The following is a 57671-nucleotide window of genomic DNA, read 5'->3' as shown; positions in this document are numbered from 1 at the left end:
CAATCATTCAGCCGGGTGGTTCCATTCGTGATGAAGAATCCATTCAAACAGCAGATGAATATGGCATTGCCATGGTCTTCACCGGCATGCGCCATTTTAAACACTAGGAACGGAGGTTTCACCTATGAATGTGCTTGTAATCGGAAGTGGTGGACGAGAGCATGCGATTGCTTGGAAGCTTTCTCAAAGTCCAAGAGTCAAAAAAGTATATGCAGCACCGGGAAATGCAGGAATGACTGATGTGGCAGAGCTTGTCTCCATTGGAGAAACGGATTTTGCCGACTTAATTTCTTTTGCCAAAGAACATCATGTCGAGCTGACAATCGTTGGACCAGAGGTTCCACTTAGCTTAGGCATCGTAGATCATTTTCAAGAGGCAGGCTTAAAAGTATTTGGCCCGAACCAAGCCGCTGCAAAAATAGAAGGAAGTAAAACATTCGCCAAGGAATTGATGAATCGTTACGGCATCCCGACTGGGGCATCAGCTACATTTTCAGATTATGATGAAGCCGCCGCCTATGTGAAGGAACAAGGTGCACCTATTGTCATTAAAGCAGATGGGTTAGCTGCTGGTAAAGGTGTAACCGTAGCGATGACAGAGGAAGAAGCGCTAGGTGCTTTGTCTGATGTTTTAGAAGACAATCGCTTTGGTGACGCTGGAGCACAGGTTTTGGTGGAAGAATATCTTGAAGGTGAAGAGCTTTCCCTTATGGCCTTTGTGCATAATGAGATCGTGGTGCCGATGGTTGGAGCTCAAGACCACAAACGAGCCTTTAACAACGATGAAGGACCTAACACCGGAGGAATGGGGGCTTATTCTCCTGTTCCCCAGTTCAACGCAAACCAAGTCGATGTTGCCGTGCGAGCAGTTCTCGAGCCAGCAGCAGCGGCGATGGTCGAAGAGGGTACACCTTTTACAGGCATTTTGTATGCAGGACTTATGATGACCCCAACTGGACCTAAGGTAATTGAGTTTAACGCACGCTTTGGAGACCCGGAAACACAGGTGGTACTTCCACGACTTGAAACAGATTTAGTCGATGTCATCGAACAGCTTTTAAGTGGCGAAAAGCCAGAGTTGCTTTGGTCGGAAGAGGCTGTTGTAGGAGTTGTTATGGCTAGTAAGGGTTATCCAGGCAGCTATGATAAAGGTGTAGCCATTGGCGGTCTTGAGTCCGCAGCTAAAAAGTCACTTGTATTCCATGCTGGAACCACGCGCCATGATGGCATCTGGCAAACAAATGGGGGAAGAGTATTACTTGTCGCAGCACGAGGAGAAACCATTCGCTCGGCCAAAGAACAAGCCTATGAATCGTTACTCCATATACAGAGCGAAGGACTTTTTAACCGAACGGACATAGCCGATAAAGCGATTCAATCTTAAGACGCAGCACCTACTCTAAGTAGGTGCTGATTTTTTGATTGGAGCGATAGGGTGTCAAAGTGGAGCGATGGAAGGTGGATTGGGTCGATAGAAAACCAAACTGAGAGAAGACCATTCTCTTAAATGATTAAATAAACACAATAGACAAAGATACAGGTGACAATAGACACGTGATACATCGTTAGAATAAAAGAGGTAATCATAATGAAAAATATCATTGTTGCCACGATTTTTATTGTTTTATCTTTTACACCCTATGGATTTTGGGTGATGTACTGGGATTATGAGTACGGCTCAATTCTTGTGTACATCACCTGTTACGTAATATCTTTAGTGATTGGGTTACTGGCGAGAAGTGGTTTGTATCATAAGGGCTTCTTGGTATTTCCGGTTATTTCTTATGTGGTTTCCTACATATTTCTGCAGATGTTTAGTGATGATGGGTGGAATTATTTCTTTAAACCATTTGGGGCGGGAATGTACCTGATTCTTTTCTATCTTATGAGTGTTCTGTTCATGTCATCTGGTTACTTTCTTGGATGGATGATAAAGCAAGTCTCCAGTACAAGATCATGATGGATTCATAACGTGACTGTCTTGTTTTTTTGTTTCTAACTTCATGCGCTCTTTCATATACTTCATAGGACAAAATTGAACGATTCCTTCTGCGGTCTTCATAGCTCCACACAAAATACCGATACTACGTATAAGTGGGAAGCGTTGTTGAGGTTTAGATGTTGCAAATATAAGCAACTCAAGGCCGCAGGTGATACGCATTAGAGCATCTAAACGGGTGATATTAGGTTTCATTTTTCCATTCCTCCGGTTTAATAAATTAAATAACTGCTTTTTGCGATAATTTATGAAAAGATGTCACAACTTTTTCCTTCTCCTACTTGAATTTGTGATAACATAAAGACAAAAGATAATTACGAAATGGGTGATCTACCAATGACGGAACGCATATACCGCTGGACGAAAAAACGTTTGCGCCAGCACCTTGATGTCGTCAGGGGAGAAAAAGCGCCTTCTATTGTTCTCAAAAATGCTACGTATCTCAATCACGCTAGAAAGAAATGGCTTAATGCAAATATATGGATTGCGGATGATCGAATTGTTTATGTTGGACAGGAGCTTCCCCCGGTAACTGATAAGGACACTGAAATAATTGAATGTAAGAACTCTGTAGTTGTACCAGGGTATATTGAGCATCATGCTCACCCGTTTCAGCTTTATAATCCCCACAGCTTAGCAAAATATGCTTCTGCTCATGGGACGACAACGTTGATCAATGACAACTTATATTTCTTTTCGAACGTAGAAAAAAAGAAAGCGCTTTCATTGATCGAGAAGCTTGAAGAGATGCCAACAAGCATGTATTGGTGGGCTCGTTATGACCCTCAAACGGAGCTTCAGAGTGAAGCGCACTTTACGAATTCACGAATGAAAGCATGGCTCGAGCATCATTTAGTGGTTCAAGGCGGAGAGCTCACTTCTTGGCCAAAGGTGTTAGAGGGAGATGACTCTACCCTTCATTGGATGCAAGAGACGAGTCGATTAAGGAAGCCAATTGAAGGTCACTTACCTGGAGCGTCAGAGCGAACGCTTTCTCAAATGGCGTTACTAGGGGTTACATGTGATCACGAAGCCATAAATGGTGAGGAAGCTGTAAGAAGGCTTGACATGGGGTACATGACCTCTCTCAGACATTCTTCGATGCGCCCTGACCTGCCAAAGCTTCTAAAAGAGATGCAGGAGCTTGGTGTAGATCACTTTGTTCGCTGCATTATGACCACAGATGGTTCGCCTCCTTCTTTCTACGAGGATGGGGTCATGGATAAACTGATCAAAATGGCCCTTGATGCAGGGTTATCAGATTTCGACGCATACGGCATGGCGACTTATTATGTAGCGAGATATTATAATTTAGACCATAAGCTAGGAATGATTGCTCCGGGAAGAATTGCGCATCTCAACTTTCTCTCAGATAAGAATACTCCTAAACCGATTGGTGTCCTCGCAAAAGGGCAATGGCTTGTTAGAGATGGAAGAGTATGTGAAGATGATCATACGTTCCCGTGGAAGGATTATGGGATTAAGCCATTAGATATTAAATGGGACCTGGATGAAAGTGAGCTACACTTTTCTATGCCGATGGGAATTGAGATGGTAAATGCCGTTATCCTGAAGCCATATCGAATTTCGGTAGAGGGGACGGTAAATGAATTAAGCCAAAGCCATGATGAGAGCTTCTTTGTATTAGTTGATAAGAATGGAAAATGGATGATTAATACAATGATTAAGGGCTTCTCGAACGCGATAAAAGGTTTTGCTAGCTCATTTTCAAATACAGGAGACTTTATTTTAATCGGCAAGAATGTTAAAGACATGGTCGCAGCCTTTCGCGCTGTAAAGGCTCAAGGTGGCGGAATGGCCTTAGTTGATGATGGAGAAGTTATTGGCCGGATTGAGCTGAAACTGAACGGTGCCATGTCTGATAAATCATTAAAAGGGATTATGGAAGAGGAGAAGCAGTTTGTGAAGCTGTTGCGTGAAAGAGGCTATAAGCATGAGGATCCAATCTACAGCTTACAGTTCTTTTCTTCTACACACCTTCCATATATTCGGGTGACGCAGCGAGGAATTTATGACGTCACGAAGAAAAAGATACTCTTTCCTGCGATTATGCGTTAAACTATAATAGTAGGAAAGTACCTAGCTTAGGTTAGGCATGCCGAAATTTTTGGAAAGGCGTGACATGATTGCAAATTGATAAGCTACGTGGAAAAGAACTTGATCAGCTGTTTCAAGCGGTTCTTTCATTAAAAAACCTTGAAGAATGCTATGAGTTTTTTGATGATCTTTGTACCATTAATGAGATTCAATCACTTGCTCAGCGACTTGAAGTTGCGAGAATGCTACAAAATGGGTACACGTACCATAAGATTGAAACGGAAACAGGGGCGAGTACCGCTACGATTTCTCGTGTGAAACGCTGCTTGAATTATGGAAATGACAGTTATACGATGGCCTTAGACCGGATTAAGGAAAACCAGACAGGTACAACTGAATAATAAGTAAAAGCTATCTGGCGGTGTAATGATACCTGTCGGATAGCTTTTTTTAAAAAGCTGTGCAGACAAGCTTAAAATAGACTACAATAATTCAAATAATACGAATAGGCTAAGAAGGGAGCTTGCACATGAAACACGTAAATAAACAACAATCCACTATTGCAGCTTCTTCTAGGCAAAAGAAACCAGACCTTGTTGTGCATAATGGCAAAATTATTGATGTGTACACTCTGACCATGATAGAAGCGGATCTAGCAATATCTGATGGAGTGATTGTTGGTATCGGTGACTATCCTGATGCAGTAAAAAAAGTTGATGCAAAAGGAGCCTATATATGTCCCGGACTAATTGATGGCCATATCCATATTGAATCCACAATGGTTCCACCAGAGGAGTTTAGTAAAATTGTTGTTCCTAAAGGGGTGACCACGGTTATAGCGGATCCACATGAGATTGCTAATGTTGGTGGGATGGAAGCCGTCCGCTATATGATCGAGGCATCAAAAGGCCTACCACTTGATGTCAAAATGATGGTCCCATCATGCGTGCCTTGCGCCATATTTGAACATAATGGAGCGGAGCTGACATCTAATGATGTTCAAACTCTATTTGCAGAAGGGGATGCGTTTGGACTAGGTGAAGTGATGGACTATCCGGCCGTTCTATCAGGCGATGAAGAAATGCTCGCAAAAATAGAAAGTGCTAAGTTAGCGGGTAAAATCATTGATGGTCATGCGGCAGGATTAGATGAATATGCTCTTAATGCTTACCGGACAGCAGGCATTGTAAACGATCATGAAGCGGTCTCAGCAGAAGAAGCTTTAGCAAGAGTTCAACGAGGAATGTACGTGCTCATAAGAGAAGGCACAGCTGCAAAGGATTTAGAAGCAATTTTGCCAGCAGTCACTCCAGCTAATGCTCGCCGTTTTGCCTTTGCTACAGATGATCGCCACCTTGATCATCTTGTAAAGGAAGGAAGTATTGATGGTAGTATTCGCAAAGCGATTTCTTTAGGAATGCCTGCCTTACAGGCCATCCAACTTGCCACACTCAATGCAGCGGAAGCGTTTGGTTTAAAAGAGAAGGGGGCAATTGCTCCCGGCTGTGAAGCAACCTTTCTACTCATTAGTGAATTAACCTCCTTCACGGTAGAAGCCGTCTACGAAAAAGGCAGGCTTGTCGCAGAGCAGGGTGAAATGACTTTGGACATTCGAACGTCTATTACAGCACCTGAAGCCTTACAAAAAAGCATGAACTTAGCTAATTTTTCTATTAGAGATTTCCAACTGCCTGCAGACCCTAATAAAAAAGCTACGATCATTTCCGTAAAGCCGGGATCCATAATGACCAAAGCCGAGCATGAACATATTCAAGTTGATCAGGGACTGTTTCAAGCACAGGCGTCAATCAATCAATTAAAGCTTGTGGTGGCAGAGCGCCACAAAAAGCTTGGTCATATTGGACTTGGAATTGTGAAGGGGATACCCATTCAAAATGGAGCAATTGTATCTACGGTGGCTCATGATTCGCATAATGTGATTGCGTGTGGCACAGATGATGCCAGTATATATGCTGCAATGAAACATGTAGAGCAGTTGGGCGGGGGCATGGCCATTGCTAAAAATGGAGCCATTCTTGCCAGTATTCAGCTAGATCTCGCAGGGCTCATGTCGACCAAAGCCTACCAAACTGTTCAAGCTGAAATCCAAGCATTAGAAGCATCGCTTACCGAAATCGGCTTTACTGAAACATGGGATCCTTTTTTAACACTGGCATTTTTAGCTCTACCCGTCATTCCGGCGATCAAATTAACGGATACTGGACTATTTGATGTCCTTCAATTTAAGCATATTCCTCTACAGTCCTAAAGGCGATGTTAGGACAGGTGTATTAAATCAAAAAGCTGAAGAATGATGGAGTCTCTCCACTCATTGTTCAGCTTTTTGATTTTATAAAAATAAGAAAAGGATGGATGTCGCTCCGGAAATACACGCTTGCTTGTATAAATATATAGAGGAATTGGAGGGTATCTAAGTATAGGTTCTTCGCTGCCGCTCCCGAAAATGGGGGCACTTACCCGATGGAAGGTAATGAGCTATCCCGACTCCGTCCTATTTATCTCATTGAACCTTTACACGGAGGCCCCTGAAAAACGATTTTTATAAGGATGCGAACGTTCTTTAATTGTGAAAGTCACAACGTTAGCGGAAGGAGAAAACGAAGACTCCTACGGAACAGAACGAGTCTGAAGACATTGAAGTGGCGCCCTTCCACTTCAAGGGCTGAGGCCGTTCCCGTGGAAAGCGAAGTTTTCTCCTGGAGCGGTGCATGAGCTCTTTCTAGATGACTTTTTCAGTGACCGCCCATTTTCGTCCGCCTGGTGAGTGGAAGGCATCAAGTATATGAGAAATGAAATACGCGGAGTCTAGATTACCTTCCTACCCAGCCTCTCTATTTCCTAAGATTAATCAAGTGAAGTATAAAAAAGAAGTCGTTATAGTTGTATTTGTGATAGTTTTCACATACAATGCAATTACAGGTTACTCTACATATTCCAATACAAGCTGGGAGAAAATAGCTCAAGGCTATAAAGTAAAGGAGAATGGACCATGTCAGAATCATTTGATCAAACAAAGGTTTCAATAAGCAAAGAGCAGGTTGAATTGCTCAATCAGCTTTCAAAGCCTGAGGTACAAGAATCACTCACAACCTTAGTGGAACAACTACCAAAGCTAACAGAAATGATTACAGTGATGACAAAATCATATGATTTCGCTCAGTCTGTTGCGACAGATGAGGTCTTAAAAGCAGATACATTAGGTGCAATGTCTGAAATATTTGAGCCGGTAAAGGATACAGCAAAAGAAGTGGCACAAACAGCAATCGAAGCAAAAGAGCGAGCAGATGCAAGCAATGAAGTGATTGGTATCTTTGGGTTAATGAAGCTACTTAAGGATCCACAAGCACAAAAGCTGTTTCGATTCACACAAAGCTATCTCCATGTCATGAACGAACGCGAGAATAAGAAGTAAGCCAACTACTTTTAAAAGCGACTAAAAATGGAGGAAAAAAGAATGTCAAAACATATTGTCATCTTAGGTGCTGGTTATGGCGGACTTTTATCTGCTTTAACAGTTAGGAATTATTATAATGAATCTCAAGCAAAGGTTACAGTGGTTAACCAAACAGGGACACACCAAATTATTACTGAGCTCCATCGATTGGCAGCTGGCAATGTTGAAGAACAAGCGGTAGCCATGCCACTAGAAAAGCTATTCAAAGGGAAAGAAATTGATTTAAAGATCGCGACTGTGAATTCTTTTTCGGTTGATCAAAAAGAAGTTATGCTATCTGACGGTACTACCCTACAGTATGATGCTCTAGTAGTTGGACTTGGCAGTAAAACAGCTTATTTTGGTATTCCAGGACTTGAAGAAAATAGCTTGGTATTAAAATCAGCCGCAGATGCCAACCAAGTGTATGAGCACATTAAAGAACGAATTCGTGAATATGCTAAAACAAAAAACGAAGCAGACGCAACCATCGTAATTGGTGGCGGTGGTTTAACGGGTGTAGAATTAGTTGGAGAACTAGCAGACACACTGCCAGCGTTCATCAGAACATTGGGCGTTGATCCTAAGGAAATTAAGCTGAAGCTTGTAGAAGCTGGCCCAAAAATCCTTCCTGTTCTCCCAGACCATTTAATTGAACGCGCTATAAAAAGCCTTACCAAGCGCGGTGTTGAATTTTTAACAGGCCTTGCCGTAACGAATGTTGACGGAAATGTCATTGACTTAAAGGATGGTCAACAAATTATTGCTAACACCTTTGTTTGGACGGGTGGTGTACAAGGGAATCCGCTTGTGGCTGAATCCGGTCTAGAGGTTAATCGCGGCCGCGCCACGGTCACAGAAGGTTTACAATCCACATCTCATGAAGATGTATTCGTAGTGGGGGATAGCGCAGTCTATTTTGGACAAGATGGCAGACCTTACCCGCCAACAGCGCAAATTGCTTGGCAAATGGGTGAGCTAGTGGGCTATAACCTTTATGCTTACCTAGAAGGAAGAGAGTGTCAGCCTTTTAGCCCCATTGATTCTGGTACGTTAGCCAGTCTTGGACGTAAGGATGCGGTAGCAATTATTGGTGAGAATGCTACACCACTTAAAGGCATACCGGCTTCTTTAATGAAGGAAGCAAGCAATGTTCGTTATCTAACGCACATTAAAGGATTATTTAGCTTAGCGTATTAGAGGAAAGTAATTATTATAGAGAGTGTTGGGGCTTGCGGCTGATCATTGATCTGGCCGCAAGCTTTTTAACTGTTATGACCATGCAATGATAAATTTGTTTTTAAACAAAATAGGTGTTAAAAAAGTAAAAATAGGGTAAATATATTTTGGTGGATTTATTTCTTACATACGAAGATTAGATTGTTTTATCACTTATGAAAGAAATGAAAGAGCAATTCTAAACGAGTATGCACTACTTTCACTCAGCATTATCAGCAACAATTAATAATAATAATAGAGGAGAGATGTTGTAATGAGACGACTCAATGTTGCTATGTTTGTTAGTTTACTATTTTTATCCGCTTGCAGTTTTTCTTTTGATGTTTATGATGCAAGAGAGGAGCAAGATGAGGAAATGAATGAGGCCTCCGCTAGTAGCAATGAAAAAGAACCTATTCAGCTACAATTGACAAAGTCTGATGAAGAGGCTGGTGTTACAACAGAAAATAATGAATTGTATCAACAGCTTGATATGTATGTTAGTGATAACCCTGATGCTGGGGCTGATAATGATTTTTCTGTAGAATCGATGACAATGATTGTTGATAGTGAAGGTAATCAGCAAATGGTTTTCTTAGGATTTAATCGTATAGGGGAACCCATTAAAGATGTATCATTTTCATTTAGCCTGGGTAATACAGACGGAGACATGGTTTGGGATAATTATTTGGTTGTTCTTGATGAAGAAACAATAGGTGTCATTCAAGATAATACTGCAATACCAATAGGTTTACCAATAACTTCTCAAGATCAAGTAGATCTTATGAATACAATCAGTCAAGAGAACGTGGATATTCGATTTGAAGATTTTACTTATGAATCAGTCAGCTAGTTGAAATCATGCAATATTGTTACAAATGAATATTCGGCTATCTTGAGCCAAATTGTGTTAAAAAAAGATCTATTATAATTATTCTTAGAAACTACCCTCGCCAAATTTATTCATCCCCTGTATAATGGAAATTACCTTGAGTGAGGGAGATGAGAATTATGGCACGTTCCAAAGCAAAAAAGAAAAGAATGAAGATTGAAAGAGAGGGAAGAAGAAATCCTTCAGAAAACCGCAGTCCGTATGCGTTTGTTGATTTATCAACTAGAATAACTAAAACTAAAAAAGATTACCTTTATAAGCGAAAATCCAAGAATCATTTTTCTTCACACGAAGATAATGATTCTTTTTTTTTGGGAACATGCTTTATTTTCTAATCAAAATTTATAAAAGAGTCGTTTACTTGTATCTAAACATCCTGTATGATAATGATTATCAATGTTAATATAATTCGTCTTTTAAATAGATAAAAGGAGAGGTGTGTCTTTGTTTGCAGAGCATAAGATCAGCAGAGTGGATGGCTTAACAGGTTACATTGTTGATGAATTAAACGGTGTGATTCTTGTACTATGGGAAGATCATCATGTTGAAGAATATGTATCAGAGCAAACAGACATGCATTGGTAGACGATAGGATAAGGTGGAGCTTGAATGGGGCCGGGAGTAAAGCAAAGTAGGAGTGCAAGTACAGAGCAGCATATTAAAGATATCCAAAAAAGACCATTAGTTGCTACAATTATTATGATTGCCGGCCTTGCTTTACTGGTGCTATCAATGGGTATCTCCATTTCACTAGGTGCAGCAGATATTGATTTGCAGACAGTGTGGAATGCACTTCTTCATTTTAATCCGGACCTAACTCAGCACCAAATCATTCAAGAGCTTCGCATGCCAAGAGCTCTTGGAGCAGGGCTGGTAGGAGCCTTTCTAGCTGTTTCCGGTGCTATCATGCAAGGAATGACAAGAAACCCACTCGCTTCCCCGTCCATTATGGGCGTGACAGATGGCGCTGCCTTTGCTATTGCCATTGCCTTTGCTTTCTTCCCCCATACGTCCTCCTTACAACTCATGCTCTTTTCATTTGCTGGAGCTGGTTTGGGAGCATGTTTGGTTTTTGGAATTGGTTCAGTATCCAGGGGAGGTCTTACACCCGTGAAGCTTGCACTTGCTGGTGCGGCTGTGGGTGCCTTTTTAAGTGCCATTTCATCTGCTATTGCCATTCGCTTTGATGTGGCTCAGGATATTAGCTTTTGGTTTGCAGGAGGTTTAGCAGGCACCAGATGGCTTAGTATTCAGCTTATTGTTCCTGTGGCGCTAATTGGACTTGCTTTAGCTATCATTTTGTCACGTTCTATTACGGTATTAAGCCTTGGTGATGATGTGGCGAAAGGGTTGGGACAGCGTACTCGCCTTGTAAAAGTATTGGGTACAGTTGTGGTGCTTTTGCTAACAGGAGCTGCCGTGTCGGTGGCAGGGACTGTTGGATTTATCGGGCTCATCATTCCACATATTACTCGCTTTCTTGTGGGTGTTGATTATCGCTGGATTATCCCTTGCTCAGCTATACTAGGAGGGCTGCTATTGGTGCTTGCAGATATCGGAGCACGAATGGTGAATCCACCTTTTGAAACACCTGTTGGCGCTATTACAACAATGATTGGCGTGCCGTTCTTCCTCTATCTCGCTAGACGTGAAGGGAGGGGGCTATAATGGATCTTTCAACGATAACAAGAACGAGTAAGCGCCCATACATCGTTATGGGGATACTTGTTATAACGATCATTGTTATGTTTTTTGTAAGCTTAAATTTAGGACTTATTCGCATTGCACCCATGGACGTGCTCCGCACACTTACTGGAAGTGGAGAAGAGAGGGACGCTTTAGTTCTTTTTCAATTTAGACTTCCGAGAATGGTGATTGCCTTATTAGTTGGTGCGGGTTTAGCTGTTTCTGGCGCGATCCTGCAAGGGGTGTCTCAGAACGGTCTAGCTGATCCGGGTATTTTAGGCATTAATGCAGGCGCAGGCTTGGCTGTTGTTCTATTTATCTATTTTTTCCAAGGCTCATTAACGGGTCTGGGTACTCTCTCCATCTTTATCATGCCTTTTTTCGCATTAGTTGGTGCGGGCACAGCCGCTTTATTGATTTATACATTGGCATGGAAAAAAGGGATTACGCCGGTAAGGCTAATATTAGTTGGAATTGGTGTAAATGCAGCGTTTGGCGCAGCCTTAATAATTTTTCAATTAAAAATGAACCCTAGAGATTTTATGCAAGCCACCATTTGGATTGCAGGTAGTATCTGGGGAACAAATTGGAAGTTTGTACTAGCGGCCCTTCCGTGGATTGTCATACTGCTGCCACTCGCTTTATATAAAGCAAGATTTTTGAATGTATTAAATTTGGGCGATCAGGTTGCTACAAATTTAGGCACTCGAGTCGAACGGGAACGACGAATTCTATTATTTATCTCGGTTGCCTTAGCGGGAGCATGCGTATCAGTAGCCGGAGGCATTGCTTTTCTTGGGTTAGTAGCTCCGCATATTGCGAGACGATTAGTTGGACCAAAGCATCAGGTCTTAATTCCAGCTTCTGCCCTTATTGGCTCGTTAATATTATTAGTCGCGGATATTCTGGGTCGTAACCTGCTCCAACCTTCTGAAATTCCAGTCGGGATTGTGGTGGCGGTTCTTGGTGCCCCGTACTTTATATACCTGTTAATAAAAACCCCATAATTAAGGAGTGGTTAGTATGGTTAGATTGTCAACTGAAGGCTTAGATATCGCATACGGAGATCGTGAAATAGTAAAAGGGCTAGATATAGAGATTCCAGAAGGTCAAATTACCACCATCATTGGACCGAATGGATGTGGAAAGTCAACGATCTTAAAAACGATGGCACGGATTCTAGCTGCAAAAAAAGGAGCCGTATACTTAGATGGAACCGCCATTCATAAAGAATCTACTAAAACTATTGCTAAGAAGATGGCAATCCTACCACAAACACCTGAAGCTCCAAGTGGGTTAACTGTTACAGAGCTTGTATCATATGGTCGTTTCCCACATCAAAAGGGCTTCGGAAAGCTCACTAAGGAAGACCATGAGATTGTCTATTGGGCCCTTGAGGTGACTGGTATGCTTGAGTTTCATGACCGCTCAATTGATGCATTATCCGGGGGGCAGCGCCAAAGAGTATGGATTGCAATGGCATTAGCGCAGGAAACGGACCTGCTCCTATTAGACGAACCAACAACTTACTTAGATCTTGCCCATCAATTAGAAATTCTGCAATTGCTCGAGCAATTAAATAAGGAGCAGAACCGGACAATTGTAATGGTTATACATGATTTAAATCATGCTGCTCGTTTTGCTCATCACATGGTGGCGTTGAATTCTGGTTCAATCATTAAAGAAGGAATTCCGGAAAATGTAATGACTCGTGAGGTGTTAGAGCGCGTTTTCCATATTGACGCTGAAGTCGTAAAAGACCCGCGTACAAATAAACCCGTTTGCTTAACCTACGATCTTATCAGCAAAACCGTTGTTGGTTCTAAGCAAACCTATGCATATGCTTAAACAAAATTGATGAATAATCTTAACACTGGCTTTATCTCCAATTAATATGTGCGCCTTATAATTTGGGTATAACAAGAGGAGAGGAGCCGTGTTATGGAGTCTGAAGAGAACATCGTCATCGGATCGGGTTGGGCTTTACTCATCAGCTTACCTTGTTGGGCAGTGTTAGCAGGTATAGTGAAAGGTCTTTCGCTTTTAATGTAATCTTCTCATCAACTATATAGGTTCCAAAACACGCCCTAAGCTTAATAGCTAAGGGTTTTATTTATCAGAAAAAGTTTAATCCTTTATAGCGTTTTAGTGCGAAAGAATGTTAGAATTATTAGAACGTTTTAGGGGAGGAAAAAATATGCACGTAGTAGAGAGAATTGGACAGGTTATTAGTAAGTACTTTGCGTTAATTGTCATTTTTGTTAGTGTGACTGCCTTTTTAGTACCGGGTGCCTTCACATGGATCCAACCTCACATTACGTTTCTTTTAGGTGTAATTATGTTTGGTATGGGTCTAACTATGAAGGCCTCTGACTTTGCTATAGTAGCTAAAAGACCCACTCCAGTAATAATAGGAGTCGTAGCGCAGTTCGTGTTAATGCCAGGCATCGCCTTTGCACTGACTCAAGTTTTTAATTTACCTTATGAATTAGCAGTTGGAGTTATATTGGTTGGAGCTTGCCCAGGGGGGACAGCCTCTAATGTGATGGTGTTTCTTGCAAAAGGGGATCTTCCATTATCGGTGGCTATGACGTCTATTTCTACCTTACTTGCACCAATCATGACCCCTGCCATTATGTTTCTGTTAGCCAGTCAATGGGTCGATGTCGATCCAGGGTCGATGTTTATGTCAATCGTGAACGTTATCATTATTCCGATTGCTTTAGGAATTTTGCTACGCAGATTTTTACCAGGCACCGTCGACAAAAGTGTTGGAGCGCTCCCACTCGTGTCTATCTTAGCTATCCTGGCCATTGTGACCGCCGTAGTAGCAGTCAATAAAGACAATTTAGCTGTAACAGCTGGTATATTGTTTATCGTTGTTTTGCTGCATAATACATTCGGCCTTCTGCTAGGCTATGTCACAGCATGGTTGTTTAAATTAGACGAAACAAAAAAACGAGCAGTATCAATCGAAATTGGCATGCAAAATTCAGGATTAGGAGCATCACTTGCTACCACTTACTTTGAACCAATCACAGCATTGCCAAGCGCCATCTTCTCCGTCATTCATAACATCACCGGACCAATCATGGTCTCGATCTGGTCTAAAAAACCGGTGGAGAAATAATCACACAAGAACCCCGTACCGCATTAGTGCTGTGGTATGGGGTCGTTTTTTGATGAGATGGATTGGGGGCTCTTGGTGAGGAGTGGATTCTTCTTACTGAAGTTGGTATTCCTCTTGGTAAGGAGGCAGATGTTCTTGGTGTTGAGGCGATTCGTCTTGGTAAGGTGCTCTTGCTCTTGGTAAAAAGCCGAAAGTTCTTGGTGTTGAGGCGATTTGTCTTGGTAAGGTGCTCTTGCTCTTGGTAAGGAGGCAGATGTTCTTGGTTTGGTGTTGAGGCGATTTGTCTTGGTAAGGTGCTCTTGCTCTTGGTAAGGAGGCAGATGTTCTTGGTGTTGAGGCGATTTGTCTTGGTAAGGTGCTCCGGATCTTGGTAAGGAGGCAGATGTTCTTGGTGTTGAGGTAATTTGTCTTGGTAAGGTGCTCTTGCTCTTGGTAAGGAGGCAGATGTTCTTGGTGTTGAGGCGATTCGTCTTGGTAAGGCCCTCCCGCTCTTGGTAAGGAGGCAAATGTTCTTGGTGTTGAGGCGATTCGTCTTGGTAAGGTGCTCCGGATCTTGGTAACGAGCCGAATGTTCTTGGTGCCGAAGCGATTCTTCTTGGTAAGGCCCTCTCGATCTTGGTAAGGAGCAAATGTTCTTGGTGTTGAGGCAATTTGTCTTGGTAAGGCCCTCCCGCTCTTGGTAACGAGCCGAATGTTCTTGGTGCCGAAGCGATTCGTCTTGGTAAGACCCTCCCGCTCTTGGTAACGAGTCGAATGTTCTTGGTGCCGATACCACTCTTCTTGGAAAGGCCCTCCTGCTCTTGGTAACGAGCTAAATGTTCTTGGTGCCAACGCAATTCATCTTGGTAAGACCCTCCTGCTCTTGGTAACGAGCTAAATGTTCTTGGTGCCAACGCAATTCATCTTGGTAAGACCCTCTCGCTCTTGGTAACGAGTCGAATGTTCTTGGTGCCGATGCCACTCTTCTTGGTAAGACCCTCTCGCTCTTGGTAACGAGCCAACTGTTCTTGGTGCCGAGGCATTTCATCTTGGTAAAGCCATCCCTCTCTTGGTAAAGAGCCAAATCTTCTTGGTGCCGAAGCATTTCATCTTGGTAAGGCCCTCTCGATCTTGGTAAGGAGGCAAATGTTCTTGGTGCCAAAGCAATCTATCTTGGTAAGGCCATCCCGCTCATGGTAAAGAGCCGAATGTTCTTGATACCGAAGCTACTCTTCTTGGTAAGGCCCTCCCGCTCTTGCTACCAAGCCATATGTTCTTAACACCGAAGCAATTCGTCTTGTTAGATTCTCTAAATCTCCCTCTGCACATCTTACGCTCCTCCTAAAGTATCAAAACGCACAATCCCATAAAAACCTGAGCATCTTAACGATAAAAATAGACGTCATTTGGACGACGTTAAGACGACAACCCATATAATTTTTGTTATAATAAATCTACGAAACATTGACTGAAAGATATAAATGAATGTCCGCAGAGGCGGCTTTTTTTATGCATAGAAGTAGGAGTTGATCAAGTATGGCTGATTTTAAACAGTGGAAGCATATTTTTAAGCTTGATCCAAATAAGGAGCTTTCTGATGAGGACTTAGAAGCCCTGTGTGAATCGGGAACAGATGCAATAATTGTAGGTGGTACGGATGGTGTGACCCTTGATAACACGCTGCAATTGCTTGTTCGCATTAGACGTTATGCTGTTCCATGCGCACTGGAAATTTCAAATCAGGAATCAATCACACCGGGATTCGATTATTTCTTTATACCGACTGTGCTTAATGCGCGAAATACTGACTGGATCACGGGTCATCATCATGATGCCATTAAAGAGTATGGGGCTATTATGAATTGGGACGAAATCATTCCGGAGGGGTACTGTATCTTAAACCCTGAGGCTAAGGCGGCGCAGCTCACAGAGGCGAATACGGAGTTAGATGCTGAGGATGTATTAGCTTATGCACGAATGGCGGAGCGTCTTTACAAGTTACCTATCTTTTATATTGAATATAGTGGTACGTATGGTGATGCCAATATTGTGAAGCAAGCCGCATCGGTATTAGAGCAAACCAGGTTATTTTATGGTGGGGGCATTACAACAAAAGAACAGGCGGAGGAAATGGCCGCATATGCTGATACGATCATTGTTGGAAATGTCATATATGAAAATCTAAAAGAAGCTCTAAAGACAGTACAAGCGGTAAAAGGAGACTTGCTTTCTTAGAAGAGTTTAGTAAGATAAGTTTAAGAACATTTGTTTGGTGGTGGTTGTATGCAAAGTAAGATTGTCGAGAAAATGTTAGCGGGTTTAAATCCCGAGCAGAAACAAGCAGTAATTACAACGGATGGACCGTTGCTACTGATGGCAGGTGCGGGGAGTGGGAAAACAAGAGTCCTTACTCATCGTATTGCTTATTTGTTACGTGAAAAAGAGGTGGCTCCTTGGAATGTACTGGCCATCACGTTCACCAATAAAGCAGCTCGTGAGATGAAGGATCGGGTGGCAGGACTGGTTGGACCGATTGCAGAGGATATTTGGATTTCTACGTTCCATTCCATGTGTGTGAGGATCTTACGTAGGGACATTGATCGCATTGGCTATAGCCGCAGCTTTTCTATTCTGGACTCCACGGATCAATTATCCGTCATAAAGCAAATTTTAAAAAAGCAAAATATTGATCCTAAGAAGTTTGATGCCAAAAGTATTTTGGCCTCTATTAGTTCTGCAAAAAACGAACTGCAAAAACCAACTGATTTCGCGACTAAAGCAACAGGTCCTTTTCAAGAGGTTGCTTCAGATGTTTATACAGAATATCAAAAAAGACTTAAGCAGAACAACGCTCTGGATTTTGATGATTTAATTATGAAATCCATAGAGCTATTTAAGCTTGTTCCTGAAGTATTGGAATTTTATCAGCGTAAGTTTCAATATATTCATGTGGATGAATATCAGGATACAAACAAAGCTCAATATATGCTTGTAAATATGCTGGGAGCCCGTTTGAAAAATGTATGTGTGGTTGGGGATTCTGATCAGTCAATCTATAAATGGCGTGGTGCAGACATCGGTAATATTCTTTCGTTTGAAGAAGATTACCCTAATGCAGCTGTGATTTTGTTAGAGCAGAATTATCGTTCAACCAAACGAATTCTGGATGCAGCAAATAAAGTCATTAATAATAATGCTAATAGAAAACCTAAGAATCTTTGGACTGAAAATGATGAAGGAAATAAAATTGGTCAGTTCTCTGGTGCGACGGAGCAGGATGAAGCTCACTTTGTTGTACAGCAGATCCGTAACGCCGTTCAAGAAGCAGGCTACTCGTATTCAGATATAGCAATTTTGTATCGTACAAACGCGCAATCGCGTATTATTGAGGAATTTTTCGTTAAATCTAATCTTGACTACAATATTGTTGGCGGAACTAAATTCTACGATCGTAAAGAAATTAAAGATGTGCTTGCATATCTACGCCTTATTTCCAACTTAGATGACGATATCAGCTTACAGCGAATTGTGAATGTTCCTAAACGAGGATTAGGGGCAACCACGATTGATAAAGTCCTCGCTTACGCTCTACAGAATGGAATATCTATGCATCGCGCATTGTTTGAGGCGGAAGAAATGGGCGTAACAGCTCGCGCGCTTGGTAAGCTCAAGGAGTTTCGTGATCAGATTGCCAACTGGGCACAGATGCAAGATTATTTATCCGTGACGGAACTTGTAGAAGAAGTCCTTGATAAAACAGGTTATCGTGAAGCCCTAAAAAATGAACAGACCCTTGAAGCTCAAAGTAGACTTGAGAACATTGATGAGTTTATTACTGTTACTACAGAATTTGAGAAGCGTAGCGAGGATAAGACCCTAGTAGCCTTTTTAACGGATCTAGCACTAGTAGCAGATATTGATCAGTTAGATGATAAGCAAGAGACTGGACCTAAGGATGCTATTACGATGATGACATTGCATTCTGCTAAAGGGCTGGAGTTCCCATTAGTCTTTCTTATTGGTATGGAGGAAGGATTATTTCCACATAGCCGATCACTGTTTGAACAGGATGAGATGGAAGAAGAGCGACGTTTAGCGTATGTTGGGATCACTAGAGCAGAAAAGCAACTATTTATGACCAATGCTAGAACGAGAACGATCTTTGGTCGGACAAGCGCTAATCCTCCTTCTCGATTTTTAAAAGAAATTCCCGAAGAATTTGTGGAGCTTCTTGGTGAACAGCCAGAAAGATCGATGAGATCAAGAACCGCTGCTCCTACTACGCGCCCATCAAGACCGGTTAGACCACAAGCGGTATCGACCGGTGGAGACAGCTTTGAATGGAGTGTTGGAGACAAAGCACACCACAAAAAATGGGGTGTGGGAACGGTTGTAAGTATAAAAGGAGAAGGGCAGTCCGTTGAGCTAGATATTGCCTTTCAGCCACCAACAGGTGTAAAAAGGCTATTTGCTCAATTTGCACCGATTACGAAAGAATAGAAAGGACGAGCAGAATGGACAAGGATCAAGCCAAAAAACAGCTTGAGGAATTAAGAGAGAAGCTGGAGAAGTATGGCTATTATTACTATGTGCTGGACAATCCAATTGTACCGGATCAAGAGTACGACACATTGTTACAGGAGCTTCTTACAATTGAAGAGCAATTTCCTGATTTGGTTACAGAGGATTCTCCATCTGTTCGTATTGGCGGTGCGCCGCTTCCTTATTTTACGAAGGTTTCTCACAACGTACCGATGATGAGCTTAGGGAATGCATTTAATGAACAGGATCTGCGAGATTTTGACCGTCGTGTGCGTCAATTCGCGGGTGAAGAGGATGTTGCATATATTTGTGAGCTGAAAATAGATGGGCTTGCTGTTTCATTAACGTATGAATCTGGCAAGCTTGTGCGGGGAGCAACAAGAGGAGACGGGACGACAGGTGAGGATATTACAAGTAATTTGAAAACCGTATCGGCCATCCCTCTTCGCATAAAGTCGGATGTGAATTTAGAGGTTCGTGGAGAGGCATACATGCCAAAAGCCTCCTTTGAAGCATTAAATGAAGCTAAAAAAGAAGCAGACGAAGAGCCTTTTGCCAATCCTCGAAATGCGGCTGCGGGATCGTTACGCCAGTTAGATCCAAAAATTGCTGCTAAACGTAACCTGTCTATGTTTGTATATTCAATTGGAGAGCTTGAGGGCAAAGAAATTCATTCACACTATGAAGGGTTAACCTTTTTAAAAGACGCTGGATTTAAAGTGAATCCAGAGACAACCAAATGTGAAACCATTGAAGATGTCATTGCCTATACTGAAAAATGGGTGGAGAAGCGACACGATTTGTCGTATGAAATTGACGGCATCGTCATTAAAGTGGACTCTTTAGCCCTGCAAAAAGAAATGGGCTTTACGGCTAAAAGTCCACGATGGGCCACAGCGTATAAATTTCCAGCAGAGGAGGTTGTGACAAAGCTGTTGGACATTGAGTTAACAGTTGGTCGGACTGGCGCTATAACTCCTACAGCTTTGCTTACGCCTGTATCCGTTGCTGGAACAACAGTGAGAAGAGCCTCGCTACATAACGAAGATCTTATTCGTGAGAAGGATGTAAAGCTTGGAGATTCGGTTGTCGTGAAAAAAGCAGGAGATATTATCCCTGAAGTTGTGAATGTTCTAGTTGATTTGCGAACAGGGGAAGAGCGGGAATTTCATATGCCCACTCATTGCCCGGAATGTGAAAGTGAGCTTGTACGACTAGAAGGTGAAGTAGCACTTCGCTGCATCAACCCAGAGTGCCCAGCTCAAATACGAGAAGGACTTATTCACTTTGTCTCAAGAACGGCAATGAACATTGATGGCTTAGGAGAAAAGGTCATTACTCAATTATTTGCCCATCAATTAATAGGAAATGTGGCAGATTTGTATACATTAGAGAAGGAAGAATTATTGAAGCTTGAACGAATGGGAGAAAAGTCAGTCGAAAATCTGTTACACTCAATAGAGATTTCTAAGTCGAACTCGATGGAACGAGTATTGTTTGGGTTAGGGATTCGATTTATAGGTGCAAAAGCAGCAAAAACGTTAGCTCAGCACTTCCAAACCATGGACCGATTAAGTCAAGCGACAAAGGAACAATTAGTCGCTGTTGATGAAATTGGTGAAAAAATGGCTGATTCCATCGTTAGTTATTTTGAGAAACCAGAGGTACACGATCTTCTTGAACGATTACAGCAAGTAGGTCTAAATTTAACATATACGGGTCCGGCTCTAAATACAGCCAGCACAGCAGATGAAGAGTCATTTTTTATGGGGAAAACAGTGGTCCTAACAGGAAAGCTAGAAGAACTCTCCAGAGAAGAGGCAAAAGAACGGCTCGAAGCACTTGGCAGTAAAGTGACGGGAAGTGTTAGTAAAAAAACAGATCTTGTTATTGCGGGTACAGATGCCGGTTCGAAGCGAAGCAAAGCCGAAGATCTTGGAATTGAAATATGGGATGAAGCAAAATTATTACAAGAGCTGGACCAAACATAAATAATGTACGAGAGGGGCAAGTTGGTTCATGTTTAAAAGATGGGGATTGGTTTCTTTACCTTTAATTCTAGTGATGACAGGTTGTTTTCCTTTTACTCAAGAGGAGCCTGAGGAAACAGAGGTAGAGAATCCAAATAATGATCAAGAAATTACGATTGTCCCGCCGGTCTCTTCACCAGAGAACTATTATCAAGCGATCCTATTTAATGGTCAATATATGAGTGGTGTAACTCGTGGTTTTGGAACAGATGTAGTGTATAACCGACTTGATCTTGATCAGCTTGAGATGGGTTTAACTCGTATTGCCAAAGAGCATTTCCCACAAGAGCAATACTCGTTAAGAGAGGGACAATTCATTAACCGTGACGAACTAAATAGTTGGTTAAGACGATATGATGAAGAGGATAATCCCCTTGGATTAAATCCACCTTTAGGCGATGGAGATAATAGAAGAGAGCAAGAAGAGAGTAATCCAAGAACCCTGTCTCATATTCTTGAGCAGAACTATATGGTTGAAAATGATAATGGTGAAATTGAGTTAGGTGGCATTGTAATTGGTGTTTCACTAAACAGTGTGTACCATTTCCGAACTGAAGATGATCAAGGGCGATATAACTTCTATGATACGGCTGTAGATAACGAAATAAGTATTGAAGATGGCGAACGAATTGCAAACGAAATTGTTGCTCGCTTACGTGATCAAGAACGCGAAGAAGGGGCATTTAATAATATTCCAATTGTTGTTGGCTTATTTCGTGAACAGCCTAGAGAGTCTGTCATCTCAGGTTCTTACTTACAGGCGTCCATCGCAGAACCAAATGGGGAGCTTGGAGGCTGGCAATCGATCAATGAGAACAATTATTTATTCCCATCTGATCGAGCCAATCAAGATGTAAGAGATGATTCAGATGAGTTCTCAAGGTTCCAAGATCAAATCCAAAACTTCTTTAACACATATGTGGGAGTTGTCGGTAGAGGATTTTATCAGGACGACCGCTTAACTGAGTTAACTGTAGATATTCCACTTCGCTACAATGGCAAAACAGAGATCGTTGCCTTAACTCAATTTGTCGCTTCTCTTATCCCAGAGTATTATGATGATATAAGAGTGGAAGTGAATATAAGTTCAGTGAATGGTACTCAGGAAAGTTTAATTGTTGGAGAGCCTGGTGAAGAGCCCTTTATCCATGTGATGGACTAAAGAAACGAGCCTTATTTTTCCTATTATTGGTGGAGATTCGAGCTTTTTTGAGCAAATTTGTAACAATCTCAAAAAAGTATTTAACATTTAAGCTTTACATGATATAGTAAATTCGGTTAGACATGAGAGAAGGGTGGTCATCAGACATCTGATGACTAGGGCCGCTCATTTACAACTGCTCTTTGCAGGTGGACAAGCCATATGCAAAGGGGTGGGATGTATAAATAAAAGGGGGCAATTCGTTTGAAAAAGTGGTTAAGTACACTTACATTAACAACGGCAGCGGTTCTTGCACTGTCTGCATGTGGTTCATCAGGTGAGGACAACACGAATGATGAAAGCACAGGATCTGGAGACGGAGAAGCAACAGAAGCTGCAGATTTTACAGTAGGTATGGTTACAGATGTAGGTGGAATTGATGATAAGTCATTTAACCAGTCTGCATGGGAAGGTATGCAAGCATTTGGTGCTGAGCATGGTCTTGAAGAGAACACTAATTATAGCTACCTACAGTCAGGCAGCCTAGATGATTTTGAACCAAACCTACGCCAACTAGTTCGTGAAGATTATGATTTAACTTGGGGTATTGGATTCTTAATGGAGGATGCTATTCGTACTGTTGCAACTCAAAACGAAGATGCACAACTTGCAATCGTTGATACAGTTGTAGCTGATGAAAATGGCGATACCATTCCAAACATCGCAAACATTACATTTAAAGAACATGAAGGTTCATTCTTAGTAGGCGTTATTGCTGCAATGAACTCTGAAACAGATAAAGTAGGATTTTTAGGTGGAGTAGAAGGTACTCTAATTAAGAAGTTTGAAAATGGTTTTAAAGCAGGCGTGAAATCTGTAAACCCAGATGCTGAGATTGAAGTTCAATATGTTGCAGACTTTAACGATCCAACAAGAGCACAACAAATTGCTAACACAATGTACTCAAATGGCATTGATATTATCTATCATGCTGCTGGAGATTCAGGTAACGGAGTATTTACAGAAGCGATCAACCGTGCACGTAACAACGAAAATGTATGGGTAATCGGTGTTGACCGTGACCAGTATGAAGAAGGTTTATACGGTGAAGAATCTGTAACGTTAACTTCTATGGTTAAACGCACAGACCAAGCTGTACAAATTGTTTCTGAAGACACAATGAACGGTAACTTCCCTGGTGGAGAAGTACTAGAATTCGGTTTAGAGGATTCTGCAATTGATATTTCTGAGTCTGAACAAAATCTTTCAGAAGAAGATCTAAGTGCAGTTGAAGATTATAAAGCACAAATTGCTAATGGTGAAATCGACGTTCCTCAAACGGATGAAGAATACGACGCATTTCTAGAGCAATAAATAGCGACTTATGTATAGAAAGACAAAGGCTAGTGCTTACTAGCCTTTGTTTCATGTATGATAGCTGCGCTAAAAAAGGATGGTTGATGAATGGCTTCGGTCCTGTTCATCAGCGATCCTTTACATAACGGCAGCATATTCGGTTATTCGAAGCAAGGAGTGAACACGATGAGCTATGTCATTGAAATGAACGGGATCCGCAAAGAATTTCCGGGCATCGTAGCAAATGACAACATAACGCTTCAGGTAAAAAAAGGTGAAATTCATGCACTTCTTGGCGAAAATGGTGCAGGGAAATCGACACTCATGAATGTCTTGTTTGGACTGTATCAACCAGAAAAAGGTGAAATTAAGGTTCGAGGTGAGAAGGTTAATATCACGGACCCAAATGAAGCCAACCGTCTAGGTATCGGCATGGTGCACCAGCATTTTATGCTTGTTGAGAAATTTAATGTTACAGAGAATATAATTTTAGGTAGTGAGCCAACTAAGGGCGGAAGAATCAATCTAAAAAAAGCAGCTAAAGAAGTCGCCGAGATTTCTAAACGATATGGTCTCTCTGTGGATCCCTATGCAAAGGTTGAAGATATCTCCGTTGGTATGCAGCAGCGTGCTGAAATCTTGAAAACGTTATACCGTGGCGCAGATATTCTAATCTTTGATGAGCCTACAGCTGTTCTTACTCCACAAGAGATCAAAGAGCTTATGGGCATTATGAAGACACTTGTGGCTGAAGGTAAATCAATTATTATGATTACACATAAGCTAAAGGAAATAAAAGCGATTTGTGATCGTTGTACCGTTATTCGACGTGGCGTGGGCATCGGTACAGTGGATGTAGCTGATACGGATACACAGCAGCTTGCCAATATGATGGTAGGACGTGAAGTTAACTTTAAAGTAGATAAAACTCCTGCAGAGCCTAAGGAAACGGTCCTTTCTGTTAAAGATCTCACAGTTAAAGACAGCCGCGGGATTGAGATGGTTAAGTCATTAAATCTGAGCATACGCTCGGGTGAAATTGTTGGTTTAGCTGGGGTAGAGGGGAACGGCCAATCTGAATTAATTGAAGCCATTACCGGTTTAAAGAAAGCTGAATCTGGTTCAATTGAGCTAAAAGGCAAAACCCTTAGTGGCCTCTCACCACGTAAAGTGACGGAATCAGGCATCGGTCATATACCTGAGGATCGTCATAAACTTGGTCTCGTTCTTAATTTTACAGTCGGTGAAAACATTGGACTGCAAACATATTACAAAGAGCCTTTATCGAAGTACTCCATTTTGAATTATAAAGCTCTTTACGAAAAAGCCGAAGAGCTAATTAAAGATTATGATGTGAGGACACCTAGTGCCCATACACAAGCAAGAGCACTTTCTGGAGGTAATCAGCAAAAAGCGATTATTGCCCGGGAAGTCGACCGTTCACCTGAATTGTTAATTGCTGCTCAGCCTACACGTGGTTTAGATGTAGGGGCGATTGAAACCATTCATAAGCGTTTAATAAAAGAACGAGATAAAGGACGAGCTGTATTGCTAATGTCTTTGGAGCTAGATGAAGTATTAAACGTCAGTGACCGAATTGCTGTTATTTATGATGGTGAAATTGTAGACATTGTAGAAGCCAGCGAAACAAACGAACAACAGCTTGGTTTATTAATGGCTGGCGGAAAAGCGAAAGCAGGTGAATCCGAATGAAATCATTTTTCATGAGCCGGAGCCGCTGGTTTAATGTTTCGATTCCTCTAATCGCGATCTTTCTTGGCTTACTAGTAGGCGGAATCATTATGCTTGTGAGTGGTTATAATCCTATTGAAGGTTATATCGCTCTATTTTCAGGGATATTTAGTGAATCGTTTTACATTGGAGAAACGATCCGTGCGATGACACCTTTGATTTTATCTGGTCTGGCAGTAGCATTCGCTTATCGAGCAGGTTTATTAAACATCGGGGTAGAAGGGCAAGTTATCGTAGGTTGGCTAGCAGCTGTGTACGTTGGTATTGTCGTTGATGCACCAATGGTCATTCACTTGCCTCTTGCCATATTAGCAGGTGCTGCAGCTGGAGCGATTTGGGCATTTGTTCCAGGTCTGTTAAAAGCAAAATTTCATGTAAATGAGGTTATTGTTAGTATCATGATGAACTACGTGGCTTATCACGTAGTAAACACAATCATTCGAGCATATCTACTCGTTCCGGGCGAACGAACTGAAACAATTCAACCAACCGCATCCTTGCAATCAGAATTTCTTGAATCCATTACAGATTATTCAAGAATTCATTACGGAATCATAGTGGCTATTATGGCATGTATCATCATGTGGTTTATTCTTTGGAAGACGACACTTGGCTACGAGCTTCGTTCCGTTGGTTTTAACCAACATGCTTCTCGTTATGCCGGAATGAATGTAGGTCGCAATGTCATCTTTACGATGCTAATCTCTGGCTCATTCGCTGGGCTTGCCGGAGCTATGCAAGGCCTAGGTGTGTTTGGCTACATGACAATTTTGACCGGGTTTACCAATATAGGATTTGATGGGATTGCCGTTGCACTACTAGGAGCTAATACCTCCGTCGGGATCTTTTTATCTGCGCTATTGTTTGGTGGATTAAAATCAGGTGCCATTACAATGCAATCGCAAGCTGGTGTACCAAATGAATTGATAGATATCGTTATTGCTCTTATCATTTTCTTTGTTGCGTCAAGTTATATTATTAGATGGGTACTTTTACGAATTCAAAAGAAGGAGGGGAATCAATAATGAGTATTATGGCGATTTTAGCTCTTGTTGTTCCTGCCGCGATCTATGCAGCAGCTCCCCTTATGTTAACGGCTCTAGGTGGTTTGTTCAGTGAACGATCTGGTGTTATTAATATTGGTTTAGAAGGTCTTATGGTAGTAGGTGCGTTCTCAGCGATTGTTACAACACTAACGCTTGAAGCTGCTGGAGTGGGGGCCGCCTCAGTCTGGTTAGGCCTACTGGCTGCTATATTATTTGGAGCTCTTTTCTCCTTAATACATGCTGTCGCTTCCATCCATTTTCGTGCCGACCAAGTTGTAAGTGGTGTAGCGATAAACTTTTTGGCCGTTGGACTATGCGTATTCCTAATCAAACTAATTTACGATGGAAGAGGACAAACAGACTACATCCAAAACCGTTTTTATCGATTTGATGTACCCATCTTGAGTGACATTCCGTTTATCGGACCACTGTTTTTCTCAAACACATACATCACATCGTTTATCGCAATTGGACTTGCTGTCGTTGTCTACTTTGTGATTTACTTTACGCCATTCGGCTTACGTCTTCGCTCTGTCGGGGAACATCCGCAAGCAGCTGACACTATGGGTATTAACGTAACCCGTATGCGCTATATCGGTGTTATGCTCAGTGGTGCTTTTGGAGGACTTGGTGGAGCAGCACTGGCTGTTACCGTAACTGGCCAATTCTCGGGTACTACCATAGCCGGTCAAGGATTTATGGCACTTGCTGCCTTGATCTTTGGAAAATGGCATCCACTTGGCGCCATGGGAGCCGCTCTTTTTTTCGGCTTCGCTCAAGCACTCAGCATCACCGGAGCTCAGATCCCGCTACTCGCCAGCGTACCATCTGTTTTCCTACTCATCGCACCATATGTCCTGACCATCCTTGCGTTAGCAGGATTTGTCGGACGCTCAGAAGGTCCAAAAGCACTTGGCTCCGCTTATTTAAAAGGATCAAGATAAATGCATTGTGGGAACCCTGCTTGCCTGGGAAGGTGAGCGGGGTTTTTTAGAGTGAATGGGTCACCTGATGGAGAGGGGTTGCGCCCACTGGGGGCCAGAAGTCGCCGGATGGGTAGGAGAGTCGCCCAATGGAGCTAGGAAAACGCCCGATGGAGGGCAGTGTCGCCCAATGGAGCTGGGAATACGCCGGATGGGTAGGAGAGTCGCCCAATGAAGCTGTCGGTTGGAATACCAAACTGTAGCGACGATGGAAGACCCCCATAAGACAAACAAAAATTTTAATGTTTTGAGAGTGCCTCTCAGGGTATGGAATGCAAATAATAAAATGAGGTGTTAATAATGACAAATAGTAGGTGGCTTGACGCACTTATTGCTTTTATCATGGCGTCAGTTGGTAGTATGGCATTTCGCTTTGCTCGTCTTAATAGTGATTATAATTTTGCAGAGAATTGGATAGAGCATGTATTCATTGGATTGGCTTTTGCTATTGTTTATGCTCTGCTTCCTCAAAAACTAAAAAAACGTAAGAGTTGATCTATTTATAAGGAGTACCTCCACAGAAAAAAGACCAACCGCATCCTTCCAAGGTTGATCTTTCCTTCCATACTTATTTTATCCCTGACATTGTAAATCCATCAACAATATATTTCTGAAAAATTGCAAAGACAATCAAAATTGGTACGACCATGACTGCGGAGCCAGCCATTTGAAGCGCATAGTTTTCACCGGCTTGACCCTGTAACAGAGCGAGACCGACAGACAGGGTGTACAAGTCCTGTGAGTTTGCAATAATGAGCGGCCATAGGAAGCTGTTCCATGCACCAATAAATGCAAGGATAGCTTGTACGGCGATGATGGGCTTAGCCATAGGTAACACGAGCTTAAAGAAGATATAGAACTCGCCGGCCCCGTCTAACCGTGCTGCCTCTAGTAAAGCCTCAGGTATTGTGGTCATGAATTGTTTGAATAAGAAAATACTAAATGCCGCCACGAGACCAGGCAAAACAATTCCGGTCATCGTATTCGTCAGGCCCATTTGATTCAAAATTAAATACACAGGGATCATCGTAACCTGACCTGGGATCATCATGGTTGCTAGGACTAAAAAGAAGATGGGGCGATTCCCTTTAAATTTAAATTTAGCAAAGCTGTATCCCGCCATAGCGTTAAAGAATAAACCGATCATCGCGCAGGCAACTAGGATAAGCGTATTGCGTAAATATCTGCCAAAATTCATTTCTGTAAATAGTCTTGTAAAATTCTCCATCGTCCATGTTTGTGGAAGAATACGCACTGGTATTTGAATTAATTCTGGATTCGGTTTAAAGGCTGACAGCAGCATCCACAAAAAAGGAATCGACAGGATTAATCCAATCAGAATGAGTAGAACGGAAACGATGCCTACTTCTGTTTTTGAGCGTTGGTTTACGGCCATAGTGATACCTCCTTAAATATCCTCTTGTTTTTTGCGTAGCTTAAATTGGATGAGTGTCGCAATAATAATGATGATAAACAATACAAACGAAGCAGCGGCAGCATAGCCGAAGTTGCTGTAGCTGAAGCCAGTTTCATAAATAAACAATGCAATCGACATGGTTCCATCTAGCGGCCCACCCTGGGTCATAACAAAGGGCTCTTCGAAAAATTGTAGCCAGCCAATTAAAGTAGTGACGGTAATAAAAAATGTCGCAAATCCCAAGAGCGGAAATGTAATTTTAAAAAACTGCTGGGTGCGACTTGCTCCATCAATGGTTGCGGCTTCGTAATAATCCTTTGGAATGGATTGCAGGGCAGCAAGATAGATAAGCATGTTAATACCGATTCCCTTCCAGACGGCTAAGATAATCAAGGAAAGCTTTGCAATCGTTGGCCCCTCAAGCCATGGCACAGGCCCGGCATTGATAAAGGCAAGGATCTGATTAAACAAACCGTAGGATACGTTGTACAGAAACCCCCAGATAACAGCGATGGCGACAATGTTTGTGATCGCTGGCATGTAGTAAATCACTCGAAAGAAACGAAATAGTTTATTGGAACCATAATTAAGAAGTAAGGCTGCTCCTAGTGAACAGAAGATGACCATTGGAACTCCAATGACAACATAGAAAAAGGTATTGTACATCGCTGTCCAAAAGATTGGGTCTGATAGCAAGACGATATAATTTTCTAAACCAATAAACGTAATGTTTGACCAGTTTGTAATACCTCGTAAGTCCATATCTGTAAAGCTAATAGCAAGTGCAATAATGATGGGTAAAACAGCGAATATAATAAGCAACACAACGGCTGGTGTGATAAAGATATATGGTTCTGGTTTAATACGACGTTTTGGTTGCGCATCTTTTCTGCGAGCAATCTCCATTTCTGCTCCCCCCTTATTCATCATCGGTCACGATCATCGGTTCGATGCGTGAACGAAAGTCTTTGATTTCCTCTTCAATATCATAGTCTGCTCTAGTAATCCGTTGTTCTGAACGCTTCCACTCATCATTTATCCGGTTCCAATTTAAGACCTGTGGCTGTGCTCGAGAGTATTGTAGCTGCTCATAATAGGTATACAAACGTTCGTCTTCCTGTAAAGCTGGATCTTCCCACGCATCAACACGGGGAGGAAGCACACGTACATCGTTAAAGTAATCTATTTGCGTGTCTCGGTCAGTTAAATAGGATAGGAAAGCCACAGATTCATCTGGATGCTCTGACCATTCGAACACCGCCATATTAGATCCGCCAATAACTGAGACGTTATTCTCTTTCCCTGGCATCATTTTTGTATCCCAGTCGTCGAAGTCTGGATAATTATCAATTAGCTGCTGATAACGATAGGGTGGTTCAAAGAACATCGGTTGAATACCATCAACAAATGATTGCATCGGGTCTAGTCCTAAACCAAGTGGAGCAAGGTCCTCACGGAAAAATCGTGTGTAATACTCAACCGACTCTACAAATTTAGGATCCGAGAAATCCACACCCATGTTATCTGTTTCAAATTCAACACCATTCTGCCAAGCGAAAATGTAAGGGATGGTGTCGTCATTTTCAGGTAAAGTCATACCATATAAACCATGGCCACGATCATAGAGTTTCTTTGCAGCCTCGTACAGCTCTTCCCAGGTTTCTGGCCCATCAGGATAGCCAACATCCGCCAACAGATCTGTTCGGTAAAAGAGAACCCGCGTCTCTACATACCAAGGCACAGCCATTAATTCATCATTATAGAGTGCTGAATCTGTGGCTCCTTCAAAAAAGTGATCTGGGTCCAAATTAGGATATTCCTCTACGTATTCATCAAGTGGAAGTAGGGCACCGGTGCTTGCAAAGTCAGCCATATAAGAGGTTCCGAGCTGAACGACATCGGGTCCACTGCCAGACGCTACAGCCGTTAACAAGTTATCGTAAATATTGTCCCAAGGAATGGCTTGAAGATTTACCTTTACTCCTGGGTTCTCATCCTCAAACCTTTGTATATAGCCTTCATTCACTAATTGCTCAGCCTCCCAGCCGATCGCCCAGACATCAAGTGTAACCTGGTCATCTGCTTCATTTGAACATGCTCCAAGTAGCATGAAAGCGAGCGTTGTTGTAAGTACCATCTTTTTATTCACGGTCCTGCCTCCTTTTATTATGAATGTATGAGCTGTAGCTCTAGCTTGTTTGCTTCATCGCACTTACTGCTTCCATTGATATACACAAAAAAAGTACCTGGATCACTAGAGTAGGTTAAGTCACTGTGATGGTAACGAAGCATTTCTTCGTTTATTTCAAACGTTATCGTTTTAGTCTCGTGTGGAGCTAGCAGTATTTTCTTAAAACCTTTTAACTCTTTCACAGGTCTAACTACTTCAGCTACTGGATCCTGTAAGTAAAGCTGTACGATCTCCTCACCAGCAACATCACTAGTGTTGGTAACATCTACTTCAACAGTTAAAGTCTCTGTCTTTTGAAGATTTAAATTAGTTGCTCTCAATTGGCTATACTCAAATGCTGCATAGCTTAAGCCGAATCCAAATGGATAAAGTGGCTCATTGGCAATATCAATATATCGAGAGAAGAAACGCTCATCACTTCCAGCTGGGAGAGGTCTGCCTGTTTGGTAAGAGTTATAGTACACCGGAATCTGCCCAGTAGCTCTTGGGAATGACATCGTCAGCTTTCCGCTAGGATTAGCTTTTCCAAATAATAGATTAATAATAGCTGCGGCGCCCTCTGAACCAGGATGCCAGCATTCCAAGATCGCATCCACATAAGGCTCCAATTCTGAGAGGTCCAGTGGACGTGCATTAAATAGTGTAACAACAATAGGTTTTCCGAGTTCTTTCAGTTTTTTAGCTAATTCAATTTGGCATGGAGCAAGTGTGATGGAAGCACGACTTCTGCCTTCTCCACTGCGATCCCGTCCTTCGCCAAGTGCTAGAACGATGATGTCTGCTTGGTTGGCGATGTGAAGAGCCTCATCTAGTAGCTTTTGGTTACGTTCATACATCTCTGCACCCTTAGCGTAAAAAGTCGGCTCCAATTTATCTTTTAGTGTAGCGGTGTCTTCCATTTTCCCGAAGATCGACCATTCTCCCAATAAGTCATTGTTATCAGCATAAGGACCGATGAGAGCAAGTCGCTCGCGGTCTTGCAGAGGAAGAACGTTTTCATTTTTTAGAAGAACAGCACTTTTCTCCGCGGCTTTTCTTGCTAGTTGTTTATGCGATGCATGGCCAAGAGTAGCTTGCTCACGTTCCTCACTTGTTGCACGATAAGGGTCCTCAAAGAGCCCGAGGTCGTTCTTTAACTGTAAAATTCGCTCAACTGCCTCGTCGAGTAGGGACTCATCCAGCTTCTTTTCATGAATTAATTCGCTAAGTGATTGGGCATAGCAAAGGCTCATCATATCAATATCGACACCGGCCCGAAGTGCTTTCTCTGCTGCCTCTTCTTCATTTTCAGCCACGCCATGGGGGATAAGCTCCTGAACAGCTCCATAATCAGAAATTACCACTCCATCAAAGCCATATTCCTTTCTTAGCATGCCGCGCAATAGCTGAGTGTTTGCCGAAGCGGGAATCGAGTGAACGGTATTAAATGCGGTCATCACAAGCTTTACACCTGCATTAAGCGCAGCAATATAGGCGGGCATATGCATCTCTCTTAGCTCGCGCTCTGAAAGGTCAACGGTGTTATAATCACGCCCCGCCTCCGCTGCCCCATAGGCGGCAAAGTGTTTGACGCAGGCTGCGATGTGATCCATGTTATGGAGTAAGTCAGAGCCTTGAAGTCCGCGAACGGTTGCTTCAGCAAACTGTTCATTTAGATAAGGATCCTCGCCCGTTGATTCCATCACTCTACCCCAGCGCGGATCACGAACGAGATCAACCATAGGTGCAAAGCTAACGTGTAGTCCTGCGCTTGCTGCCTCTTTAGCTGAAACCGCTTGCAATTCTTCGACTAACTCGGGATCCCATGTTGACCCAAGCCCAAGCGGTATCGGAAAGATCGTCTCATAGCCATTAATTACATCTGCCATAAACAGAAGCGGAATCTTTAGTCTGCTTTTTTGCAAATGCATTTCTTGAATATCTATTAATTTCTTTGCACCGGCAATTCCAAGGACCGACCCGCTTGCTTCAATAATGGTTTCGTTAACAGGAAAGTCAATTCGCCCCGTGAGAGGGGTGTCATTCTCGTGAGTAGAGTAGAACACACCTGCAAACTGAGTCAGCTGACCGACTTTTTCTTCAAGTGTCATTTCTGCTATTAGCTGTTGTATCTGTTCACTGTTCATCTGGTTGTCACCTCTTGATCAAAATTCTAAATCGGTGAAACGTTTCACTAAAAGGGTAAAAAAAATCAATTCGCTATATTTTGGAGCGTATATAAAATTTGAAACGTTTCACCTAATATGTTGAGTATAGTATAAATCGACTTAGAATCTGTTTGCAAGAGTAAATTTTAACAGGACCTCACAAAGTGTATTATTCCGTTGTGGAGGCCCGTGCCTTTAGAGAGGTTGGGATCATAACATGATGAGCTTCTTCCTCGGAGATAAGCTGAAGTAGAACTCTTGCAGCTTCTTTTCCCCATTCGTTTGTAGAGTAGTCAATAGTCGTTAAGGGGGGAGTAATATATTGGCTAAGAAGACTATTATCAAAACCAGCGAGACGAATATCTTTACCGATGCGAAGTCCTTTTTCCTGCCAGTATTTCTGCATGCCAACAGCGGTACTATCAGAGAGAGAAAATACATTTACAGGTTCACCTGAAAAGGCTTCTTCAATCTTTCTTGCAGCATCTAGACCACCGTCAAGATCAAACAATCCTTCAATCACTTCAACTTGATGACTCGGAGCTAGCTCTGCATATGCTTGAAGGGCGCTTTTAACTCGCTCTTGGCTATCAAAATTCTCTTTGCTTCCGGTTACTATGTAGGTTCTTGCAGAAGGTCTTTTTATAAGATGGCTGGCCATGTCTTTTGCGCCTTTCTCATTGTCGAGAAGCACCTGTCGCACATGCTTGTGATAGAACATTCGATCAAGAACCACAATTTTTCGTCCGATATCTGCAAGGCGCATAATTTCCTCAGACGTAATGTTATTGTCCATAATAAGGCCGCCATCTACGGACGCATCTATCAAGGCATTGGTTGCGTTTTTTCCTGTGCAAACGACCGTGTCATAACCAGCGCTTGAACACATATCAATGACCCCAGAGAGAATATCGCCAAAAAAGATGCCACTGCTTTCTTTAATGAAAATACCAATCTTTTTGGTGTAGCGGGTTTTTAACGTGCGTGCCGCTGCATTTGGCCGATAATTTAATTCTTCAGCAATACGCTTAATGTGCTCAGTCGTTTTTTTTGAGACTTTCGGATTCCCGTTCAGCGCATACGAAACAGACGTCATCGAAACGCCCGCCTTTTTTGCAATATCACGAATACTTACCACCAAAATGTCCTCCTTCGCTCCAATATAGTTATTTCTTTATGTTACAAGGGTTTTGGCAGTTGTCAACTTGCTCTGAGTTAGTTGATAAAGAGTGTCGACTACAAATTAAGAAGCTGTCTTCTTTAACATTCTATACAAAGAATAAACAATCAAACCTAGCAACCCAAGGTAGGCAGCTTCGGCAAATGTTTCTACAAACCTAAACTCTGAAACCACAACATGTACTTCATTCATGTAAGGAATAGCCTCCTTTTATTTTTAATTCTAGAGAAGATTGCAGTGGTTTTCAATAGAGAGGAGGGAAAAGTGAAACGATAGAAGGTAAAGTGAAACGATAGAGGGCCGAAGTGAAACGATGGAGGGGAAAGTGAAACGATAGATGGCTGAAGTGAAACGATGGAGAGGAAAGTGAAACGATAGAGGGCCGAAGTGAAACGATGGAGAGGAAAGTGAAACGATAGAGGGCCGAAGTGAAACGATGGAGGGGAAAGTGAAACGATAGAGGGCCGAAGTGAAACGATGGAGGGGAAAGTGAAACGATAGATGCCTGAAGTGAAACGATGGAGCAATAAATGCCGCAATAGGAAAATCAAACAACCTCTCACACCACCACGTCACAGAAATAAAGTGTTTCGCGCTCGGAACACTACCGAACCACCTACAAAATAAAGCTTTTTCCTCTTATTCAAGCGGATTTACACCCGTGCTTTTGTTGCGAGCACGCAATCATTTTGGTATAGTTTAAAGTATTGTCAACATGCGATTTTGGAGGTGGAATGAGATGTCTCGAATCTCAACAGATCAAGTGAAACACGTGGCCAATTTGGCTCGTCTTGCGATTACGGAAGAGGAAGCTCAAATGTTCACAAAGCAGCTGGATGATATCATTTCGTTTGCGGAGCAACTAAATGAGTTAGATACAGAGGGTGTTGAACCAACAACACATGTACTGAATATGAAAAATGTACTGCGTGAGGACAAGCCGGATGCTGGGTTACCAGTGGAGCAAGTCTTGAAAAACGCGCCTGATCATGAGGATGGTCAAGTGCGAGTGCCATCTATTATGGAATAGCAGGGAGGATCCGGAACCATGTCTTTATTTGATCATTCAATGAAAGAGCTTCACACGAAGCTAAAGGAAAAGGAAATCAAGGTCTCTGATCTTGTTGATGAGTCATATAAGCGTATTGCTGAGGTGGATGGTAAGGTTCAATCCTTCCTGACACTTGATGAAGAGAAGGCTCGTGCCTATGCAAAAGAGCTGGATGAAGTAGCTCCCGAGGGATCATTATTCGGTATGCCAATTGGTGTGAAGGATAATATCGTGACGAAAAACCTTCGTACAACGTGCTCAAGCCGTATTTTAGAAAATTTTGACCCGATTTATGATGCCACTGTCGTTCAAAAACTTCGTTCAGCACAGGCTGTAACGATTGGAAAATTAAACATGGATGAGTTTGCGATGGGTTCTTCTACAGAGAATGCGGCGCTAGCAAAAACAAAAAACCCATGGAATCTTGACTATGTTCCAGGTGGATCAAGTGGTGGTTCGGCTGCGGCTGTGGCAGCTGGGGAAGTACTTTTCTCACTTGGCTCTGATACAGGTGGTTCGATCCGTCAGCCAGCAGCCTATTGTGGAGTGGTTGGACTAAAGCCTACATATGGTCGTGTATCACGTTTTGGACTAGTTGCCTTTGCTTCGTCACTTGACCAAATTGGTCCTGTGACGCGTCGCGTTGAGGACAATGCGTACTTACTTCAGTCAATTTCCGGTGTGGATCCTATGGATTCAACATCTGCTCAAGTTTATGTTCCAGATTTTCTTTCTGGTTTAACTGGAGATGTGAAGGGACTTAAGATTGCTGTACCAAAGGAATATCTTGCTGAAGGTGTTCAGCCTGAGGTGAAACAATCTGTTCTTGATGCGTTAAAGGTTCTTGAAGCTCAAGGCGCCACATGGGATGAAGTTTCGCTTCCGCATTCAAAATATGCGCTTGCGACGTACTATTTAATCTCATCTTCTGAGGCTTCTGCTAACCTATCTCGTTTTGATGGGGTTCGTTATGGCTATCGTACAGATAATGCGGACAACCTTCTTGAGATGTACAAGCAAACGCGTGCAGAAGGCTTCGGTAATGAAGTGAAACGTCGTATTATGCTTGGAACGTTTGCTTTAAGCTCAGGTTACTATGATGCGTACTATAAAAAGGCGCAGCAGGTTCGTACACTAATTAAAAAGGATTTTGAAGACGTATTTGAAAACTATGACGTGATTGTTGGACCAACCACACCAACACCAGCTTTTAAAATTGGTGAGAAAACAGATGATCCATTAACGATGTATGCGAATGATATTTTAACGATTCCAGTAAACCTTGCAGGGGTACCTGCTATCAGCGTACCGTGTGGATTCCAAGATGGACTTCCGCTTGGTTTGCAGATTATTGGAAAACATTTTGACGAAAAAACTGTGTATCGTGTAGCCCACGCCTATGAGCAGGCAACGGATTTTGCCGATGCAAAGCCAGTGCTGTAGAGGGGGTCAAACAACATGACAAATTTTGAAACGATTATTGGACTTGAAGTACACGTTGAGTTAAAAACTGACTCTAAGATTTTCTCAGCCAGTCCGAACCATTTTGGAGCAGAGCCGAATGCCAATACAAGTGTCATTGACCTAGGTTATCCTGGTGTGTTGCCGGTACTGAACAGAAAAGCCGTGGACTTTGCGATGAAGGCTGCAATGGCACTTAATTGTGAGATTGCTACAGACACGAAGTTTGACCGCAAGAACTATTTTTATCCGGATAACCCAAAGGCGTATCAGATCTCTCAGTTTGATAAGCCAATTGGTGAGCATGGTTGGATTGAGATTGAAGTAGACGGCTATAAGAAGCGTATCGGAATTACCCGTCTTCACTTGGAAGAGGATGCTGGAAAGCTAACTCACTCAGCTGGCGGCTATTCACTTGTTGACTACAACCGTCAAGGGACTCCACTTGTTGAGATCGTATCTGAGCCAGATATTCGTACACCAGCAGAAGCGTATGCTTATTTAGAAAAGCTAAAAGCGATCATCCAATACACAGGCGTTTCTGATTGTAAAATGGAAGAAGGATCTCTGCGCTGTGATGCCAACATCTCCCTTCGTCCAATTGGACAAGAGAAGTTTGGTACAAAAGCAGAATTGAAAAACCTGAACTCATTTAACTTTGTACGCAAAGGACTTGAGTATGAGGAAAAACGTCAAGAGCAGGTATTACTTTCTGGTGGAATCATTGAACAGGAAACACGTCGTTTTGATGAAGCGGGTGGAAAAACGATTCTGATGCGTGTGAAGGAAGGTTCGGATGACTACCGTTACTTCCCAGAGCCTGATCTAACAGCTCTACACATTGATAATGATTGGAAAGAGCGCATCCGTGCAGAAATTCCTGAGCTACCAGACGCGAGAAAGCAGCGCTATGTGAGTGAATTGGGATTGCCTGCATACGATGCGATGGTCTTAACGCTTACGAAAGAAATGTCTGATTTCTTTGAGGCAACCACAGCCAAAGGGGCAGATACAAAGCTAGCCTCAAACTGGTTGATGGGTGGCGTATCTGAGTACTTGAATGCAGAGCAGAAGGAGCTTGAAGACACGGCTCTTACACCTGAATCTCTTGCTGGGATGATCGGGCTCATTCAAAAAGGAACAATCTCTTCTAAGATTGCGAAGAAGGTCTTTAAAGAATTGATTGAAAACGGCGGCGACGCTGAGCAGATCGTTAAAGATAAAGGCCTTGTTCAAATTTCGGATGAAGGCGAAATTCGGAAAATGGTGGTGGACATCCTTGACCAAAACGAACAATCCATCATTGATTTCAAAAACGGAAAAGACCGCGCAGTTGGCTTCCTAGTCGGTCAAATCATGAAAGCCTCCAGAGGAAAAGCGAACCCGCAAATGGTGAACAAATTCCTGATGGAAGAGATTAATAAGCGTTAATAAGAAAAAGCTGACCTGTGATGGGTCAGCTTTTTTGGGTTTTCTATGCCCTTGTTCAATTATTTCATGTACCGTATTTTGCAAAGATACTATCTTTTATGATAGCTACTATCAAAATAGTGCGTACTTCTCAAACATTGGTCTGCACCTCATGATAAAGTCTCATTAATAAATAAGGAGAGATATAAAACGACTGCAAAAAATTATTATCATGGTGTCCCATGGGAAGAATCTTTTGGTGTGTCTCAAGCATATAGTTCAGATGGAATTGTTTATATATCAGGGCAATTTTCTCGTGATATGCAAGGGAATTTTGTTGGAGAACATGATATTGAATTACAAACAAAACAAACGTTTGATAATCTAGATAGGGTGTTAACAGGCTTTAATATCAAGCGGTCTAATCTAGTTGATTTAGAAATCTTCTTAATCAATCCTCAAGAGGATTCGGAGACACTCATACCGATTTTCAAACAATACATGGGGGATATACGCCCCGCAGTTACCATGGTTGGGACAGCAGGATTGGCTTTTTCTCAAATGTTAATTGAAATTCGTGCCATTGCACACGTAGATTAAACATTTAATTTAAAGCCCTTCATTCACTAAATGAGAGGGCTTTAAATGAGTTTTGCTAATTTTGATTTTGTAATAAGACTAAACTCAACTCTAGGCCTGATTCATTACTTTTTTACCCCTTAACCGCTCCAGCCGTCAACGCCCCAACAATATATTTCTGTAGCAATAAGAACAGAATAATCACGGGGATAATCGACATGATACTTCCTGCAGCCAAGTAGTGGGTGGTAATTTGTGCTTGAGTAGACTGAAGATTCACCACACCAACTGAAACGGGATAGAGATTCGCATCATCAATTAAGATAAACGGAATAACAAACTGCGACCAGCTCTGCACCGCAACTAGAATCACAACAGAGATAATCCCAGGACGTGCAACCGGCAGCAAAATCTTTGTGAGGATCTGCCAGCGTGTGCACCCATCAATAATCGCTGCCTCATCCATTTGCTCAGGCAGGGTGTCGAAGTAATTTTTCATGAAGATGGTTGCGAGTGGTAGAACAACCGCAACATAGATCGCCAGGATAAGCATAAAGTTGTTCAGTAGTTCCCAGCTAGCAAATAGTCGATACAACGGAATCGAAATAACAACCGCTGAAATCATCTGCGTCATTAAGATTGCGAGTAGAAACGCATTTTTTCCCTGCATTTTAAAGCGTGACAAAGCAAAGGCAGCTGGGAGGGCAATAAATAAAGTAAAAAGCACCGTTAGCACAACGAGACGTAACGAGTTCCAAAGATACGTAAGTACGGGCGTTGTTTGCAAGACATGCAGGTAGTTATCAAACTGCCAGCTTGTTGGCCAGAGGGATGGTGGTACCTGAAATAGCTCGGCTTGTGTTTTTAATGAGACAGAAGCGACCCAAAACAAAGGGAATAGGAACACGATGACAATCAAAAAGTAGCTCAAATAAAGACCTATTTTTAACGGCTGTTCTTTAGATTTTGCCATTATTCATCATTCCTCCCTTTTCCGAGTACAACCAAATAAATTAAAGTCATAACAATATTTATGGCAAGCAAAATCATTGAAGTAGCAGCACCGACACCAAGATTAAACTCTTGGAAAATTGAAGTATAGATACTAAGTGCAATGACTTCTGTACTGTTACCAGGTCCACCTTGAGTTAGTGCCATAACCATATCAAAGGTGTTGAAGGTATCAATCGAGATGATAATAAGATTGATTAATACGATAGGTAGGATGGCCGGTATAATGACATTTCGTAATCGTTGGAAGGCTCCAGCTCCATCAATTTTAGCGGCTTCCAATACATCCTTTGAGATCGTTTGCAAGCCTGCATACATCAGAATCATACTAAACGCCGTTCCACGCCAGATGTTTGCAAGAGTCACTGATAGAAGTGCCATAGTTGGATCAGATAAAAACGTAATTGGACCCAATCCAATCATTGATAGAAAGTAGTTTAATATTCCTGCTTGTGTCTCTGTATAAAGCATTTCAAAAATGATACCGATGACCACACCAGGAATGGCCCAAGCTACAAGCACAGAGGTGCGAACAACTATTGTACCCTTAAGCTTTAGGCTCTCTCCTCGAACAATTAATAGAGCGACAATAAATCCGCAAAGCAACTGGAATACTACACTAAAAAATACAAAGAAACCAGTCGTGCCAAGCATTGGCCAGAAGCCAGGTAAGGTAAAAAGCCGAACATAGGATTCAAGTGTATAACGAAATTCAGTATCTACTAAACTCATGTCAGTAAAGCTCATTCGCACAATTTCTAGAATGGGATACAAAAATACCGCAATGAGCAAGAGAGTGAGTGGGATTAGCCACGGATAAGGTGTATCAGAAAAAGGTGTTTTCTTACGTTTAAGAGAAGATTGAGAAACTGGTTCGGTTTTCATTCAACATCCTCCATCCCAAATGTGACAATTTCCCAAGCATCGTCTAAAGCTTCTTCAGGTGTTTTACTACCTGAAACGACTTGAGATATGGCGATCTGAAGCTGTACTGAAATCGTGTTGTATACTTGCTCTGCTGGGCGTGGTCGACCTTCCTTTTCAAGTATTTCCTGAAACTCATCTATAAAAGGAATGGCCTCAAATTCAGGAGAATCATACACGGAAGCTCGAACTGGCATTGAGCCATCACGCGTTGTAAAGCGCGCCATACCTTCTTCACCAACATAGGTTCGTTGCAGGAAATCGAAGGCAGCTCGTTGCTTCTCAGGATCTTCAGTAAAAATGCCAAATGCCCAGCCGCCAACAGTAGAGGTAGGCTCGCCACCTTCAAGAGTTGGTAAAGAAGCAACATCCCAATGCTCAAAGTCATCACCGAGAATTTCTTGGAATGTATTAATCTGCCATGTTCCTGGATAGAGCATTTTGACTAAACCTGTTGAGATTTCAGCATTTCCATCATTTTCGGTCCCGTTAGAAGCCATACGTTTAGTTATGGCTCCAGACTCTACACCTTCATAAATAGAGTTGAATACATTTAACATGTACTCGCGATTCTCACTATTGTAAAAAGCAGGACGACCTTCCTCGTCAATTAACTCGCCACCCTGACCCCAAAATAATGGCAGCAGGCTCGTTACTGATGTTCCTTCACCAACTCCAAGAGGTAGCACAAGACCTTCATAACCCTGATCTACTAACTCATGAGAAATGTCCATCGCATCGTCCCAGGTCTCAGGTGGTTCAGGGACAAAACGCGTATCATAAAAAACGTAACGAACATCAGTACTAAGATAGAGACCGTAAACATTGCCATCATCTCCAACCATGACATCCTGAGCAAACGGAAGAAAGTCATCTAAATCCATTCCGTATTCATCCATCAGTTCATTAAGTGGCTGCAACTGATCCTCAAAACGCTCTAGCGCATACCCATCAACTAATGCAAAATCTGGAGCCTGTCCACGCACAGCTTGTTCCAAAAGCCGAGCCATCGCCTCATCAATATTTGTCGTATGAATACTATGCTGCATAGGGAACCCGTATTCTTCCTCAATGTCACTAACGTTTGCGCGAACATAAGAACTCATCTCTTCATCGGGAGCATCAGGCGAGGAATCGGAACCTGTGATCCAGGTTAACGTTTCACTATCACTTGCATTAGAACAACCAGTCGCCACAAAAAGAAAACAGCTTGCGATTGTGACAGAAAATGGGATCGATCTCATAACCTATTCCTCACTCTCTACAATTTAATTACATGTTAGCGTTTGCAAAAAACAATGTAGTCACAGGGTATCGAATTCAAAATTAATTGTCAATTCATATCATATTTACATGTGTTTTGTTGAAACAGCTGAATTAAGCGCCATAACAGGATCATTCCCTATTTTTCAAGAATAAAAACCATTCCTTTGGGGTAGGCAATGAGTAGGAGGGATTCACATGAATAAACCTAAACCAATGACACTGATTCTCGGGATACTAGCTGTCATCTTTTTTATAATTAGCTTTTTTAACCCTTGGTTTATCATAGCAATGAACATCATCTTTGCCATTATGTGTGGCCTCGCTATCGCCGCAGGATTCAAAGGCCAAGAAAGAAAATACAACAGCATCGTGTTTATCCTTTTGGTAGCCATCGTGGCGAACGCTGTGGTTAGGGCTGTTGCTAGATTTATTTAAGGTGAGGAGGGGAGCGATGGAGTGCCGAATTGGAGCGATAGTCGGAAGATTGGAACGATAGAATGCTGGAGTGGAGCGATGGGTGGAAGATTGGAGCGATAGACCTTAAAAGTGAAACGATGGAAGCCAAAGTGAAACGATAGACCTCAAAAGTGAAACGATGGAAGCCGAAGTGAAACGATAGACCTCAAAAGTGAAACGATGGAAGCCAAAGTGAAACGATAGAGGCCAAAGTGAAACGATAGATTCTCAAAGTGAAACGATAGATTCTCAAAGTGAAACGATAGACCCTCAAAACTTAAAAAACTGTGCCCCCCCCAATCAAAAAAAGCTGTCCCTACCAACAAGGACAGCCTTCTTCATTTACATGCTAGGTATAATAATTTCACTTTCTTCACCATTTATTAAAACTTCAAAGCTATAAACTGGCTGATAATAACCTTTAGAATCAAGCATATATTTTATATTTACGTCAGTAAGATGTAACGTGTCTATTTTAGAATCGTTTAAATATGAATAAAAATCTCCGTTCAGCAGTTCGTCCAAGGCTTGCTGCTCACTTTTCACTTGAGCATTTCTCACCTTGTCATAGGTTATGAGTTTATGGTCAATACTCTTAATGGTATCATCCTCGTAATAACTGGCAGTTACAAAGCCATCTACTAGGTGGTTATCCTCCTCTAATTGCCTTACCCACCACGTGTAGGTGCCGGTGCCCGTTTTTTCAAACTCGGCCACCTCGGGTATATGTATATCAATTGGCTGCAATTGCTTTAATATATTGCTTTCATCTGTATCTTTTAACTCAGTATCATAATGCGAAAATTCACTTAAGCTATAGCTTCCGTCCGCATAGTCAAACCATAAACTATAACTTGGCTCACTTTGGATACTATATAAGCCCGTCTCAATGTACGAATAAAATTCCATATCAGATGTATCTACATCTAACCTCTCAAACAATTCCTCAGCAAATGCATCAGCTTCTTCTTGGGAGTAACTCGGAGCTTGATAGATTGAAACCGTCTGCTCTTGTTCATCAGCTTCGACATCTACAGTAATTTCAGCACGATCCAAGTTCCCAGCCCGGTTTGGCCCGGTATAAAGATTACCAAATTCCTTTGATTCATAATAGGTAAACATTGCAGCAAGCAGGAGCAACACCAGTCCTAGAGGGGAGAGATATACAAGCGCTAGCTTCACTCGTTTTTCTAGTAAACTCAATATACTCATTATGAATCCGTAGCCTATGATCGCTCCTAGTACATTATTAAAAAGGTCGTCCAATTCAAAAATGCCTAAGCCGGTAAAGAATTGAAAGGTTTCGATTAAGAGCGTGAAAAGGAACGCTGCTCCAATCGTCCAAAGAGCCTTTTGAAACCGAGGTTGTAAAAAAGGGAACAGCATTCCAAACGGAACAAACATTACAATATTTAATATGACAAATTGCCAGTTTCTTACGTCAAACTGTAACCACGCTTCTCGGTAAGAGCTGAATAAGCTTAGATTAACTAAGCCTGGGTAATACGAACCGCCCCTTTGCAAAATAGTGACTCCTAATACCATCAAAACATAGCCAATAAACATACTAAAAATAATCAGTTTCATAAATGAAATCTGTTTTTTTCCATTCATTAGCTTACGATAAATGAAAAAGTAGCCGATCAAAAATAGTGTAGATAAAATGATTAGTGCGAATAACGCTAAGATAAAATTGTCTTGCAAAATAGAAAGAATGTGTTCTGAAGTCATGTAAGTATTTTCGCTCCCTGCCTTTTTCTCTCATTTATTATATAGCTAAATTATGTAAAAGAATAGATGCATAGTTCCTTCTTTCTACACCAACTTTTGTAACACTTTGAGAAATGAGCGGGAAGTATTGTTTTTGAAGGTTTTTACGATACAATACAATAAGAGTTATGAAAATGCGGTATACCTTGAAGAAAAGTAGGAGAGCTAAATGAAAACAGCACGTTTAATATATAATCCAACGTCCGGTCGAGAACAGATCCGTAAGAATCTTGCGTATGTGATGGAACGACTTGAGAAGGCAGGATATGAGACCTCGGCTCATGCGACTACTCCCGAAGAGGGCTGTGCAAAGCGTGCCGCTAGAAGAGCCGCAGAGCGTGGCTATGACTTGGTGATCGCTGCAGGTGGAGATGGTACGATTTTTGAGGTTGTGAATGGCTTAGCAGAGCTTGAACATCGACCGATGCTAGGCATCATTCCTGCTGGCACTACAAATGATTTTGCGCGAGCCCTTGGGATCTCTAAGGATATTACCAAAGCCTGTGATGTGCTATGTGGAGATCATGTTGAACCAATTGATATTGGAAAAATCAATGAAAAATATTTTATAAACATTGCAGCGGCTGGTGCCTTAACCGAGCTTACATATGAGGTGCCGATTAAGCTTAAGACCCTAGTTGGTCAATTAGCTTATTACATCAAAGGCCTTGAGAAGCTTCCGCAGATTTCACCTACCTCTGTGCGCATTGAGTACGATGGCAAGCTGTTTGAAGGTGAGATTATGATGTTTTTGATTGCTAACACCAACTCAGTGGGTGGCTTTGAGAAGCTTGCACCAAGAGCTTCTTTGCAGGATGGCATGTTTGACTTTTTAATCGTCAAAAAAACCACCTTCGCAGAATTCATCCAGGTAGGCGGTTTGGCTTTACGTGGCGAGCATATCAATCATCCAAAAGTGATGTACATCCAAGCAAATCGCATTAAAGTCGAAGTGCTAGAAGGTGACGCCGAAATGAAGCTGAACCTCGATGGTGAGCGCGGTGGCACATTGCCAGCTGAATTCGTAAACCTATACAGACACTTTCAAATGCTGACCCCAGCAGCACGCGATCAGAAGAAGCTTGAAGACGCAGAAACCGACCAGTAAACTGGCCGGTTTTTTTGATTAAAATAGTTGAAATACGAGAGCGGCAAGCAATGCCACAAAAGCAACGGGCCCGGCAAACCGAAAGAGCTGGCTTTCCCACTTCTTTTGATCTCTCGACAAAGGCACACCCTGCAACGTAACTAATCGACGATAAAGAACATGAAAATAAGTCGTTAAAATCAGAAATAAAAGAATGACAGCTGGATACAATTGTTGATTGACCTGCCCACCAAAGATCCAAATAATGAAAACAGGCATCGCAAGGATTACGAGTAAATAAACAAGTGAAGTATCTCGAAGCCGTTTTGCTACCACTCGATTCCAGCTATCCTCCCGGTCAATTTGCCTCCAGCGAAGCGTGGCTATAATAGGAAACAGAACAAGAGGCAGACTAATAATCAAAAAAATGATCGTAGATGCATAATGAAACGGTTGCGTAACAACAGGAATAAACATACCCGTTCCAACCCCAAGTGTCCCCTCTAAGCCACTTCTCTCCCCGTGATAAGGAACGTATTCGTCTTTTTCTTCTTTCATTGTTTTAACCTCCTCATCCCACCATAATCCAATTAAAAAAAATAATGATTATAATGATTGCAACGATAAGTGTAACAAACAATAAAGTTCTTTTTTTATTATGGGGAATTCGATCTTCGGAAGGATCTATGTTTTGAATGGCTACTAAATGAGCGTATAGGTTTCTTAAATAAAGACCTCCACTCAGATACAAAATTGAAGTAATCCCAGCAAGTATCCCTCTAACTGCAACATTAGCCATGGACGTATTAAATAAACTAAATAAAAAGATACCCAGAATGATCGCACTAAACATAAAATAAATTTCAGACAGATCTTTTGCTAGAAGTCTTCTTTTTTTCACGTGGCTTTCACGATGACGATAAGCAGAAAGTAACGGAATAAAGATAAGGATAAAACCTGGAATGACAAAGTAAACATACGAGGATGTATTCTCCGTATTCATAATTTGCAAACTGTACATCCAGATCCCAGAGAAGATGATAACGAATCCTGACCAATGGTTACGTTCCTTATATTTTTTCTGATTCTCCATACGTTCTTTCTTTGAAGGTAAAAGACCCATCATAACATCCTTCCGTAAGTTATTAAGCCACGAAGTATAGATAAGCTATAACACCAATTAGTAATATGACAATGCTAAAACCCCACTCTTTTTTTAGCTTACTCTTGCTACGTTGATCCTCAGAGGCGTCTATTCCTTGAGCGATGAGGATACGCCTATAAACATACCGACTAAATAACCCAACTATAATGCAATAAGGTACAGCGATACCCGCTGCGATCGTTCGATAAATATCTTGATTAATATCGCTATTAAACATGCCTAGAAAGAAGGATACGGTAATAATTCCTGCACCAATGAAACTGAATTCAGTTAGTTGTTTTGTAGCAAGTCTTCTTCTGAGAGTTTGACTAGTTCTAGCTCGCCACACAGATAGTAGTGGAATGAAACTAATGAGAAGGAGCATAAGGACTAAAGGTAAAGCTATGGCACTCCGACTCTCTACTAAAAAAGAATTATTCATCATAATCATCAAGATAAAAGTCATGAACGTAGACCAATGAATTGTTTCAGAATTTCTTTGACGATTCAACTTCCGCTCCTCCTTAGAAGCAAACACTTCAACCAACTCCTTTTTTATCCAATACCTCAATATGGAAATCAACAAACGTGAAATAGGGTATTGAAAATGATTCTCATTATTAATACAATGAGGATAGGTTAAAAAGTGGAGAGGATGAGACGATGTCTAAGATTGTATTGGTGTTTGCGAGCATGTCTGGAAACACAGAGGATATCGCGGATTTAATAACAGGAAAGCTTAGAGATAAAGGCTTTGAGGTTGATCTTGAAGAAATGGAGGACTACGATCCAGAGAATTTAGCTGAATACGATGGCATTGTGCTCGGTTCCTATACATGGGGAGACGGGGATCTCCCTTACGAAGCAGATGATTTTTATGAGGCACTAGGAGATGTAGATCTGTCAGCAAAACCCGCAGCCGTTTTTGGCTCGGGAGATACGGTGTATCCAGAATTCTGTGAAGCCGTTCATATTTTTGAAAGGAAGCTGACAGAGTGTGGCACAAACCTAGTCACACAAGGATTAAAAATCGAATTCATACCAGAAACAGACGAAGACTTCGAAGCATGCGAACGATTTGCAGAGGAATTTGCAGCTAAGTTGAAGGTGAGGGCTTAGGTACGAGGGGAGGAGACAATGAGTCCGCTCCTTTAATTGGTGTGGAGCTGGATGGGTGGTTCTTGGTAAAAGCGTGTTTCTCTTGATAAAGTATCTGAGGTTCTTGGTAACATGCTCCCGCTCTTGATAAAAGTACAATCGGTCTTTGTTATGTAGCTTTTTATCTTGGTATAGGTACCTTACTCTTGCTAAGTATTGATTTCTTCTTACTGTTATTGGACTTGTTCTTGGTATCACATAGATTCTTCTGGTAAAGTCCTTATAATTGGATACTAAACAAGTGGACGAAAATGGAGGCCGACACCTGCGGGATAAAAAGGAGGTCACAGAAAAACGATTTTTATAAGACTGCGAACGTTCTTCCATTGTTTAGTCAGAACATTTACGGAAGGAGAATCCGTAGACTCCTCCGGAACAGAACGAATCTGAAGACATCGAAGTGGTGGTTTTCCACATAGAAGGCTGAGGCCGTTCCCGCGGAAAGCGTAGGGTTCTCCTGTAGCGGCGCAAGTAAGCTCATTTTTACATGACTTTTTCAGTGGCCTCGATAAAAAGGTTCAATGAGTTAAATCGACGTAGTCGGGTTAGCTCATTGCCTTCCCTTGGGTAAGTGCCCCCATTTTCGGGAGAGGCAGCCGAAGAGACAAAACAATGTAATTTCTACACAAGCATGGACTCTATCTTTCTTCTTAGTCAATCACCAAAGTCCACGCTAATTAATATGAACTCTAGACGCCGCAAAAGCTGAAATAAAAATAATGATTGGTATAATGAATAGAAATGACACACTCACCAAAAACGACACACCCAAGAACTGATTATAGAAAAACTGAGTCATTTTAAACAACAAATAAGCTGTCACGATAAAGGCCGTAGCTTTTACAAGTAGGTTTAGCATGATTATCTCCCGACTCATTTTTTCTTGATTTTAAAAGGCTTCAGCACATTCGTCAATGTGAAAATACCACAACAAAAAGAGGGACTCATATGAATAATGAATCTTTACATAAGCTGTGCCTTTCTCTACCTGGAGCAACGCACGACCACAAAGTTGATTGGCAATCCCACTGGTATTATATCGGAGGTAAACTGTTTGCGATCATAGGCGAAAAATCGGGATCTATGATTATTCTCAAATGTGATCCATATCGCGCAGAAGAGCTACGTGAACAATATGAAGGAATCACCCCTGGCTATCACATGAACAAAACACATTGGAACTCGGTTTATTATGATTCAGATGTGGAAGAAGAGACTGTAGAGGCACTCATTCAACATTCCTATGAGTTAGTTTTGAAAAAGCTGCCTAAAAAAGTTCAGATGGAGTTGAAACAAATATGAAGAAACTGCTATCATTTATCCCATTTGCTATAATTCTAATTGGCTGTGCCTCAAATGAACAATCCTTGACCTCTATAACTGGCACCATTACGGAGCTTACTGAAGAAGAGCAGAGCACAAGAATATTAGTAGAGAGCGAAGAGGAAAGGATTATCTTTGTAGGACTCGATGAAGAGAATTTACAAATCCATGATCGTGTAACGGTTACCTATGATTCAGAAGATGGTATCAATGACTCGGACCCGCAACAAATTGATAGCGTTGAAGACATCGAGGTTCACTAAATAACTGGTTTCAATCCCACTACAACCAATTGTGTAGCCCGTAGTATCCCCACCTGATAAAGCCTTTGCTTGATTTCTTCTCCTCGCTTTTTAAACACATTAAAATTTTTTAGATTTTTAGCTCTTTCTATATGAGAATCACATGCAGACGCTACGCGATCAAGCTCGCTTTGATTTTTAAAATCAGTTTTAGGTTCTATATATTCAAATTGTTTTTTTATGTTGATCTCTAAGCCATGAACCATATCTAGAATTTCTTGTTTTTTATACGTGTGTTTATGAGGGGTCCCTAATTCCGCATCTATGTCAGCCTCCAAATGATGATATAACATATGAGTCACTTGCTCTTCTGTTTGCTGATCAGAAAACATCTCATTTATTAAAAAGAGTCCACCTGGTTTTAATACTCTTTTCATTTCGTTTAAAGCAGCTTCGGGCCGCATTAAATGATGTAATGAATTAGATATGCAGACAGAATCAAAGGAATCATCATCAAAAGCTAATCTCTCAGCATTCATTTTTAAAAACTGTATGTTTTGACTTGAGAACTGTTTTTGAGCTTGTTCTAACGAGTCTTCGTCCGAATCTATGCCAACGATTTCTTGATAATCCTTAAAAATATGCTTTAACGTAGGTATGAACTTTCCAGCTCCAGTTCCAATATCTAATAATCGACCCGCAGAAAGCTTAAAAAGTTCATCTCTTAAGATGTTCAGGCTGTTCACCACCCTTTTACATTTGTTTAGTTTGTGTTCGAAATTTTTTTAAATAATATAGGGTTTAAAATTGTCAAAGTGAAGTATGAAGCAAGAAAAACAAGCAATGCATTTACCCACTTAACGGAGTCATCATAGATAAAGGACATGATAAAATACACACCACCAAAAATGATAGCTGGAACTAAGCTTTCCAACCATTTGTTATGACTAAAGATAAATATACACCTCCAAAATAGCCCACGGCGAGCTGGATAATTATTAGAGATTGCATACCCTGTTAATCACTTCCAAAACATACGCACCTACACCATTGAATTCCTAAGATTGATTAAGCTTACGATAAGCAAGTTGAACGGTCACAAAGACCCCAAAAGAGATAACTGCTAAAATACTGATTGCCAAAAGACTATATCCATTTCCAAATATAAAGGATGAAAGAACCAAACTTCCAGTAAACAACGGCGCAAACAGTAGACCATACAACAAAATCTTTTTTGTAGTAGCATCCTTCACAGCCTCACCCCCTTCTTCCGAGTCAATTACTCTTACTTTACTACCCACAAAAATCCAATTCAACACTTCCATGAACAACACGCTCCATGTATCAAACGCCCGTCATTCATGATAAAATGAACACTGCAAACAAAATTAGAAGCAAAGGAATTAAACATAAATGAGTAAGACAACCCCACCCGTTCAAAAAAATGAAATCATACATGTCACCATCACCGACCTCAGCCATCAAGGAGCTGGCGTTGCCAAGCACGAAGGCTACACATTATTTATCCCTAAAGCCCTGCCCGGTGAGACCTGTGAAGTGAAGGTCACCAAAACAAGTAAGGGCTACGGCTTTGCGCGATTAATACACATTCACGAGCCAAGCTCGGACCGCACCGAAGCACCCTGTCCGATTTATAATACCTGTGGTGGCTGTCAGCTACAGCACATGACCTACGAAGGACAGCTGCGCTATAAGCAAAAGCAGGTGAGTGATGCACTTGAAAGACTTGGAGGCATTACGGATGTACCTGTTCATCCAACACTTGGCATGGACCATCCGTGGCGTTACCGAAATAAATCGCAGGTGCCAGTGGGAGAGCGGGACGGAAAAGTGATTGCTGGATTTTATCAAGAGCGCAGTCACCGCATTGTAGATATGCAGGAGTGTATTATTCAAAACGAGCACAATGACGAAATCGTACAAAAGGTTAAAGACCTTGCCAATCATTATGGCATTCGCGGCTACGATGAAGAAAAACACCGCGGTACTTTGCGTCATGTGGTGGTTCGTTATGGCCGTCAAAGTGGAGAGCTCATGGTTGTGTTTGTCACACGTGATGAAGCTCTACCGAACAAAAAGAATCTCATCGAGGATATTCGCAAAGCCTTTCCAGCGGTGAAATCCATCGTGCAAAATATCAACCCAAAACGCACCAACGTTATATTTGGCGACAAAACCAAGGTGCTATGGGGTGAAGAGTATATTTACGATTCAATTGGAGCGATCAAATTTGCGATCTCAGCCAGGTCTTTTTATCAGGTGAACCCAGAACAAACCAAGGTTCTGTACGATAAAACATTGGAATACGCTAATCTAACCGGCTCAGAAACGGTCATTGACGCCTACTGTGGCATTGGAACCATTTCACTGTTCCTTGCTCAGCAAGCCAAACATGTGTATGGCGTTGAGATTGTACCCGAAGCCATCAGTGACGCAAAACGAAATGCGGAGCTCAACGGCCTCACCAACACTGACTTCGCAGTAGGCGAAGCCGAAAACGTCATCCCATGGTGGGCAGCCCAAGGCATTCGGCCCGACGTCTTTGTCGTCGACCCACCAAGAAAAGGCTGTGACGAAAAGCTCTTAAATACCATGCTCGAAATGAAACCAAAACGCATCGTGTATGTCAGCTGTAACCCCGCTACCTTAGCAAGAGACTTGAAAGTGCTTGAAGAGGGTGGATACAAAACGAAGCAAGTGCAGCCCGTCGATATGTTTCCGCAGAGTACACACGTCGAATGTATCTCGCAACTCATTTTAAAAGAAGGCAACTAACCCTTGTGGTTGTTGCCTATTCTTGTTCTTCGAAAGGATTTACGAAGTTGTAATGAATACGTAGATTACCATCAATGTTACAGGTTACTTTATTCACCAGCGAGTGCAAGACTTGAGGAGTTAAATCGTTTAGTATTGAAACATCTTTAAGCTTCTTACCTAAATCAATTGCATAGTTCTCACTTTCGCACTCTTCCAGCTTTTCTTGAGTCTCGATCTTAGCTAATTCTAAATTGGATACTTCCTGATCTATCTGCTTACGATACTCAACTAGCTCTTCCCGAGATATTAATTCGTCAGCATACATATCAAGGTAATCTTTCTTTCTAGAACGTAATTTATTTGCTTTGTTCTCAATTTTTGTGAGCTCATTTTTAATCAAAATTTTCTTCTGATCGAGTCTTTTTTGTAGGCTTTCTAGGAACTCATCATCTTGAATAGATTTGAATAGCTCTTGTAAATCTTCGATGATTATGTGTTTTAGTTCTTTTTCTCGGATAACTACTCGATTTTCGCAGAAAGTCTCTCCGTGTTTAATATTGCCGCCACACCTATAGCCTTTTTGATTAGCTTTGTACCACATTCCCTTTTGGCAATGTTCACAGAACAAAACATTCGTAAACAGATGCTTTTTGGGGGCAGTACTTGTACGCGTTCTGGTTTGAAGCATCTTTTGGACGGCCTGGAAAGTCTCTATTGAGATGATAGGCTCGTGAGTGTTCTCTTGAATTGTAGCTTGGTCTTCACCAAGAACTCTCCGTTTTGTTGTTGTAACGGAAACAGTTTCAGTTTTGTTTTGAACAAGATCACCACAATAATGTTGATTGTTTAAAATGTTCTTTACTGTGGATGCGTGCCATAAAGGTGATGCATTAGACTTTCTTGCAATTTGAGAAGGAGTGGGGATTCTTTCAGCTGTGAAGGTTTTAGCTATGGAATCCATTCCTTTTCCATCCAGGTATTCTTTGAAAATTCGTCTAACCATTTCCGGTGTGTTATCTTCACGAATTTTCAGCTTGCCTTTGTCAGAGTAGTATCCATAAGGTGGATTGGAACCTACAAATAAACCTCTGTTAGCTTTTGTACGTTTAGCCGCCTTATTTCTTCGGCTGCTATTTGCTGACTCATTTTCATACAGCCAAGCAAAAAGACCAAAATTTTGTACGTCCCCGGTAATTGTATTAATCGAGTTATCAAGGCAGACAATATGAATGTTATTAACTAAGCAGGTATCTCTTAATTCGTAAGACAATCTACCGTTTCGAGCTAATCTTGAAAGTTCCTTAGCTAAGATTACATCATATAAACCAGCCTTACCGTCTTCAATTAGTTTCTTTAAGCCAGGGCGGTTTACTTTTGTTCCTGATTGCTTGTCAGTATAAATCTCTACGATCTCCCAATTGTTTTGGGCAGCGTAATTTCGAAATAGATCGATCTGATTATCTATAGATGTTCTTTGTGTCTCCATCTCAGTGGATACACGAGCATAAATTGCACATCTCAAAACACGATCACCACCATAAGTAGTAAAGTATTGAGATGTTGGTGGGTTTGTACGTATAGTATTGACCAGATTCATTGGTCTTATCTGAGTTGCATTTGAATTCATTATGAAGTCTCCTTACTGTTTTTTTATTTATGTATAAATTTCGGTAATTCGTCCATACTAATAATAATTTTTCGGTAATTCGTCCGTAATGGTATACCAATCTGGACAAATTACCGAACAAGCCCTATACGAAACCCCTAATTATAGGGGTTCTGGTTAAAGTTAATAAAGGCGGTATTTCTAGAACAGCTAACTGTTCGGTTTTTTGTCCATTCAACATCATTTACATTTCGGTATTTCATCCACTAAGTGAATCAATAAGGTCGGAGAAAATATTTGGTTTGAAATGCAGCTGTGGTTCCCTGTCAGTAGAGAGAATAAGGTAATCTACAAAATACAGAATGATAAGTCTTTTTTCATCTGGGCCTAATTGATGTTCCAGTATCTCATTAAATCTGGGAAAGAACTGATCCATTTCCACAAGTTGATAAGTACGCTTTAAGGTTTCTAGGCAGCTTATGTATTCTTTCAAAGAATATTTATGTTGTTGGATAAACTCCATAATTTTAAGTTCAAGTTTTCGATCTTCTAGATTTATTGCTAACTTTAATTTTTCTTCGAGTTTTTGTAAGAGATTTTGATTTGGATCAATAGTGAGTTCAACTGATTCACTCATTTCTTCAATAAATGCCAATGTCTTAGGTTTTATCTGAGTTGTTGTAATTGACTCCTTAATACGATTTAGTATTATTGGGATAAACTTGTCGTGAAGATCTTGGGTGCCAACTTTATATCCGCAACTTTTACATACATAGTATTGATAGTCGTATTTGGAACCATTTCTTTTAGTAGAGCCATTCTGTGTGCTTAAGGACTGATCGCAATGTCTGCATTTCACCTTGTTTAAAAATAAAAAAGGTGTATCTATCCGGCCGAATGTTTTTTGCAAATGATTGTTTTGTTTAATTAATTGAGGAAGGAATTTGTTAATGATAGGTTGATGTGATTTTTCAAAAATGAATTGCTTTTGCCCATCATCTTTCCTCTTATGTACATTCCAGATTAATTTGCCTGTATAAACTGGATTTTTAAGTATATTTTCAACTGTGCTAGACCGCCATATACCGCCTTTTGGCGAAGGAATCTCTGCTTCATTTAAAATTGTGGCTATTTTTTGTAAGGATTTCCCCCAGCTTGACAGGAAAAAAATAAAAGATACAATTTCAGCATTTTCATTGGGTTCCAAATGTTGTTGGTGTTTTTGTTTTTTTATCTGGTTATATCCATAAGGAGTTTTTGATCCGGGTCTAAATGTTTCTTTACTTTCTAAAAAAATTTTTAAATTATCTACTGCACGATCAGATTTTACTTCTGATTCGTGTTGAAATAACAAGAAATTCATTTTGATACTAGTATCTTCAAGATCAACTGGTGTATTTGAATCAGTTGTGTAGATCTCAAGTTCCGGAAGTTTTTCTAGCATTGGGCGATAAAAATCAATAGTGAATGAATAACCAGTACGATCCATACGGGAAATATCGTGGAAAATAACGGTTGGTATATTCATTTCAACCATTCTCTCGCCAAGTTCCATTAATTTTTTTCGTTGAGCTGCACGTTTGGAATATGCACTTGTAACGTCTTCGATGTAAATCAGTTCATCAGGGACAAAGAGTTGATTCCGCTTTGCGAATTCTTTAATATGCTGTTTCTGGATTTCGACACTGTTATTTTTTTGTTGCTTATATGAGGAACGGCGAATATATGCAAACGAAGTTCTCAAGATTAACTATCTCCTTTCACGTTGTTAAAATGGATGAGGTTGTTAACAAATCTTTAATTAACACAGTATTTGTATAGAATATATTCGTAACTTTTTTGGTAAATAGGTTCAATAATATCCAATGGATTATTACTAAGAACAAATTCTTCAATTTTCGATTGTTTGCTAAAGAATTCTTGGTTTTTCTCATTTGTATTGACCCCGACCCTACAATAGATAACAACTTCTTTCATAATAACTTCTCTCCTTTTAATACATATTGAGTCTGTAAATCTGAAAGGTAATCAAATTTACTAACCATAAGGTTTACCTCATTCGGATAAACGTATAATTTCCCTAACAGCATTGAAACAAGAAAATAAGGGTTAGATTTTCTGCATTTGTGCAGGTAATCTTTGACCATTCTCACCAAGGTCTCATTTTCGATTAATAGAGCCTGTTTTTCTTCTATTTGGTTAAGGAAGTCCATTTGTGTCTTTTCTAATTTAGTTAATTCAATATAGTGAGGATTCTGTCTCCAATGAGTAAAATCATCAGTCTCTAAAATGACTTTCTCCATCACATTATGTTTTTTTAATTCCAATGATCTTAGTTCTACATTCGCATTTTTGTGAATTAAATGGAAGAAATGCCTCGAATCCTTAAGAAGTAGTTCTGTATCTAGGTGCTCAATGATTTTCTCTAGAGATTCTTTAATAATTAGAATTAGATCTTCTGTTCCTATTAAAGTTTTTGAGTGTTTTCGTGAGCAGGAATACCAGGCTTTTTTAGCAGGAATATCCATATGAAATTTCATTGGTTTTCTACAAATCCCGCAACACACATCGTAAATATCTTGATTGTTTAAAGACCGCTCAATATCTTGATAAGATAAAAGCAAGTTATTGTGAGCTTGCAACTCTTTGAAGTCCTCATACGTTAAATAAGGCTCTATATGGGAGAGTTTGTTCTTTCCGTTTGTTAAGTCAAATCCGGCATAAAAAGGATCCTTAGCAATTTTTAAAAGTTGCTTTGTTGTAGTTTTAAGGATTCTTTTATATTCGTTTAAAGTAGCTTCTAAATGTTCAAGAGAAGTAATTCCTTTGATTGCTGAAAAGAATTGGAGTAATGCATCCTTTTTACTTGGATCCTTAATGTACTGCTTGGTCTCTTTTTGTTTTATGTATCCAAGTTTACGAGGGGGATACCTTTTTCTCGCTTCTTCAGTTCTTCTCGCAATGTTCTTTCCCTCAACATCACTTACAATGTTCATTACTCCTTCAAGAAGTGTGCTATCTGTTGCCTGCTGATGTCCGGATGATGTAAAGAAGATATCCACATTATGTTTTTTGCACAGGGAGACAAAGTAATTGGACTCATAAAAATCGCGAAACAATCTCGTACGGTCAAAGGCGTAAATAATATCAACTTGATTATTTATGATTAAGTTGATGAGTTTTTTCATCTGTGGACGTTGCTCAATGTTCAATTTGTTAGCGGAAACTCCATCTTCGTTCAAAATTAAGATCTCTTTATTTATGTACTTTTCTCTGTACAAAGCATCAGCAGACTCCTGCATAGCTAAATCTTGAGTGATGGTACTAACTCTTCGAAAAAATACCTTGTATTTAATTTTGCTTTGCATTACTTGAACCAATGTCTCCTCTTCCTTTCACTATGTTTTGATAAAGTAACTTTGCTTGTAATCTATGATGAACATCTAATTGCTCAACAATTATTCGCTGGATTAAATGCTGCATCCAAATATCTGCTATAGGGTTCATCTCAGATTCCGTTTGAATATTAATTTTCTTCCGCATAAACACACCTCCGTTTTTCATCTTTGACGGATATAGGTGTGTTTTATACGGACAAGAGTAAATTCTTATGATTCTAGGTCGTCAAATTCTAAATCAAATCTTAGCTGGACAGATTCTTCTGTATCAGTGTCCTTAACAAATATTTTGATGATTCCTTTCTCCTGACCGGGGAAAAACTTAATGTTTTCTTCTTTCATTGTTTATACCCCCAGATTTATAGGCTAGGAATTGTTCAAGTAGAAATGGTGATAAGTAGCCTTCCTCCTGGAGCCTTACTAATTTTTCTGTAAGGTTGTTATGATTTAATCTCTTCGGTTGAAAATCTTGATCTGTATGTCTCAAGCACATTCACTTCCTATCTGATCTTTCTTATCTATTAGATTTTTTTCATTAGCTGGTTGATCTAACATTCTTTCTAACTCAGTTACTAATAAATCTTGTATGATAGTCCTTGCATTTAGGGCATTTGCTTGAGATGCATAATAGCGTGTAACTTTCAAAGTTTTCTCTCCTTGTTCTAATGATGTATGTGTAAGAAAAAAAGAAGTAACTTAAGCTCAATACTTATTCTTGTATGTAAGTGTTATATTATTGGTTAAATTACTGTCTGATTTCTTGCTTTAAAATTTTCAAAGGGATTATATTCTTAAATTTTTTGAAA

57 protein-coding genes (1 of these 57 only partly in view) are annotated in these 57671 nt (G+C 41.1%); 34 read left to right on the top strand and 23 right to left on the bottom strand.

Annotated features, from left to right (window positions below):
• The 3 genes from purH to FN960_RS15775 form a co-directional block, all read left to right on the top strand.
• On the top strand, positions 1 to 107 hold the 3' portion of the coding sequence (purH, locus tag FN960_RS15785) for a bifunctional phosphoribosylaminoimidazolecarboxamide formyltransferase/IMP cyclohydrolase (protein ID WP_143849815.1). The gene continues 1432 nt to the left of window position 1, outside the view; only the last 107 of its 1539 coding nucleotides appear in the window; its start codon lies beyond the left edge, outside the window; the stop codon is at positions 105 to 107.
• 17 nt (positions 108 to 124) lie between these two features.
• Positions 125 to 1384: a phosphoribosylamine--glycine ligase gene (gene purD, locus FN960_RS15780; protein ID WP_143849814.1), complete on the top strand. Its 1260-nt coding sequence runs from the start codon at positions 125 to 127 to the stop codon at positions 1382 to 1384.
• Between the two features lie 204 nt (positions 1385 to 1588).
• Positions 1589 to 1960 (top strand): hypothetical protein, encoded by a 372-nt coding sequence (locus FN960_RS15775; protein ID WP_143849813.1) that lies wholly within the window; start codon positions 1589 to 1591, stop codon positions 1958 to 1960.
• On the opposite strand, the gene FN960_RS15770 is transcribed toward FN960_RS15775, so the two are convergent.
• The gene (locus tag FN960_RS15770) at positions 1955 to 2194 is read right to left on the bottom strand and encodes a YgaP family membrane protein (protein ID WP_143849812.1); all 240 of its coding nucleotides are present in this window, start codon (positions 2192 to 2194) and stop codon (positions 1955 to 1957) included. The genes FN960_RS15775 and FN960_RS15770 overlap by 6 nt on opposite strands.
• A 141-nt stretch (positions 2195 to 2335) precedes the next feature.
• On the opposite strand from FN960_RS15770, the gene FN960_RS15765 reads away from it, so the two are divergent.
• From FN960_RS15765 to FN960_RS15670, 21 genes are all read left to right on the top strand, one after another.
• The gene (locus FN960_RS15765) at positions 2336 to 4078 is read left to right on the top strand and encodes an adenine deaminase C-terminal domain-containing protein (RefSeq protein ID WP_143849811.1); all 1743 of its coding nucleotides are present in this window, start codon (positions 2336 to 2338) and stop codon (positions 4076 to 4078) included.
• Positions 4079 to 4146: 68 nt separating this feature from the next.
• Positions 4147 to 4458 carry a YerC/YecD family TrpR-related protein gene (locus tag FN960_RS15760; protein ID WP_143849810.1) on the top strand — a complete coding sequence of 104 codons (312 nt, stop codon included), beginning with the start codon at positions 4147 to 4149 and terminating at the stop codon, positions 4456 to 4458.
• A 128-nt stretch (positions 4459 to 4586) separates the two neighbouring features.
• Complete coding sequence (gene ade / locus FN960_RS15755) at positions 4587 to 6326, top strand: adenine deaminase (protein ID WP_143849809.1); 1740 nt, start codon at positions 4587 to 4589, stop codon at positions 6324 to 6326.
• 741 nt (positions 6327 to 7067) lie between these two features.
• Positions 7068 to 7490, top strand: a complete 423-nt coding sequence (locus tag FN960_RS15750; protein WP_143849808.1) for a helical membrane plugin domain-containing protein — start codon at positions 7068 to 7070, stop codon at positions 7488 to 7490.
• A 42-nt stretch (positions 7491 to 7532) separates the two neighbouring features.
• Positions 7533 to 8711, top strand: a complete 1179-nt coding sequence (locus FN960_RS15745) for an NAD(P)/FAD-dependent oxidoreductase (RefSeq protein ID WP_143849807.1) — start codon at positions 7533 to 7535, stop codon at positions 8709 to 8711.
• Positions 8712 to 9003: 292 nt separating this feature from the next.
• On the top strand, positions 9004 to 9582 hold the full coding sequence (locus FN960_RS15740) for a hypothetical protein (RefSeq protein WP_143849806.1): 579 nt from the start codon (positions 9004 to 9006) through the stop codon (positions 9580 to 9582).
• 158 nt (positions 9583 to 9740) lie between these two features.
• Complete coding sequence (gene brfA / locus FN960_RS15735) at positions 9741 to 9956, top strand: ribosome rescue factor BrfA (RefSeq protein WP_143849805.1); 216 nt, start codon at positions 9741 to 9743, stop codon at positions 9954 to 9956.
• A gap of 109 nt (positions 9957 to 10065) precedes the next feature.
• Positions 10066 to 10206, top strand: a complete 141-nt coding sequence (locus FN960_RS22885; RefSeq protein ID WP_185971066.1) for a hypothetical protein — start codon at positions 10066 to 10068, stop codon at positions 10204 to 10206.
• A gap of 114 nt (positions 10207 to 10320) precedes the next feature.
• Positions 10321 to 11289, top strand: coding sequence for a FecCD family ABC transporter permease (locus FN960_RS15730; RefSeq protein WP_260682037.1), 969 nt, complete (start codon positions 10321 to 10323; stop codon positions 11287 to 11289).
• A gap of 47 nt (positions 11290 to 11336) precedes the next feature.
• Positions 11337 to 12314, top strand: coding sequence for a FecCD family ABC transporter permease (locus tag FN960_RS15725; RefSeq protein WP_438799894.1), 978 nt, complete (start codon positions 11337 to 11339; stop codon positions 12312 to 12314).
• Between the two features lie 16 nt (positions 12315 to 12330).
• Positions 12331 to 13155: an ABC transporter ATP-binding protein gene (locus FN960_RS15720; protein ID WP_143849803.1), complete on the top strand. Its 825-nt coding sequence runs from the start codon at positions 12331 to 12333 to the stop codon at positions 13153 to 13155.
• Positions 13156 to 13504: 349 nt separating this feature from the next.
• Complete coding sequence (locus FN960_RS15715) at positions 13505 to 14437, top strand: bile acid:sodium symporter family protein (protein WP_143849802.1); 933 nt, start codon at positions 13505 to 13507, stop codon at positions 14435 to 14437.
• A gap of 1515 nt (positions 14438 to 15952) precedes the next feature.
• The gene (gene pcrB / locus FN960_RS15710) at positions 15953 to 16651 is read left to right on the top strand and encodes a heptaprenylglyceryl phosphate synthase (RefSeq protein ID WP_143849801.1); all 699 of its coding nucleotides are present in this window, start codon (positions 15953 to 15955) and stop codon (positions 16649 to 16651) included.
• Between the two features lie 48 nt (positions 16652 to 16699).
• The gene (gene pcrA, locus FN960_RS15705) at positions 16700 to 18916 is read left to right on the top strand and encodes a DNA helicase PcrA (RefSeq protein ID WP_143849800.1); all 2217 of its coding nucleotides are present in this window, start codon (positions 16700 to 16702) and stop codon (positions 18914 to 18916) included.
• Between the two features lie 14 nt (positions 18917 to 18930).
• Positions 18931 to 20949 (top strand): NAD-dependent DNA ligase LigA, encoded by a 2019-nt coding sequence (ligA, locus tag FN960_RS15700; RefSeq protein WP_143849799.1) that lies wholly within the window; start codon positions 18931 to 18933, stop codon positions 20947 to 20949.
• A gap of 28 nt (positions 20950 to 20977) precedes the next feature.
• Entirely contained in the window at positions 20978 to 22150 is a 1173-nt protein-coding gene (locus tag FN960_RS15695; protein ID WP_143849798.1) for a CamS family sex pheromone protein, read from the top strand.
• A 243-nt stretch (positions 22151 to 22393) separates the two neighbouring features.
• The gene (locus FN960_RS15690; RefSeq protein ID WP_185971065.1) at positions 22394 to 23503 is read left to right on the top strand and encodes a BMP family lipoprotein; all 1110 of its coding nucleotides are present in this window, start codon (positions 22394 to 22396) and stop codon (positions 23501 to 23503) included.
• 168 nt (positions 23504 to 23671) lie between these two features.
• Positions 23672 to 25198: an ABC transporter ATP-binding protein gene (locus FN960_RS15685; RefSeq protein WP_143849797.1), complete on the top strand. Its 1527-nt coding sequence runs from the start codon at positions 23672 to 23674 to the stop codon at positions 25196 to 25198.
• 11 nt (positions 25199 to 25209) lie between these two features.
• Positions 25210 to 26262 (top strand): ABC transporter permease, encoded by a 1053-nt coding sequence (locus tag FN960_RS15680; protein ID WP_143849837.1) that lies wholly within the window; start codon positions 25210 to 25212, stop codon positions 26260 to 26262.
• Entirely contained in the window at positions 26262 to 27227 is a 966-nt protein-coding gene (locus tag FN960_RS15675; protein WP_143849796.1) for an ABC transporter permease, read from the top strand. Before FN960_RS15680 ends, FN960_RS15675 begins: the two co-directional genes overlap by 1 nt.
• Before the next feature lie 339 nt (positions 27228 to 27566).
• Positions 27567 to 27761: a hypothetical protein gene (locus FN960_RS15670; RefSeq protein ID WP_143849795.1), complete on the top strand. Its 195-nt coding sequence runs from the start codon at positions 27567 to 27569 to the stop codon at positions 27759 to 27761.
• Positions 27762 to 27834: 73 nt separating this feature from the next.
• On the opposite strand, the gene FN960_RS15665 is transcribed toward FN960_RS15670, so the two are convergent.
• The 6 genes from FN960_RS15665 to FN960_RS23235 form a co-directional block, all read right to left on the bottom strand.
• Positions 27835 to 28662 carry a carbohydrate ABC transporter permease gene (locus tag FN960_RS15665; protein ID WP_143849794.1) on the bottom strand — a complete coding sequence of 276 codons (828 nt, stop codon included), beginning with the start codon at positions 28660 to 28662 and terminating at the stop codon, positions 27835 to 27837.
• A gap of 12 nt (positions 28663 to 28674) precedes the next feature.
• Complete coding sequence (locus FN960_RS15660) at positions 28675 to 29589, bottom strand: carbohydrate ABC transporter permease (RefSeq protein ID WP_143849793.1); 915 nt, start codon at positions 29587 to 29589, stop codon at positions 28675 to 28677.
• Between the two features lie 13 nt (positions 29590 to 29602).
• Positions 29603 to 30832 (bottom strand): extracellular solute-binding protein, encoded by a 1230-nt coding sequence (locus FN960_RS15655; protein WP_143849792.1) that lies wholly within the window; start codon positions 30830 to 30832, stop codon positions 29603 to 29605.
• Between the two features lie 17 nt (positions 30833 to 30849).
• Positions 30850 to 33000 carry a glycoside hydrolase family 3 N-terminal domain-containing protein gene (locus tag FN960_RS15650; RefSeq protein WP_143849791.1) on the bottom strand — a complete coding sequence of 717 codons (2151 nt, stop codon included), beginning with the start codon at positions 32998 to 33000 and terminating at the stop codon, positions 30850 to 30852.
• A gap of 190 nt (positions 33001 to 33190) precedes the next feature.
• Positions 33191 to 34159 (bottom strand): LacI family DNA-binding transcriptional regulator, encoded by a 969-nt coding sequence (locus tag FN960_RS15645; protein WP_143849790.1) that lies wholly within the window; start codon positions 34157 to 34159, stop codon positions 33191 to 33193.
• Positions 34160 to 34264: 105 nt separating this feature from the next.
• Positions 34265 to 34393: a hypothetical protein gene (locus FN960_RS23235; protein ID WP_260682036.1), complete on the bottom strand. Its 129-nt coding sequence runs from the start codon at positions 34391 to 34393 to the stop codon at positions 34265 to 34267.
• 547 nt (positions 34394 to 34940) lie between these two features.
• Here FN960_RS23235 and gatC point away from each other — a divergent pair.
• The 4 genes from gatC (at position 34941) to FN960_RS15625 (ending at position 38723) form a co-directional block, all read left to right on the top strand.
• Positions 34941 to 35231, top strand: coding sequence for an Asp-tRNA(Asn)/Glu-tRNA(Gln) amidotransferase subunit GatC (gene gatC / locus FN960_RS15640; protein WP_143849789.1), 291 nt, complete (start codon positions 34941 to 34943; stop codon positions 35229 to 35231).
• An 18-nt stretch (positions 35232 to 35249) separates the two neighbouring features.
• On the top strand, positions 35250 to 36695 hold the full coding sequence (gene gatA, locus FN960_RS15635) for an Asp-tRNA(Asn)/Glu-tRNA(Gln) amidotransferase subunit GatA (RefSeq protein WP_143849788.1): 1446 nt from the start codon (positions 35250 to 35252) through the stop codon (positions 36693 to 36695).
• 15 nt (positions 36696 to 36710) lie between these two features.
• Positions 36711 to 38144, top strand: a complete 1434-nt coding sequence (gene gatB / locus FN960_RS15630; protein WP_143849787.1) for an Asp-tRNA(Asn)/Glu-tRNA(Gln) amidotransferase subunit GatB — start codon at positions 36711 to 36713, stop codon at positions 38142 to 38144.
• A gap of 240 nt (positions 38145 to 38384) precedes the next feature.
• Complete coding sequence (locus tag FN960_RS15625) at positions 38385 to 38723, top strand: RidA family protein (RefSeq protein WP_260682035.1); 339 nt, start codon at positions 38385 to 38387, stop codon at positions 38721 to 38723.
• A 112-nt stretch (positions 38724 to 38835) separates the two neighbouring features.
• Here the strand turns inward: FN960_RS15625 and FN960_RS15620 are convergent, their stop codons facing one another.
• The 3 genes from FN960_RS15620 to FN960_RS15610 are packed head-to-tail and all read right to left on the bottom strand — an operon-like array spanning position 38836 to position 41881.
• Entirely contained in the window at positions 38836 to 39675 is an 840-nt protein-coding gene (locus tag FN960_RS15620; protein WP_143849785.1) for a carbohydrate ABC transporter permease, read from the bottom strand.
• Positions 39675 to 40598 (bottom strand): carbohydrate ABC transporter permease, encoded by a 924-nt coding sequence (locus tag FN960_RS15615; RefSeq protein ID WP_143849784.1) that lies wholly within the window; start codon positions 40596 to 40598, stop codon positions 39675 to 39677. Before FN960_RS15615 ends, FN960_RS15620 begins: the two co-directional genes overlap by 1 nt.
• Complete coding sequence (locus FN960_RS15610) at positions 40595 to 41881, bottom strand: extracellular solute-binding protein (RefSeq protein WP_143849783.1); 1287 nt, start codon at positions 41879 to 41881, stop codon at positions 40595 to 40597. The genes FN960_RS15615 and FN960_RS15610 overlap by 4 nt, the downstream gene beginning before the upstream one ends.
• A 217-nt stretch (positions 41882 to 42098) precedes the next feature.
• Here FN960_RS15610 and FN960_RS15605 point away from each other — a divergent pair, with 217 nt between their 5' ends.
• Positions 42099 to 42338: a hypothetical protein gene (locus FN960_RS15605; RefSeq protein ID WP_143849782.1), complete on the top strand. Its 240-nt coding sequence runs from the start codon at positions 42099 to 42101 to the stop codon at positions 42336 to 42338.
• 363 nt (positions 42339 to 42701) lie between these two features.
• On the opposite strand, the gene FN960_RS15600 is transcribed toward FN960_RS15605, so the two are convergent.
• Positions 42702 to 44090, bottom strand: coding sequence for a VanZ family protein (locus tag FN960_RS15600; RefSeq protein WP_143849781.1), 1389 nt, complete (start codon positions 44088 to 44090; stop codon positions 42702 to 42704).
• Positions 44091 to 44298: 208 nt separating this feature from the next.
• Between FN960_RS15600 and FN960_RS15595 the strand changes: the two genes are divergently transcribed.
• The gene (locus tag FN960_RS15595; protein WP_143849780.1) at positions 44299 to 45237 is read left to right on the top strand and encodes a diacylglycerol kinase; all 939 of its coding nucleotides are present in this window, start codon (positions 44299 to 44301) and stop codon (positions 45235 to 45237) included.
• Positions 45238 to 45255: 18 nt separating this feature from the next.
• Here FN960_RS15595 and FN960_RS15590 read toward each other — a convergent pair whose 3' ends face one another.
• The 3 genes from FN960_RS15590 to FN960_RS15580 are packed head-to-tail and all read right to left on the bottom strand — an operon-like array spanning position 45256 to position 46871.
• Complete coding sequence (locus FN960_RS15590; RefSeq protein WP_143849779.1) at positions 45256 to 45774, bottom strand: hypothetical protein; 519 nt, start codon at positions 45772 to 45774, stop codon at positions 45256 to 45258.
• 13 nt (positions 45775 to 45787) lie between these two features.
• Entirely contained in the window at positions 45788 to 46342 is a 555-nt protein-coding gene (locus FN960_RS15585; protein WP_143849778.1) for a hypothetical protein, read from the bottom strand.
• Positions 46343 to 46361: 19 nt separating this feature from the next.
• Positions 46362 to 46871: a hypothetical protein gene (locus FN960_RS15580; protein ID WP_143849777.1), complete on the bottom strand. Its 510-nt coding sequence runs from the start codon at positions 46869 to 46871 to the stop codon at positions 46362 to 46364.
• Positions 46872 to 47023: 152 nt separating this feature from the next.
• On the opposite strand from FN960_RS15580, the gene FN960_RS15575 reads away from it, so the two are divergent.
• Positions 47024 to 47479 (top strand): flavodoxin, encoded by a 456-nt coding sequence (locus FN960_RS15575; RefSeq protein WP_143849776.1) that lies wholly within the window; start codon positions 47024 to 47026, stop codon positions 47477 to 47479.
• A gap of 712 nt (positions 47480 to 48191) precedes the next feature.
• Here the strand turns inward: FN960_RS15575 and FN960_RS15570 are convergent.
• Complete coding sequence (locus FN960_RS15570; protein WP_143849775.1) at positions 48192 to 48377, bottom strand: hypothetical protein; 186 nt, start codon at positions 48375 to 48377, stop codon at positions 48192 to 48194.
• An 89-nt stretch (positions 48378 to 48466) separates the two neighbouring features.
• Between FN960_RS15570 and FN960_RS15565 the strand changes: the two genes are divergently transcribed.
• Positions 48467 to 48820: an MmcQ/YjbR family DNA-binding protein gene (locus FN960_RS15565; RefSeq protein WP_143849774.1), complete on the top strand. Its 354-nt coding sequence runs from the start codon at positions 48467 to 48469 to the stop codon at positions 48818 to 48820.
• Entirely contained in the window at positions 48817 to 49104 is a 288-nt protein-coding gene (locus tag FN960_RS15560; RefSeq protein ID WP_143849773.1) for a hypothetical protein, read from the top strand. Before FN960_RS15565 ends, FN960_RS15560 begins: the two co-directional genes overlap by 4 nt.
• Here FN960_RS15560 and FN960_RS15555 read toward each other — a convergent pair.
• Positions 49101 to 49829 carry a class I SAM-dependent methyltransferase gene (locus FN960_RS15555; RefSeq protein ID WP_185971064.1) on the bottom strand — a complete coding sequence of 243 codons (729 nt, stop codon included), beginning with the start codon at positions 49827 to 49829 and terminating at the stop codon, positions 49101 to 49103. The two genes, FN960_RS15560 and FN960_RS15555, sit on opposite strands and share 4 nt — an antisense overlap.
• Before the next feature lie 312 nt (positions 49830 to 50141).
• Entirely contained in the window at positions 50142 to 50408 is a 267-nt protein-coding gene (locus FN960_RS15550; RefSeq protein ID WP_143849771.1) for a hypothetical protein, read from the bottom strand.
• An 88-nt stretch (positions 50409 to 50496) separates the two neighbouring features.
• Here FN960_RS15550 and rlmD point away from each other — a divergent pair, with 88 nt between their 5' ends.
• The gene (rlmD, locus tag FN960_RS15545) at positions 50497 to 51879 is read left to right on the top strand and encodes a 23S rRNA (uracil(1939)-C(5))-methyltransferase RlmD (protein WP_143849770.1); all 1383 of its coding nucleotides are present in this window, start codon (positions 50497 to 50499) and stop codon (positions 51877 to 51879) included.
• A 16-nt stretch (positions 51880 to 51895) separates the two neighbouring features.
• On the opposite strand, the gene FN960_RS15540 is transcribed toward rlmD, so the two are convergent.
• The 6 genes from FN960_RS15540 to FN960_RS22880 form a co-directional block, all read right to left on the bottom strand.
• Positions 51896 to 53488: a recombinase family protein gene (locus FN960_RS15540; protein WP_143849769.1), complete on the bottom strand. Its 1593-nt coding sequence runs from the start codon at positions 53486 to 53488 to the stop codon at positions 51896 to 51898.
• A gap of 238 nt (positions 53489 to 53726) precedes the next feature.
• Positions 53727 to 55211 (bottom strand): recombinase family protein, encoded by a 1485-nt coding sequence (locus FN960_RS15535; RefSeq protein WP_143849768.1) that lies wholly within the window; start codon positions 55209 to 55211, stop codon positions 53727 to 53729.
• Positions 55212 to 55440: 229 nt separating this feature from the next.
• Positions 55441 to 56847 (bottom strand): recombinase family protein, encoded by a 1407-nt coding sequence (locus FN960_RS15530; protein ID WP_143849767.1) that lies wholly within the window; start codon positions 56845 to 56847, stop codon positions 55441 to 55443.
• Complete coding sequence (locus FN960_RS15525; RefSeq protein ID WP_143849766.1) at positions 56819 to 57010, bottom strand: hypothetical protein; 192 nt, start codon at positions 57008 to 57010, stop codon at positions 56819 to 56821. Before FN960_RS15525 ends, FN960_RS15530 begins: the two co-directional genes overlap by 29 nt.
• Before the next feature lie 65 nt (positions 57011 to 57075).
• Positions 57076 to 57207 carry a hypothetical protein gene (locus FN960_RS23230; protein WP_260682034.1) on the bottom strand — a complete coding sequence of 44 codons (132 nt, stop codon included), beginning with the start codon at positions 57205 to 57207 and terminating at the stop codon, positions 57076 to 57078.
• Between the two features lie 141 nt (positions 57208 to 57348).
• A complete protein-coding gene (locus FN960_RS22880; RefSeq protein WP_185971063.1) occupies positions 57349 to 57510 on the bottom strand; it encodes a hypothetical protein in 162 nt (53 codons plus the stop codon).
• Positions 57511 to 57671 lie beyond the last annotated feature (161 nt).

The sequence above is a fragment of the Alkalicoccobacillus porphyridii genome (assembly GCF_007293315.1).
GTDB lineage: Bacteria > Bacillota > Bacilli > Bacillales > Bacillaceae_D > Alkalicoccobacillus > Alkalicoccobacillus porphyridii.
Note: the sequence above shows the minus strand (reverse complement) of the source record. Positions and strands in the feature narration are given on the sequence as shown.

What these genes read in the sequence shown, in the direction of transcription:
- FN960_RS15775 (WP_143849813.1), top strand. Translation starts at nt 1,589, where the DNA reads ATGAAAAATATCATTGTTGCCACGATTTTTATTGTTTTATCTTTTACA.
- FN960_RS15605 (WP_143849782.1), top strand. Translation starts at nt 42,099, where the DNA reads ATGAATAAACCTAAACCAATGACACTGATTCTCGGGATACTAGCTGTC.
- FN960_RS15730 (WP_260682037.1), top strand. Translation starts at nt 10,321, where the DNA reads ATGATTGCCGGCCTTGCTTTACTGGTGCTATCAATGGGTATCTCCATT.
- FN960_RS15765 (WP_143849811.1), top strand. Translation starts at nt 2,336, where the DNA reads ATGACGGAACGCATATACCGCTGGACGAAAAAACGTTTGCGCCAGCAC.
- rlmD (WP_143849770.1), top strand. Translation starts at nt 50,497, where the DNA reads ATGAGTAAGACAACCCCACCCGTTCAAAAAAATGAAATCATACATGTC.
- FN960_RS15670 (WP_143849795.1), top strand. Translation starts at nt 27,567, where the DNA reads ATGACAAATAGTAGGTGGCTTGACGCACTTATTGCTTTTATCATGGCG.
- FN960_RS15570 (WP_143849775.1), bottom strand. Translation starts at nt 48,377, where the DNA reads ATGCTAAACCTACTTGTAAAAGCTACGGCCTTTATCGTGACAGCTTAT.
- ligA (WP_143849799.1), top strand. Translation starts at nt 18,931, where the DNA reads ATGGACAAGGATCAAGCCAAAAAACAGCTTGAGGAATTAAGAGAGAAG.
- gatB (WP_143849787.1), top strand. Translation starts at nt 36,711, where the DNA reads ATGACAAATTTTGAAACGATTATTGGACTTGAAGTACACGTTGAGTTA.
- FN960_RS15595 (WP_143849780.1), top strand. Translation starts at nt 44,299, where the DNA reads ATGAAAACAGCACGTTTAATATATAATCCAACGTCCGGTCGAGAACAG.
- purD (WP_143849814.1), top strand. Translation starts at nt 125, where the DNA reads ATGAATGTGCTTGTAATCGGAAGTGGTGGACGAGAGCATGCGATTGCT.
- FN960_RS15745 (WP_143849807.1), top strand. Translation starts at nt 7,533, where the DNA reads ATGTCAAAACATATTGTCATCTTAGGTGCTGGTTATGGCGGACTTTTA.
- pcrB (WP_143849801.1), top strand. Translation starts at nt 15,953, where the DNA reads ATGGCTGATTTTAAACAGTGGAAGCATATTTTTAAGCTTGATCCAAAT.
- brfA (WP_143849805.1), top strand. Translation starts at nt 9,741, where the DNA reads ATGGCACGTTCCAAAGCAAAAAAGAAAAGAATGAAGATTGAAAGAGAG.
- FN960_RS15615 (WP_143849784.1), bottom strand. Translation starts at nt 40,598, where the DNA reads ATGAAAACCGAACCAGTTTCTCAATCTTCTCTTAAACGTAAGAAAACA.
- FN960_RS15575 (WP_143849776.1), top strand. Translation starts at nt 47,024, where the DNA reads ATGTCTAAGATTGTATTGGTGTTTGCGAGCATGTCTGGAAACACAGAG.
- gatA (WP_143849788.1), top strand. Translation starts at nt 35,250, where the DNA reads ATGTCTTTATTTGATCATTCAATGAAAGAGCTTCACACGAAGCTAAAG.
- FN960_RS15590 (WP_143849779.1), bottom strand. Translation starts at nt 45,774, where the DNA reads ATGAAAGAAGAAAAAGACGAATACGTTCCTTATCACGGGGAGAGAAGT.
- FN960_RS15750 (WP_143849808.1), top strand. Translation starts at nt 7,068, where the DNA reads ATGTCAGAATCATTTGATCAAACAAAGGTTTCAATAAGCAAAGAGCAG.
- FN960_RS15740 (WP_143849806.1), top strand. Translation starts at nt 9,004, where the DNA reads ATGAGACGACTCAATGTTGCTATGTTTGTTAGTTTACTATTTTTATCC.
- FN960_RS15720 (WP_143849803.1), top strand. Translation starts at nt 12,331, where the DNA reads ATGGTTAGATTGTCAACTGAAGGCTTAGATATCGCATACGGAGATCGT.
- gatC (WP_143849789.1), top strand. Translation starts at nt 34,941, where the DNA reads ATGTCTCGAATCTCAACAGATCAAGTGAAACACGTGGCCAATTTGGCT.
- FN960_RS15600 (WP_143849781.1), bottom strand. Translation starts at nt 44,090, where the DNA reads ATGACTTCAGAACACATTCTTTCTATTTTGCAAGACAATTTTATCTTA.
- FN960_RS15665 (WP_143849794.1), bottom strand. Translation starts at nt 28,662, where the DNA reads ATGGCCGTAAACCAACGCTCAAAAACAGAAGTAGGCATCGTTTCCGTT.
- FN960_RS15675 (WP_143849796.1), top strand. Translation starts at nt 26,262, where the DNA reads ATGAGTATTATGGCGATTTTAGCTCTTGTTGTTCCTGCCGCGATCTAT.
- FN960_RS23230 (WP_260682034.1), bottom strand. Translation starts at nt 57,207, where the DNA reads ATGAAAGAAGAAAACATTAAGTTTTTCCCCGGTCAGGAGAAAGGAATC.
- FN960_RS15540 (WP_143849769.1), bottom strand. Translation starts at nt 53,488, where the DNA reads ATGAATTCAAATGCAACTCAGATAAGACCAATGAATCTGGTCAATACT.
- FN960_RS15695 (WP_143849798.1), top strand. Translation starts at nt 20,978, where the DNA reads ATGTTTAAAAGATGGGGATTGGTTTCTTTACCTTTAATTCTAGTGATG.
- ade (WP_143849809.1), top strand. Translation starts at nt 4,587, where the DNA reads ATGAAACACGTAAATAAACAACAATCCACTATTGCAGCTTCTTCTAGG.
- FN960_RS15650 (WP_143849791.1), bottom strand. Translation starts at nt 33,000, where the DNA reads ATGAACAGTGAACAGATACAACAGCTAATAGCAGAAATGACACTTGAA.
- pcrA (WP_143849800.1), top strand. Translation starts at nt 16,700, where the DNA reads ATGCAAAGTAAGATTGTCGAGAAAATGTTAGCGGGTTTAAATCCCGAG.
- FN960_RS23235 (WP_260682036.1), bottom strand. Translation starts at nt 34,393, where the DNA reads ATGAATGAAGTACATGTTGTGGTTTCAGAGTTTAGGTTTGTAGAAACA.
- FN960_RS15680 (WP_143849837.1), top strand. Translation starts at nt 25,210, where the DNA reads ATGAGCCGGAGCCGCTGGTTTAATGTTTCGATTCCTCTAATCGCGATC.
- FN960_RS15610 (WP_143849783.1), bottom strand. Translation starts at nt 41,881, where the DNA reads ATGAGATCGATCCCATTTTCTGTCACAATCGCAAGCTGTTTTCTTTTT.
- FN960_RS15725 (WP_438799894.1), top strand. Translation starts at nt 11,337, where the DNA reads ATGGGGATACTTGTTATAACGATCATTGTTATGTTTTTTGTAAGCTTA.
- FN960_RS15560 (WP_143849773.1), top strand. Translation starts at nt 48,817, where the DNA reads ATGAAGAAACTGCTATCATTTATCCCATTTGCTATAATTCTAATTGGC.
- FN960_RS15525 (WP_143849766.1), bottom strand. Translation starts at nt 57,010, where the DNA reads ATGCGGAAGAAAATTAATATTCAAACGGAATCTGAGATGAACCCTATA.
- FN960_RS15620 (WP_143849785.1), bottom strand. Translation starts at nt 39,675, where the DNA reads ATGGCAAAATCTAAAGAACAGCCGTTAAAAATAGGTCTTTATTTGAGC.
- FN960_RS15550 (WP_143849771.1), bottom strand. Translation starts at nt 50,408, where the DNA reads ATGGAAGTGTTGAATTGGATTTTTGTGGGTAGTAAAGTAAGAGTAATT.
- FN960_RS15660 (WP_143849793.1), bottom strand. Translation starts at nt 29,589, where the DNA reads ATGGAGATTGCTCGCAGAAAAGATGCGCAACCAAAACGTCGTATTAAA.
- FN960_RS15565 (WP_143849774.1), top strand. Translation starts at nt 48,467, where the DNA reads ATGAATAATGAATCTTTACATAAGCTGTGCCTTTCTCTACCTGGAGCA.
- FN960_RS15770 (WP_143849812.1), bottom strand. Translation starts at nt 2,194, where the DNA reads ATGAAACCTAATATCACCCGTTTAGATGCTCTAATGCGTATCACCTGC.
- FN960_RS15715 (WP_143849802.1), top strand. Translation starts at nt 13,505, where the DNA reads ATGCACGTAGTAGAGAGAATTGGACAGGTTATTAGTAAGTACTTTGCG.
- FN960_RS15585 (WP_143849778.1), bottom strand. Translation starts at nt 46,342, where the DNA reads ATGATGGGTCTTTTACCTTCAAAGAAAGAACGTATGGAGAATCAGAAA.
- FN960_RS15685 (WP_143849797.1), top strand. Translation starts at nt 23,672, where the DNA reads ATGAGCTATGTCATTGAAATGAACGGGATCCGCAAAGAATTTCCGGGC.